Origin of the sequence: Pedobacter sp. AK017 (genome assembly GCF_014200825.1) — a bacterium.
Classification (GTDB): Bacteria; Bacteroidota; Bacteroidia; order Sphingobacteriales; family Sphingobacteriaceae; genus Pedobacter; species Pedobacter heparinus.
In genome coordinates this window covers 57,672-115,342 of record NZ_JACHCW010000016.1, presented here as the reverse complement: position 1 = coordinate 115,342, position 57,671 = coordinate 57,672, and the positions used below count along the sequence as shown (strand labels likewise).

53 protein-coding genes and 2 tRNA genes (1 of these 55 only partly in view) are annotated in these 57,671 nt (G+C 42.0%); 29 read left to right on the top strand and 26 right to left on the bottom strand.

Annotated features, from left to right (window positions below):
* Positions 1-164 precede the first annotated feature (164 nt).
* Positions 165-1,478 carry a Na+/H+ antiporter NhaA gene (gene nhaA, locus HDC92_RS20305; protein ID WP_183876867.1) on the bottom strand — a complete coding sequence of 438 codons (1,314 nt, stop codon included), beginning with the start codon at positions 1,476-1,478 and terminating at the stop codon, positions 165-167.
* Positions 1,479-1,791: 313 nt separating this feature from the next.
* Here nhaA and HDC92_RS20300 point away from each other — a divergent pair, with 313 nt between their 5' ends.
* A complete protein-coding gene (locus HDC92_RS20300) occupies positions 1,792-3,336 on the top strand; it encodes a SulP family inorganic anion transporter (protein ID WP_183876866.1) in 1,545 nt (514 codons plus the stop codon).
* A gap of 94 nt (positions 3,337-3,430) precedes the next feature.
* Here HDC92_RS20300 and HDC92_RS20295 read toward each other — a convergent pair whose 3' ends face one another.
* The 4 genes from HDC92_RS20295 to HDC92_RS20280 all read right to left on the bottom strand — a co-directional run bounded on the left by HDC92_RS20295 (position 3,431) and on the right by HDC92_RS20280 (position 6,402).
* Entirely contained in the window at positions 3,431-4,753 is a 1,323-nt protein-coding gene (locus HDC92_RS20295; RefSeq protein WP_183876865.1) for a site-specific integrase, read from the bottom strand.
* A gap of 248 nt (positions 4,754-5,001) precedes the next feature.
* Positions 5,002-5,074: transfer RNA gene (locus HDC92_RS20290), tRNA-Lys, on the bottom strand.
* 141 nt (positions 5,075-5,215) lie between these two features.
* Positions 5,216-5,845, bottom strand: a complete 630-nt coding sequence (locus tag HDC92_RS20285) for a DUF6266 family protein (protein ID WP_183876864.1) — start codon at positions 5,843-5,845, stop codon at positions 5,216-5,218.
* Positions 5,846-6,120: 275 nt separating this feature from the next.
* A complete protein-coding gene (locus HDC92_RS20280; RefSeq protein ID WP_183876863.1) occupies positions 6,121-6,402 on the bottom strand; it encodes a SelT/SelW/SelH family protein in 282 nt (93 codons plus the stop codon).
* Positions 6,403-6,526: 124 nt separating this feature from the next.
* Between HDC92_RS20280 and glgP the strand changes: the two genes are divergently transcribed.
* The gene (glgP, locus tag HDC92_RS20275) at positions 6,527-8,179 is read left to right on the top strand and encodes an alpha-glucan family phosphorylase (protein WP_183876862.1); all 1,653 of its coding nucleotides are present in this window, start codon (positions 6,527-6,529) and stop codon (positions 8,177-8,179) included.
* Between the two features lie 69 nt (positions 8,180-8,248).
* Here glgP and HDC92_RS20270 read toward each other — a convergent pair whose 3' ends face one another.
* The 3 genes from HDC92_RS20270 to HDC92_RS20260 form a co-directional block, all read right to left on the bottom strand.
* The gene (locus HDC92_RS20270) at positions 8,249-8,683 is read right to left on the bottom strand and encodes a tail fiber domain-containing protein (RefSeq protein ID WP_183876861.1); all 435 of its coding nucleotides are present in this window, start codon (positions 8,681-8,683) and stop codon (positions 8,249-8,251) included.
* A gap of 79 nt (positions 8,684-8,762) precedes the next feature.
* Complete coding sequence (locus tag HDC92_RS20265) at positions 8,763-9,074, bottom strand: hypothetical protein (protein WP_015807921.1); 312 nt, start codon at positions 9,072-9,074, stop codon at positions 8,763-8,765.
* 108 nt (positions 9,075-9,182) lie between these two features.
* Entirely contained in the window at positions 9,183-10,166 is a 984-nt protein-coding gene (locus tag HDC92_RS20260; RefSeq protein WP_183876860.1) for an LCP family protein, read from the bottom strand.
* A gap of 177 nt (positions 10,167-10,343) precedes the next feature.
* Here HDC92_RS20260 and HDC92_RS20255 point away from each other — a divergent pair, with 177 nt between their 5' ends.
* The gene (locus HDC92_RS20255) at positions 10,344-10,883 is read left to right on the top strand and encodes an SRPBCC family protein (protein WP_183876859.1); all 540 of its coding nucleotides are present in this window, start codon (positions 10,344-10,346) and stop codon (positions 10,881-10,883) included.
* A 54-nt stretch (positions 10,884-10,937) separates the two neighbouring features.
* Positions 10,938-12,311, top strand: coding sequence for an NAD-dependent succinate-semialdehyde dehydrogenase (locus HDC92_RS20250; protein WP_183876858.1), 1,374 nt, complete (start codon positions 10,938-10,940; stop codon positions 12,309-12,311).
* 5 nt (positions 12,312-12,316) lie between these two features.
* Here HDC92_RS20250 and HDC92_RS25235 read toward each other — a convergent pair whose 3' ends face one another.
* Entirely contained in the window at positions 12,317-12,502 is a 186-nt protein-coding gene (locus HDC92_RS25235; RefSeq protein WP_255484608.1) for a hypothetical protein, read from the bottom strand.
* Positions 12,503-12,736: 234 nt separating this feature from the next.
* Here HDC92_RS25235 and HDC92_RS20240 point away from each other — a divergent pair, with 234 nt between their 5' ends.
* The 12 genes from HDC92_RS20240 to HDC92_RS20185 all read left to right on the top strand — a co-directional run bounded on the left by HDC92_RS20240 (position 12,737) and on the right by HDC92_RS20185 (position 23,057).
* On the top strand, positions 12,737-14,329 hold the full coding sequence (locus tag HDC92_RS20240) for an ABC-F family ATP-binding cassette domain-containing protein (RefSeq protein ID WP_183876857.1): 1,593 nt from the start codon (positions 12,737-12,739) through the stop codon (positions 14,327-14,329).
* Between the two features lie 30 nt (positions 14,330-14,359).
* Positions 14,360-15,109, top strand: a complete 750-nt coding sequence (locus tag HDC92_RS20235) for a DeoR/GlpR family DNA-binding transcription regulator (protein ID WP_183876856.1) — start codon at positions 14,360-14,362, stop codon at positions 15,107-15,109.
* Positions 15,110-15,120: 11 nt separating this feature from the next.
* Positions 15,121-16,290, top strand: coding sequence for a nicotinate phosphoribosyltransferase (gene pncB / locus HDC92_RS20230; protein ID WP_183876855.1), 1,170 nt, complete (start codon positions 15,121-15,123; stop codon positions 16,288-16,290).
* Between the two features lie 74 nt (positions 16,291-16,364).
* A tRNA-Lys gene (locus HDC92_RS20225) sits at positions 16,365-16,437 on the top strand.
* A 225-nt stretch (positions 16,438-16,662) separates the two neighbouring features.
* A complete protein-coding gene (locus tag HDC92_RS20220; protein WP_015807912.1) occupies positions 16,663-17,322 on the top strand; it encodes a MarR family winged helix-turn-helix transcriptional regulator in 660 nt (219 codons plus the stop codon).
* Entirely contained in the window at positions 17,322-18,803 is a 1,482-nt protein-coding gene (locus HDC92_RS20215) for a phytoene desaturase family protein (protein WP_183876854.1), read from the top strand. Before HDC92_RS20220 ends, HDC92_RS20215 begins: the two co-directional genes overlap by 1 nt.
* Complete coding sequence (locus tag HDC92_RS20210) at positions 18,800-19,636, top strand: phytoene/squalene synthase family protein (protein ID WP_015807910.1); 837 nt, start codon at positions 18,800-18,802, stop codon at positions 19,634-19,636. Before HDC92_RS20215 ends, HDC92_RS20210 begins: the two co-directional genes overlap by 4 nt.
* Positions 19,633-20,091 carry a hypothetical protein gene (locus HDC92_RS20205; protein WP_183876853.1) on the top strand — a complete coding sequence of 153 codons (459 nt, stop codon included), beginning with the start codon at positions 19,633-19,635 and terminating at the stop codon, positions 20,089-20,091. Before HDC92_RS20210 ends, HDC92_RS20205 begins: the two co-directional genes overlap by 4 nt.
* A 3-nt stretch (positions 20,092-20,094) precedes the next feature.
* Complete coding sequence (locus HDC92_RS20200) at positions 20,095-20,556, top strand: SRPBCC family protein (RefSeq protein ID WP_183876852.1); 462 nt, start codon at positions 20,095-20,097, stop codon at positions 20,554-20,556.
* Between the two features lie 10 nt (positions 20,557-20,566).
* Positions 20,567-21,025 (top strand): sterol desaturase family protein, encoded by a 459-nt coding sequence (locus HDC92_RS20195; protein ID WP_183876851.1) that lies wholly within the window; start codon positions 20,567-20,569, stop codon positions 21,023-21,025.
* A complete protein-coding gene (locus HDC92_RS20190) occupies positions 21,022-21,729 on the top strand; it encodes a lycopene cyclase domain-containing protein (protein ID WP_183876850.1) in 708 nt (235 codons plus the stop codon). Before HDC92_RS20195 ends, HDC92_RS20190 begins: the two co-directional genes overlap by 4 nt.
* Before the next feature lie 23 nt (positions 21,730-21,752).
* Positions 21,753-23,057 carry a cryptochrome/photolyase family protein gene (locus tag HDC92_RS20185; RefSeq protein WP_183876849.1) on the top strand — a complete coding sequence of 435 codons (1,305 nt, stop codon included), beginning with the start codon at positions 21,753-21,755 and terminating at the stop codon, positions 23,055-23,057.
* Between the two features lie 211 nt (positions 23,058-23,268).
* Here HDC92_RS20185 and HDC92_RS20180 read toward each other — a convergent pair whose 3' ends face one another.
* The 7 genes from HDC92_RS20180 to HDC92_RS20150 are packed head-to-tail and all read right to left on the bottom strand — an operon-like array spanning position 23,269 to position 34,800.
* Entirely contained in the window at positions 23,269-24,525 is a 1,257-nt protein-coding gene (locus HDC92_RS20180) for a YeiH family protein (protein WP_183876848.1), read from the bottom strand.
* Between the two features lie 36 nt (positions 24,526-24,561).
* Positions 24,562-25,995, bottom strand: coding sequence for a phytoene desaturase family protein (locus tag HDC92_RS20175; protein ID WP_183876847.1), 1,434 nt, complete (start codon positions 25,993-25,995; stop codon positions 24,562-24,564).
* Positions 25,996-26,055: 60 nt separating this feature from the next.
* Positions 26,056-27,537 carry a hypothetical protein gene (locus tag HDC92_RS20170; protein WP_183876846.1) on the bottom strand — a complete coding sequence of 494 codons (1,482 nt, stop codon included), beginning with the start codon at positions 27,535-27,537 and terminating at the stop codon, positions 26,056-26,058.
* 7 nt (positions 27,538-27,544) lie between these two features.
* On the bottom strand, positions 27,545-28,975 hold the full coding sequence (locus tag HDC92_RS20165) for a hypothetical protein (RefSeq protein ID WP_183876845.1): 1,431 nt from the start codon (positions 28,973-28,975) through the stop codon (positions 27,545-27,547).
* 3 nt (positions 28,976-28,978) lie between these two features.
* Entirely contained in the window at positions 28,979-30,313 is a 1,335-nt protein-coding gene (locus HDC92_RS20160; RefSeq protein ID WP_183876844.1) for a DoxX family protein, read from the bottom strand.
* Positions 30,314-30,328: 15 nt separating this feature from the next.
* Complete coding sequence (locus tag HDC92_RS20155; protein ID WP_183876843.1) at positions 30,329-31,702, bottom strand: RagB/SusD family nutrient uptake outer membrane protein; 1,374 nt, start codon at positions 31,700-31,702, stop codon at positions 30,329-30,331.
* 11 nt (positions 31,703-31,713) lie between these two features.
* The gene (locus HDC92_RS20150) at positions 31,714-34,800 is read right to left on the bottom strand and encodes a SusC/RagA family TonB-linked outer membrane protein (protein ID WP_183876842.1); all 3,087 of its coding nucleotides are present in this window, start codon (positions 34,798-34,800) and stop codon (positions 31,714-31,716) included.
* Positions 34,801-34,844: 44 nt separating this feature from the next.
* Here HDC92_RS20150 and HDC92_RS20145 point away from each other — a divergent pair, with 44 nt between their 5' ends.
* Entirely contained in the window at positions 34,845-35,021 is a 177-nt protein-coding gene (locus HDC92_RS20145; RefSeq protein ID WP_183876841.1) for a hypothetical protein, read from the top strand.
* Positions 35,022-35,173: 152 nt separating this feature from the next.
* On the opposite strand, the gene HDC92_RS20140 is transcribed toward HDC92_RS20145, so the two are convergent.
* From HDC92_RS20140 to HDC92_RS20130, 3 genes are all read right to left on the bottom strand, one after another.
* Positions 35,174-35,821, bottom strand: a complete 648-nt coding sequence (locus HDC92_RS20140; RefSeq protein ID WP_183876840.1) for a YceH family protein — start codon at positions 35,819-35,821, stop codon at positions 35,174-35,176.
* Positions 35,822-35,865: 44 nt separating this feature from the next.
* Positions 35,866-36,861, bottom strand: coding sequence for an L-glyceraldehyde 3-phosphate reductase (gene mgrA, locus HDC92_RS20135; RefSeq protein WP_183876839.1), 996 nt, complete (start codon positions 36,859-36,861; stop codon positions 35,866-35,868).
* A 63-nt stretch (positions 36,862-36,924) separates the two neighbouring features.
* Complete coding sequence (locus tag HDC92_RS20130; RefSeq protein ID WP_015807894.1) at positions 36,925-37,104, bottom strand: histone H1; 180 nt, start codon at positions 37,102-37,104, stop codon at positions 36,925-36,927.
* Between the two features lie 496 nt (positions 37,105-37,600).
* On the opposite strand from HDC92_RS20130, the gene HDC92_RS20125 reads away from it, so the two are divergent.
* A complete protein-coding gene (locus HDC92_RS20125) occupies positions 37,601-37,978 on the top strand; it encodes a GreA/GreB family elongation factor (RefSeq protein ID WP_015807892.1) in 378 nt (125 codons plus the stop codon).
* 10 nt (positions 37,979-37,988) lie between these two features.
* Here HDC92_RS20125 and HDC92_RS20120 read toward each other — a convergent pair whose 3' ends face one another.
* Positions 37,989-38,759, bottom strand: a complete 771-nt coding sequence (locus HDC92_RS20120; RefSeq protein ID WP_015807891.1) for a queuosine precursor transporter — start codon at positions 38,757-38,759, stop codon at positions 37,989-37,991.
* 68 nt (positions 38,760-38,827) lie between these two features.
* Here HDC92_RS20120 and HDC92_RS20115 point away from each other — a divergent pair, with 68 nt between their 5' ends.
* The 4 genes from HDC92_RS20115 to HDC92_RS20100 all read left to right on the top strand — a co-directional run bounded on the left by HDC92_RS20115 (position 38,828) and on the right by HDC92_RS20100 (position 43,578).
* Positions 38,828-39,973 carry a methionine aminotransferase gene (locus HDC92_RS20115; RefSeq protein WP_015807890.1) on the top strand — a complete coding sequence of 382 codons (1,146 nt, stop codon included), beginning with the start codon at positions 38,828-38,830 and terminating at the stop codon, positions 39,971-39,973.
* Positions 39,974-39,994: 21 nt separating this feature from the next.
* Positions 39,995-40,801, top strand: a complete 807-nt coding sequence (locus HDC92_RS20110; protein WP_183876838.1) for a nitrilase family protein — start codon at positions 39,995-39,997, stop codon at positions 40,799-40,801.
* Positions 40,802-40,868: 67 nt separating this feature from the next.
* Positions 40,869-42,656: a translation elongation factor 4 gene (lepA, locus tag HDC92_RS20105; RefSeq protein ID WP_015807888.1), complete on the top strand. Its 1,788-nt coding sequence runs from the start codon at positions 40,869-40,871 to the stop codon at positions 42,654-42,656.
* A 40-nt stretch (positions 42,657-42,696) separates the two neighbouring features.
* A complete protein-coding gene (locus HDC92_RS20100) occupies positions 42,697-43,578 on the top strand; it encodes a bifunctional 5,10-methylenetetrahydrofolate dehydrogenase/5,10-methenyltetrahydrofolate cyclohydrolase (protein ID WP_183876837.1) in 882 nt (293 codons plus the stop codon).
* A gap of 4 nt (positions 43,579-43,582) precedes the next feature.
* Here HDC92_RS20100 and HDC92_RS20095 read toward each other — a convergent pair whose 3' ends face one another.
* Complete coding sequence (locus tag HDC92_RS20095; RefSeq protein ID WP_255484607.1) at positions 43,583-43,924, bottom strand: Rieske (2Fe-2S) protein; 342 nt, start codon at positions 43,922-43,924, stop codon at positions 43,583-43,585.
* A gap of 76 nt (positions 43,925-44,000) precedes the next feature.
* Here HDC92_RS20095 and HDC92_RS20090 point away from each other — a divergent pair, with 76 nt between their 5' ends.
* Together HDC92_RS20090 and HDC92_RS20085 are read left to right on the top strand one after the other, a co-directional pair.
* Positions 44,001-44,624 (top strand): 7-carboxy-7-deazaguanine synthase QueE, encoded by a 624-nt coding sequence (locus HDC92_RS20090; RefSeq protein WP_015807885.1) that lies wholly within the window; start codon positions 44,001-44,003, stop codon positions 44,622-44,624.
* Between the two features lie 56 nt (positions 44,625-44,680).
* Positions 44,681-46,576 carry an OmpA family protein gene (locus tag HDC92_RS20085; RefSeq protein WP_183876835.1) on the top strand — a complete coding sequence of 632 codons (1,896 nt, stop codon included), beginning with the start codon at positions 44,681-44,683 and terminating at the stop codon, positions 46,574-46,576.
* A 27-nt stretch (positions 46,577-46,603) separates the two neighbouring features.
* On the opposite strand, the gene kdsA is transcribed toward HDC92_RS20085, so the two are convergent.
* On the bottom strand, positions 46,604-47,419 hold the full coding sequence (kdsA, locus tag HDC92_RS20080; RefSeq protein WP_015807883.1) for a 3-deoxy-8-phosphooctulonate synthase: 816 nt from the start codon (positions 47,417-47,419) through the stop codon (positions 46,604-46,606).
* A gap of 16 nt (positions 47,420-47,435) precedes the next feature.
* On the bottom strand, positions 47,436-49,625 hold the full coding sequence (recQ, locus tag HDC92_RS20075; protein ID WP_015807882.1) for a DNA helicase RecQ: 2,190 nt from the start codon (positions 49,623-49,625) through the stop codon (positions 47,436-47,438).
* A gap of 89 nt (positions 49,626-49,714) precedes the next feature.
* Between recQ and HDC92_RS20070 the strand changes: the two genes are divergently transcribed.
* Both HDC92_RS20070 and HDC92_RS20065 read left to right on the top strand, forming a co-directional pair.
* Positions 49,715-50,680: an SIS domain-containing protein gene (locus tag HDC92_RS20070; RefSeq protein WP_183876834.1), complete on the top strand. Its 966-nt coding sequence runs from the start codon at positions 49,715-49,717 to the stop codon at positions 50,678-50,680.
* Between the two features lie 17 nt (positions 50,681-50,697).
* Positions 50,698-51,789: a mannose-1-phosphate guanylyltransferase gene (locus HDC92_RS20065; protein WP_183876833.1), complete on the top strand. Its 1,092-nt coding sequence runs from the start codon at positions 50,698-50,700 to the stop codon at positions 51,787-51,789.
* Positions 51,790-51,854: 65 nt separating this feature from the next.
* Here the strand turns inward: HDC92_RS20065 and rlmB are convergent, their stop codons facing one another.
* A complete protein-coding gene (gene rlmB, locus HDC92_RS20060) occupies positions 51,855-52,619 on the bottom strand; it encodes a 23S rRNA (guanosine(2251)-2'-O)-methyltransferase RlmB (RefSeq protein WP_015807879.1) in 765 nt (254 codons plus the stop codon).
* A 163-nt stretch (positions 52,620-52,782) separates the two neighbouring features.
* Between rlmB and dnaB the strand changes: the two genes are divergently transcribed.
* Positions 52,783-54,351, top strand: a complete 1,569-nt coding sequence (gene dnaB, locus HDC92_RS20055; protein ID WP_015807878.1) for a replicative DNA helicase — start codon at positions 52,783-52,785, stop codon at positions 54,349-54,351.
* A gap of 4 nt (positions 54,352-54,355) precedes the next feature.
* On the opposite strand, the gene chrA is transcribed toward dnaB, so the two are convergent.
* Both chrA and HDC92_RS20045 read right to left on the bottom strand, forming a co-directional pair.
* Complete coding sequence (chrA, locus tag HDC92_RS20050) at positions 54,356-55,555, bottom strand: chromate efflux transporter (RefSeq protein ID WP_036674008.1); 1,200 nt, start codon at positions 55,553-55,555, stop codon at positions 54,356-54,358.
* An 11-nt stretch (positions 55,556-55,566) separates the two neighbouring features.
* Complete coding sequence (locus HDC92_RS20045) at positions 55,567-55,902, bottom strand: heme biosynthesis protein HemY (protein ID WP_015807876.1); 336 nt, start codon at positions 55,900-55,902, stop codon at positions 55,567-55,569.
* Between the two features lie 177 nt (positions 55,903-56,079).
* On the opposite strand from HDC92_RS20045, the gene HDC92_RS20040 reads away from it, so the two are divergent.
* Together HDC92_RS20040 and HDC92_RS20035 are read left to right on the top strand one after the other, a co-directional pair.
* On the top strand, positions 56,080-56,817 hold the full coding sequence (locus HDC92_RS20040; RefSeq protein ID WP_183876832.1) for an electron transfer flavoprotein subunit beta/FixA family protein: 738 nt from the start codon (positions 56,080-56,082) through the stop codon (positions 56,815-56,817).
* A gap of 44 nt (positions 56,818-56,861) precedes the next feature.
* A protein-coding gene (locus tag HDC92_RS20035) for an electron transfer flavoprotein subunit alpha/FixB family protein (protein ID WP_183876831.1) crosses the window boundary here: on the top strand, positions 56,862-57,671 show its 5' portion. 162 nt of this gene lie beyond the right edge of the window; 810 of the gene's 972 nt are visible here — the first part of the coding sequence; the start codon lies at positions 56,862-56,864; its stop codon lies off the right edge, out of view.

Genomic DNA, 57,671 nt, shown 5'->3' with positions numbered 1-57,671 from the left:
ATCGATCAGAATTTATAATCCTCGCGCACGGTGCGGCCTGCGAAACCCCTTCGCTCATAGGCCAGCCCGCTGTTCTCGCTCTGGGCATTTACGGAAGGTAGTACTTGGGTTCTCCTCCTTATAGCTGGGGATGCAAAGAAACCCCAAGGTGTATGTCAAATTTGTCAACTACCGGATTTGCCAATCCGTTTGAGTACAACAGTACCGAGTAAACCCGCAATAACTGAAGCGATTAAAATTCCATACTTGGCCTGATCGATGAAAACCGGATTTTTGAAAGCTAGTCCGCTAACAAATAATGACATCGTAAAGCCGATACCTGCAAGCAGTGCAACTCCGGCGATGTGTTTCCAGTTGGCTTGCTCTGGAAGGCTGGCTAATTTCAGTTTAACCATAATCCAGCAAAAAAGAAGAATCCCGATAAATTTTCCTATTATCAATCCTGCTGCCACACCAATTGATACCGGATTTATGATAGAAGAAAAGAAGTCTGATCCGATGACGATACCAGCATTGGCTAACGCAAATAATGGCATGATACCAAAAGCAACCCATGGATGCAAGGCATGTTCAATTGTTTGTAATGGTGTCTCGGCAGCCATGCTTAAACGCTTTACGTTTTGTATCGTCTTATTTTGTTTAGGTGTGATAAGACTTCCTTTTTCTGGTATGTCCGTCTCAAAGTCGTGGGACAGCTTCCTAAGGTTATCGGAATAGATATGCTCGTTTATTTTCGTTACCGCAGGAATTGTAAAAGCTACTAACACTCCAGCTATTGTAGCATGTACACCGGAAAGTAAAAATCCTATCCAAACGCCGATGCCTATAATCAGATAAAATAGACTACTTCTTATGCCCAATAAATTACCTGCGATTAAAACTAAAAGGAAACCGCCGCCGATTGCAAGCGATATGAAATTTATTTCAGCTGTATAAAAAAACGCTATTACAAGTACTGCCCCGAGATCATCTGCTACTGCCAATGCAGACAAGAATACTTTTACAGAAACTGGAATGTTCTTACTTGCCATGGACAAAAGCGCAAGGGCAAAAGCTATATCGGTTGCCATTGGAATTCCCCAGCCATGATCAGCATCTGTACCTTTATTTATAGCAAAATATATCAAAGCAGGTAACAACATGCCCCCAAGCGCCGCAGTCATAGGTAAGGATGCTTTTTTTAGTGAAGAGAGTTCTCCTTCCATAAATTCCCGCTTTAATTCTAAGCCAATTACGAAGAAAAAAACTGCCATTAGTCCATCATTGATCCAGATGTGGAGTGGGTGGGTAAGCATAAAATTATCAAACCCCACTGAAAAATTAATATGCCACAAATGCTCATAAAATTCATGGTAACCAGAATTTGCCCAAACAATAGCCACGATGACACTAGCAAGCAATACGATGCCGCTGGTGTATTCTAAATGAATGAATCGGCTTACCGGAGCCATGATTTTATCTATTGCTGATTTCTCCATATCGCCAAAGATAGAATATATAAAATAAATCATTTTCGCAGAAATGCAGTTTTTTTATATCTTTGCAGCAATCGAAATGAGAAAAAAGGATAAAGTTTCATATAACCGAGTGACAAAGCACTGATTAATATCAGTACATCTTTTTATGCACTAGCTGTTCTAAGCAAGGCAAATTCTCTATATCCAAATTTTTAAAACAGTTTTTTATTTGAAATTCCTTTTGGCATTTCTAAAAGTTTAAATGTCGTTCAGCTCCAAATGCTGTTCGAAATTTTTATTGAATCTTTTATTTTTCACTTATATACTTTATTACATGACTAAAACTTATCTAGGTCTCTTTGACTTTTCGCAAAAGATTAATTACAAAAATGAAATTCTTGCAGGTTTAACGGTGGCGATGACAATGATGCCGGAATCCTTATCCTTTGCCATACTTGCCGGATTTCCTCCTCTGGTAGGCTTATATGCTGCCTTTATCATGGGGCTAATCACCTCGATATTTGGCGGTAGGCCAGGATTGGTTTCGGGTGGTGCGGGTGCAACAGTTGTGGTACTCATCGCACTGATGAAATCCAACGGCATTGAATATGTATTTGCCGCCGTTGCGCTAGCGGGTATTATTCAAATACTTGTCGGTGTTCTTAAATTGGGAAAATTTATCAGGCTTGTACCACAACCTGTAATGTACGGGTTTGTCAATGGTCTTGCAGTGATTATCTTCATGGCGCAGTTAGAACAATTTAAAACCGTTGTAAATGGGCAGGTTAGCTGGCTAAGTGGTACACCTTTGATGATTATGGCGGGGCTTGTTCTGTTAACCATTGCAATCGTGGTCTTTTTGCCTAAAATCACAAAAGCTGTCCCGCCATCACTTGTGGCTATTGTCGTTGTTTTCCTTTTAGTATTCGGATTAAATATTGACACAAAAACGGTTAAAGATATCGCATCTGTTAGCGGAGGGTTCCCACCTTTTCATATTCCCATGATACCGTTTAATTTAGAGACACTTCATGTTATATTTCCATATGCCTTAATTATGGCCGGAGTAGGTTTAACAGAAGGCTTGCTTACTGTTAATCTGGTCGATGAGATGACGGGTACAAAGGGCAACGGCAACAAAGAGTGCATTGCGCAGGGAGCAGCTAATATAGCTAACGGCTTTTTCTTTGGTATGGGAGGATGTCCAATGATCGCCCAAACCTTAGTCAACCTGTCCGCTGGTGCCAGAGCGAGATTGTCGGGTATAATTGCATCTCTTACTATCTTAGCCATTATTTTATTTGGTGCGCCGATTATTGAGCGTGTCCCAATGGCTGCTTTAACCGGAGTTATGATTATGGTAGCAATAGGAACGTTTGAATGGGTTAGTTTCCGTATCATCAACAGAATGCCCAAACAAGATATTTTTGTCGGAATACTGGTTGCGGTGATTACAATTTGGCTTCATAACCTTGCTTTAGCGGTCTTGATAGGCGTAATTATATCAGCATTGGTATTCGCGTGGGAAAGTGCAAAACGAATCCGTGCAAAAAAATATATAGACGAAAATGGTGTGAAGCACTATGAAATCTATGGACCGCTATTTTTCGGTTCCGTAGCTGCCTTTAACGAGAAATTCGACGTACATGAGGATTCGAATGAAGTGATTATTGATTTCAAAGAAAGCAGGGTTGCAGATATGAGCGGCATAGAAGCGTTAAATAAGCTTACCGAGAGATACCATCAGCTGGGTAAAAAACTTCATTTGAAGCACCTTAGTAAAGATTGCATACTATTGCTAAAAAATGCAGGAGATATTATTGACGTGAACATAATTGAAGATCCAACTTACCAGGTAGCGACTGACAAACGACATTAATATAAATCACATGCCTGTTCATTAATAATGTATACATTGATTGTATCTTATACAACATGAACAGGCAATTTTGTGATCTTCATTTGGGGCTTAATTATGAAGCTTCAGCTATTTTTGATGCTGAAATGTACTTCTCCCGGATCGTTGCAACATCATTACTTATTTTGGACTCTGTGACTTCAAGAGCTTTGATATGTTGCGCAACAAATTTTCCCATAAGTGGTGCCATATCTTCACTAACTTTGATATCTAAGACTTTAGCATACAGTTGTGTAGTACGTATATTGGTGTGTCCAAACATTTTAGATACGCTTTCGATAGGTACACCGTTCAGCAAAGTTACCGTGGTGCCAAAAGTCCGTTTGGCTATCCGGTTGCCCAATGTTTTATTAACCCCTGAAAGTGCTGCAATTTCAACCAGATACTCATTCATTTTTTGATTGCTTGAAATTGGTAAAGCCCTGTTGTGATGGAGGCAATAAGGATGAGCTTTATATTTATCAAGGATGCTCGCCGCTATTGGAAGCAAGGGTATTGCTACCCTGGTATCTGTTTTTTTTCTGTAGGTAAATATCCATCGTTCCCCATCAACCCCAATACTTACGTCGGCCAGTTTAAGTTTTTGAACATCCGCATAGGAAAGTCCGGTATAGCAACTGAACAGAAAAAAGTCCCTTACCTGCGATAACCTGTCAGTAGTAAACTGTTTTTGGGTAATCTTATGCAATTCATCAGCGGTTAAAAACTCCCTGTGGACAGGCTTAGATTTTAGCGTATGGCCAAAGAAGGGGTCAGTACTGATCCATTTATATTTCCGGCAGATGCTTACGATCTTTTTGAGATTTTTAATATGCTTATTTGCGGTATTGGTATCGTTTTCCTTTACCGTATGCAGGTAGAAGTCAAAACCGTCGATAAACTCGTGGTCAATACGTTTTACATTAAAATCGGTTCTGTTGTATTTGGCGGCAATGAAGTCTTCTACATGCCTTGCCAATACTTCAAATCTTCTAAGCGTTCCAGGCGCATATTCTTCTTTCTCCACCAATGCTTTCATTTTTTCATTGTGGATTTTAATGGCCTCCAATATGGTGTGTGCTTTTTCTTCCTTGCCTAAGAATTTGCATTTTACACTATCGGCGGTTATTTCTGCTCCGTCTACGCTTAGCTGGCTATGGGCGGCATACACTTCCGCTTTCATATTTTCCAGATATGCATTCAGGGTTTTAACATCTTCCTTTGTTCCGATGACTTTCCCGGCTTTTGCGTTCCACTGCTCCGGCTCGCAATTTCTGCTGGTGGACATTTCCGCACGAACCCCGTTTACTGTTATTCTTAAAAAGATAAAGTAAACAGCCCCTTTTGTGTAGTTCTTTGGCTTTTTCAAAAAGAAAAGCACGCTAAAATTAGTTTTCATAACGATAACATTAAGGTTAAACAAAAATAGCTTTGCAGTTCCATTCACACAAGATGTTCATCTATTAATATAGTTGAATATCAATGTCTTAATACGAATTAGGGGAGTTTGATATTATAAAGAACGACGCACCGAATGACGCACATTTTATATGCGATTTCGTGCATATTTTGGCATATCCCGTAAAAGCAAAAACCCTGCAATCATTTGATTTGCAGGGCTTTAGTTCTCTTTGATATTGTTTCTTGTGATCCCGCTGGGATTCGAACCCAGGACCACTACATTAAAAGTGTAATGCTCTACCAGCTGAGCTACGGAATCATCGTTCTTTGTTGAACTTTTACCCTAAGCGTTTCCGTTTAAAGTGGTGCAAATATAGGGTTACAGTACATATTGTGCAAATTATATATCGAGAAATCTTTTATATCACTGATTCCTAGTTAGATTATTTGTAAATACCTGTTAAAGCACATTAACAATGCCTAAATACTGGCTGTTACTGCGCCTTTTTCTGTCTTCAGCTACAAAGGCAAGGTAAACGTGAACGGCCTTTCCCGAAAAATCCTCATTCAGTTTAAAAATCCCGGTCTTCATTCTCCGCTTCACGGCCCCGGTATCGTAATCGGCCTTGCCACCAGCTATATCATATACCAGAAACATCGCCCGGTCGTCACTTTCACATTTACCACCTTCCCAGTTAAAAGTAATTGAATTTTCAGTTTCTGAAACCGCAGATGCTGTTAATGCCGGTTCCTGGTCGCCAAAACTAACCAGCGCCAGTGCCGGATCAATATATGCACCCGCATCATCCCTCACCAGGGCATTTTTAGAATTATAGGATTTTGCAGCTACAAATCCCTGAAATGTAGGGGCATAATCCTGAAAGCCAACTCTCAAAAATACTGTTAAAGGTTTCAGCCAAAGCTGCAGATCTCCAAAGGCCTGCTGATTGGCCAGCTCTTTTTCTGTAAATGGTTTGCTTCTTTCATTTGCCAGGCCACGGATAATGTCCTGTCCGTTTAAGTGGTAGCCCACTACCGTTCCGGCCTTGCCTCTAAAACCACCAAGAATGCCGTTTTTAATAATTGCCATAGTTCTAATAGTTAAGTAAGTTACAACTGGTTTACCAGTGAAATATTAATTAATATAAAATTATAGGAATTACATAAGGATTAAACAGGTATTTGTCCCTGTTATCTCCCTATTAAGTCCCTATAAAATCCCTGTTTATTCCCTGTTATAAATAAACAAGTTCCTAACCAATTATAAGCAATATCCTAACCTGAGCCCTAAAAATTAACCAATAATTAAATCGCTGATTTAAGCTTTGGAAATTGCCTGAATAAACAATGCAATATACCTAATAATCAAGCATTTTTATCAGAATGGCCTAAGTTTTTTTCAGGATTCACCTTGTCCCTTACCAATTGTTTCAGTTCCTTAATCTCAGGAAAGCCTCCCCGCTCCTTTCTATCGTACAAGACTTCCTCATTCACACTGATGGTATAAACGCCGGCAATCCCGGCAGGTTTTAACAGTACACCATTGATGTCATCTATAAAAGTGGTCAGCAGTTCCTGGGCCATATAGGCAGCACGTAGCATCCAGCCGCATTTCGGACAATATTCTATCGTAATCGTTGGCTTCATATCTTCTTCCTTTATGATCAGTTGGCTTTTTTTGCAATTAAAAATTAAACATAATCATTACCCACAAGTAACATATAATTGAATCGTAAATTCTTTATTGGTATAAATTTCCTAATTTAAGACCATGCTATCTAAAAAAGACATTTTCGGCTTTGAGCCCAACGCGCAGTACAGTACTGCTGCTGCTTATTTTTCTATGGAATTTGCCGTAGATCAGGCGCTAAAAATTTACAGTGGCGGGCTCGGTTTTCTTGCCGGCTCGCACTTAAGGAGTTCTTATCAGTTAAAACAGAACCTGCTAGGTATTGGCATTTTATGGAAATATGGTTATTACGACCAGACCAGGGACAAAGACCAGCTCATGAAACCTGCCTATACCGAAAAGCAATATGCATATCTGCAGGATACAGGCATAATTTTTACCGTTCCGGTACACGATTCGCCGGTGCATGTAAGGGCCTATCTGCTAAAACCGGAAACCTTTGGTACAGCACCACTTTTTTTGCTCAGTACCGATGTTCCTGAAAATGACTACCTGTCGCGCACCATTACCCATCGTTTGTACGATCCGCATGAGACCACAAGAATTGCCCAGTCTATCATTCTGGGTATTGGCGGGGCCATGTTACTGGATATCTTAAACATCACACCCGATGTATACCACATGAACGAAGGGCATTCCGTATCACTTAATTTTTACCTCTACGCTAAATATAAAAGCCTGGATGAAGTAAAAAAACGGGTGGTATTTACTACCCATACCCCCGAAATGGCCGGAAATGAAGAACATAGATACAGTTTGCTCAAGGAAATGTCTTTCTTTTACCATTTACAGGAGCATGAGGTGAAATACCTGCTGGGGATGGATGGCGAACAGTTTAGCTATACCCTTGCAGCGCTTAAATTTGCCAGAAAGGCCAATGGTGTTTCTGAACTGCATGGTAAGGTGGCCAGGGATATGTGGGGCCATAACCCCGGTATATGCGGAATCACTTCCATCACAAATGCCCAGAACCTGACCTACTGGCAGGATCCGCTGATGGGAAAATCAATAGTCGGTAATGATGATCATGGTATTGTTCAACGAAAAAAAGAGCTGAAGGCCGATCTGTTTAAAGTAGTGGCCGATCAGTGTGGCAAACTGTTTGATCCGGAGGTGATCACTATAGTATGGGCCAGACGTTTTGCCGGTTATAAGCGGGCCGACCTGGTGATGCAGGACTGGAACCGCTTTTTAACCCTGCTGAGCAATGGTGCATTTCCGGTACAGCTGATCTGGGCCGGGAAACCTTATCCTGAAGATTTTGGTGCCATTGGCTTGTTTAACCAGATCATTTCGCGGGCATTGCCTTTAAAAAACTGTGCTGTGCTTACAGGCTATGAGCTGGAATTGTCGGCCCTTCTTAAAAAGGGATCTGATGTTTGGTTAAACAACCCCAGGATGTACAGGGAAGCCTCCGGCACCAGTGGCATGACTGCCGCAATGAACGGCAGCATCAACCTTTCCCTGCCCGATGGCTGGGTACCTGAATTTGCACTGGACAGAGAAAACAGTTTCCTGATCCAGCCCGCACCGGATCATTCTCCGGAACAGGATCAGGACCGGCTGGAGAACATCAGCCTGATGGATACACTGGAACAGGTTGTACTGCCAACCTATTATAACGACCATAACAAGTGGTTAGGCATGGTAAAAAAGGCGGCAGCTGATGTGGTCCCTGCTTTTGAATCGGGCAGAATGGCGGCAGAATATTACACAAAAATGTATAAGGCTTAAAAAAGAAAGCCGTCCCTCCGGACGGCTTTCACCAAAACACTAAAAAAACTACGGGTATTCTCTTTTAAGCTACTTTGATTTTGCTTTGAGCAGCTGTACTTCTTTTTTCAACAGCTCTATTTCGGCTTGTTGTTCTTTTATGGCGGCCACCAGTACAGGAATCAGGTTTTCTGTCTGCACTTCGTTGTACCTGGCCACTTTAGCGTTGTTTTTGCCGGCTTCATATACCTTTGACGCTTCGTAAACCATTGCCGGAAATTCGGGCTGTACATTGCTGGCCATAAAACCGTACTGCTCTCCGGCCGGAAGTTTCAGGTGTTTGTACTTGTTTACATCGTATTGAAAGGTAACCGGTTCCAGGTTTTTTAAATGTTGTGTAGAATTGGATATTTTACCAACATTAACTTTCAGTTCCTGTTCGTTAATTTTCTGTGCGCTTGCTGTTAACGAAGCAACGCCCAATAAAAGTCCCATTACAGAACCTTTAAACAAAGGATAGTTCATAAAAATAATTATTGTGTGAATATTTAAATATAGACCGGAATATCAATTCAGATATATAGTCCGGAATCTGTTCATGATTTTAAGAACAGCTGTTGGGAGGCGGATAGGGTAAGGAAATATAAGGTGCGGTAACCGCGGGTACAATGATGTGCCCTGTTCTTTTGGCAAGGGTTAAAGCAGCCAGCAGCAATACCGGCTGATCAGGAAAATCCTCATCCGTAATTTCAAGTTGCTTGCTTTCTTTTTCAGCATCCGGTGTACTGTCCTCAGTACTTTGTGCAGCACCTGCCACAACTACATTTTTCAGCTGCTGTTCCACAGCAAACAACGGGGTACTTTTTACCAGTAAAAAGGAAAGTAAAATAAATATGCCCGCTATTCTTTTAAACATAAGCAACCGAATTGTAAATTATATTGGCTATGGCCACAAATATATTGCTCCTATTTGAATAGCCATAGCCTGAATTGTATTTTTTTTGTCGGATTTTCTTATAACGGCTTATTTTGCAGCAGGCTGTATGCTTTTATAAATAAAATTATGTAAGGAGGTGGTAGTGGCTTTTAAATCGGCAGTAAGGTACCAGATGTTGTTGATTCTTTTCCCCGCACTTTGCCCATCCAGTGGAAACCTTGCCTGATCGATCACTTTATTTTTAGAATTCAGCACACTACCTGCAAAGCTGAAAAGGGTCATCTGTCCCATACTGGTTTCCAGGTTGGGCAATACCTGTGAAGCGATGGCCGGCAGCATTTGCGAACCGGAGTTTTTAAGTGTGCTGAAAAGCGCAACCAGTACACTTCTCTGACGTTCAGTCCTTTCATAATCGCCATTCCCTACCCCTCTGATGCGGGTATACGCTACAGCCTGTCTGCCGGTCAGTTTCTGGAGGCCTGCACTGTTTACATGTACTGCCGGGATCTTCTCGTAAATCGCCAGCTCATCCAGGTAATTGTTAAGATACGAAAGCTCTGGCTGCTTTACATTTACCGTTACCCCTCCAAGGGCATCTACTATTCTTGCTGCACTGTAAAAATCAACATTGATGTAATCCTTAATGTCGAGGTCAAAGTTCTGATTGATGGTTTTTATAGCAAGCTGAGGCCCTCCAAGTGCATAAGCCGCATTGATCTTATCCATGCCATGCCCCTCAATATTTACATAAGTATCCCTCATAATAGAAGACATCTTTATTTTTCCGCTTTGCTGATCGATGGAAATGACCATGATCACATCGGAATTTGCCCGTTCGCCTGCCTGACGCCTGTCGACCGCAAAAAGGGCCATATTTACCGGTGGGTTTGGCATGGCTTTTACCTTTGCACTTACTTTGGGTGATATGCCCAGTGCTTCGGCCGATCTGTTTAACTGAACAGCCTGAGGTTTGGCATAATCCGCAGGGGCTATAGCTGTTGAAGTGGTGTCCTGAGCATTTACCTGGAAGGAGAAGGCCAGCAGAAAAATATAAAACAATAGTTTTTTCATTATTGATATGAATGATTGGGTTAAAATTAATAACCATTAAACAATTTTCCGGCCATATTATTCGGGCAGGGTTAAAATGTATCTGGTATTTGATTTAAAAATTAATCATCTTTATATAAACAATAAGCATATTAAAACTTAAGATAAATAATAACCATTCAAAAAAACCGTAAAACGATGAAAATTTTAAAAAGAGTATTATTTGTTATTGTCGGGATTGTTATTCTGGCATTGGTAGTAGCGCTGTTTGTGAAGAAAGATTATGCGGTGGAGCGTGAAGTAACCATCAACAGGCCGGAACCAGAGGTATTCGACTTCATTAAACACGTTAAAAACCAGGACCAGTACAGCGTTTGGAACAACATGGACCCGGCCATGAAAAAGAGTTACAGCGGCACCGATGGTACAGTTGGCTTTAAATATTCCTGGGAAAGCACCAAAAAAAATGTAGGTAAGGGCGAACAGGAAATCGTTAAAATTACTGAAGGCGACAGGATAGACATGAAACTGCGCTTTAAAGAACCTTTTGATGCAGAAGACGATGCTTATATGACCACAGAGGCCATTGGCGCTGATAAAACAAAGGTTAAATGGGGCTTTACAGGTAAAATGGCCTGGCCCATGAATTTAATAATGCTTTGCATGAAGATGGAAGAGATGATCGGCAAAGATCTGCAGAGTGGGTTGGACAAACTGAAAACCACGCTGGAAAAGTAATTTTAAACAAATTCATTGCCTGAACGTTGTTTTATACCGGAATACAAATGAAGCATGAGCATAAAATCTATTGACCCGACAAATGGCAAGGTAATTAAATCTTATCCTGAAACGACTAAAGCACAAGTTGTTAAAAAGATTGAACAGGGGCATAAAGCCTGGACAGAATGGAGAAAAAGCAGTATTAAAGAAAGGGCTGCCCTGCTAAGGGGTCTCGCTGATCAGCTGCACATACAAAGAGCGGAGCTGGCAAGGCTGATGGCTTTGGAAATGGGCAAACCCCTGAACGATGGCCTGGCCGAGATAGACAAATGTGGCGCTGTATGTAAATACTACGCAGAAAAAGGGGCAGATTTTTTGCAGGACCAGCGGATTGAGACTGAGGCTTCAAAAAGCTACGTCAGCTTTCAGCCTCTGGGTATAGTGCTGGCCGTAATGCCCTGGAATTTTCCTTACTGGCAGGTATTCAGGTTTCTTGCCCCCGCCCTGATGGCAGGCAATTGCGGGGTACTGAAACACGCTTCAAATGTACCGGGATGCGCCCTGTCTATAGAAAAGCTGGTAAAGGATGCAGGTTACCCTGCCCATGTATTTCAAACCCTGATGATTGGCAGTAACGTGGTAAACGAAGTGATTGCCCATCCGCTCATAAAGGCGGTAACCCTTACCGGAAGCACGCAGGCAGGAATGAAAGTTGCCGCACAGGCAGGCATGCTGCTGAAAAAAACAGTACTTGAACTGGGGGGCAGTGATCCTTATTTGGTGCTGGAAGATGCCGACCTGGAATTTGCAGCCGAAACCTGCGTAAACAGCAGGCTGATCAACAACGGGCAGAGCTGTATTGCAGCAAAAAGATTTATTGTTGTAAAAAAGATAGAAAAGGAATTTACCAGGCTTTTTGTGCAAAAAATGAAACAGAAAAAACTGGGTAACCCTTTGGAAGCGGATATCAACCTGGGTCCTATGGCCCGTGCAGATTTACGTGACGAGCTGCACCAGCAGGTACTGAAGAATATAGAAATGGGTGCAAAATGCCTGCTTGGCGGCCGGATTCCTGCGTTTAAAGGCCAGCATGCCTACTATGAACCTACCGTACTTAGCGGAATAAAAAAAGGGATGCCTGCTTACAGCGAGGAAATGTTTGGCCCGGTGGCGGCCATACTTACGGCCAGAGATGTGGAACAAGCCATTGAGCTGGCCAACGATACTTCATTCGGACTTGGAGCTGCCGTATTTACAGCTAATGAAAAACTGGGTGAAGAAATAGCAAGGACCCGCCTTCAGGCTGGTTCCTGCTTTGTAAATTCGCTGGTAAAATCCGATCCCCGCCTACCCTTTGGGGGCATTAACCAAAGCGGATACGGGCGCGAACTGGGCCTGTTCGGTATTCATGAATTTGTAAACATTAAAACGGTTTATGTGAAATGAGCCGCTTAATGCGAGCCATTATGGTGGGTTAGCCTGCCCATCACCCCTATTTTACCCTTTGTCCAGGATAGCCATACGGGCTGAACATACGTGTCGCCAAATCCAAGGCTTTTGTTGGTAAAGACGTAGTTTCCCGAACCGGTTTGGCTGGAATAATAGTCTAAAGCAATTTTTGTTTCATGGTAATTCATTTAGATTTCAATAAGGCAAAAGAACATTTATGAAACAACACCTGTAAACAATTTAAGTTTGCCAATGTTTAAGAAATTTTGATATAAGGACAGCATTTGGGATTGTCTTATAAATTTTCTTAAATTTGCAGCCGTAAACAAAAAAACACTACATGTAGGATTCAGTTTCTTTCAGAAAAATAAACAGGGCCGGTAAGCCAGCCCCTGGTATTGTTCAACCTTTTAGAAAGAATTATGATTACCCTACAGGATATTACCTATACACATCCCGACCGGGATGTATTGTTTAGAGGTTTAAACCTCATCATTAACAAAAAAGACAAAATTGCGCTTATTGGCGACAATGGCACAGGAAAATCAAGCCTGCTAAATATGATGGCAGGTAATTTACAACCTGCCTCAGGAAGCGTTAAAATGAGTTCAATCCCCTATTATGTACCACAGATTTTCGGACAGTTTAATGATTACAGCATTGCAAAGGCGCTGCAGGTTGAAGGTAAATTAAAAGCCTTGAATGAAATTCTGGATGGCCGGATGACGACTGAAAATATGGTTCTGCTGAATGACGACTGGGCGGTTGAGGAACGCTGCAAAAATGCGCTTGCACATTGGAACCTTGAGGGACTGGACCTGGCCCAAAAAATGGGCAGCCTTAGTGGTGGCCAGAAAACCAAAGTTTTTTTAGCAGGGATACGCATACACCGGCCTGAGATAGTTTTACTTGATGAGCCCAGTAACCATTTAGACCTATGGAGCAGAAAGCGACTGTATGATGACCTTGCCTCGGCCACTAACACGCTGGTGGTGGTAAGCCATGATAAAACCTTACTGAACCTTCCGGAACGCGTTTTTGAACTGGATAAGCGGGGCATAACCGTGTATGGAGGCAATTACGATTTTTATGTGGCACAGAAAAAGTTGGAAAGCGAAGCGTTGAAACAGGACCTGAACAGCAGGGAAAAGGCACTTCGTAAAGCCAGGGAAACTGAAAAAGAAGTACTGGAAAGACAACAAAAACTGGACGCCCGTGGCAAAAAGAAACAGGAAAAAGCGGGTTTGCCCACTATTGTGATGCATGCCTTTAAAAACAATGCAGAAAAAAGCAGCTCCCATATAAAGCGTGTCCATGAAGATAAAAAGGCTGTGCTTTCGCAGGAACTGGGCCAGTTGCGTGCAGCATTGCCTGACATCAATAAAATGAAAATGGACCTGAACAATTCTGCCCTGCACAGGGGAAAAACATTGGTCAGCGCAAAAAATATAAATTTTGGATACGACCATCAGTTGCTTTGGAAGGAGCCTTTGAATTTTCGGCTTAACAGTGGCGAACGTATGGTCATCCGGGGCGCGAACGGCTCCGGTAAGACAACACTGATCAAAATGATCTTAGGCGGGCTTAAACCCAGTTCAGGAACATTAAACAGCCTTAGCGGCATTAAAACCATTTACATTGACCAGGATTACTCGCTGATTGACAACAACCTGAGTGTATATGAACAGGCACAGGCCTATAATTCGGGTGAATTGCAGGAACATGAAATAAAGATCCGCTTAAACCGCTTTTTATTTGACAAAGCCTACTGGAACAAATCCTGTGCAGCGCTGAGCGGCGGCGAGAAAATGCGCCTGATGCTTTGCGCGCTAACGATAAGCAATGCCGCTCCCGACCTGATTGTACTGGATGAACCTACAAATAACCTGGACATTCAAAATACAGAGATCCTGACTGCTGCAATTGGTGATTATAAGGGAACACTGCTGCTGGTGTCTCATGATGAGTTATTTTTGAATCAGATAAATGCAGTACATTCAATTGAGTTGCATTAACTTTACCAATGGACAAACCATTGCGGAACCATGCGTAAAGAAGAAAGACACAAGCTGATCATGAGAGAGATAAACCTTCACAACAAGGTTTTATCGGCCGATCTGAGTGTACTGTTAAACATTTCAGATGATACCGTAAGACGTGACCTTAAAGAGCTTGCTGAAACAGGTAAACTGTTAAAGGTTCATGGTGGTGCGGCAAGTAAATCATTTGTAGCACCCTTTAATGCACAGCATGAGATATATGCACTCAATGAGAAAAATGTAATTGCAAAGAAAACACTGAAAATTATAAAGAACGAAATGGTGATCCTTACTGAGGGTGGCACCACTATACTGCAGCTGGCCAGAATGATTCCTGAAAACCTGAAAGTTACCTTTTTTACAATCAGTCCGCAGGTAGCCATTACCTTATCAGACCACAGCAACCTTGAGGTCATTACCATCGGCGGTAAACTCAATAAAAATGCAAACCTGCACGTTGGGGCAAGTGTAATTAACCAGCTGGTAGACCTGAGGGCCGATCTCTGTTTACTGGGGGCCAATGCATTTTCGGCAGAAGAAGGCCTTACCGATATGGACTGGGACATTGTACAGGTAAAAAAAGCGATCATCAGGTCGTCGAAAAAAACAGCAGTACTGAGCATTTCTGAAAAATTAAATACTGCGCAAAGGATAAGGATCTGTGGCCCCGACGATATTGACTACCTCATTACCGAATTACCTGCCGGGAGCCCTTTAATGCAGGGCTATACAAATGATCATTTAATAGTGCTTTAAGCTTATAAATTATGGCCTTGACAGTATCAGTTTTAGACAATGATTTTTACAAAGTTACCATGCAGCAGGGTGTTGTACGCTTGTTTCCTGCGGCTAAAGCAAGGTATCAGTTTATCAATCGTGGTAAACATTCATTTCCGGAAGGCTTCGCTGTCGCGCTGCGCAAAGCTGTAGACGAAATGGCTTTGCTGAAGCTGAGTAAGGCAGAAAAGCATTTTCTTCAGGTAAACTGCCCCTATCTTGACCCGGTATACCTTGATTTTCTGGAAGGCTACCGCTTTAACCCCGAAGAGGTACACATTGAACAACATGAAGATCAGCTCCAGGTAAAAGTTGAAGGGTTTTGGTACCGTACCATTTTGTGGGAAGTTCCGCTCATGTCGCTCATCTGTGAACTGTACTATGTTTTAACGGGTACCAAAAGGATCAGCAATGAGGCCATCATTGAGGTTACCCGCAAAAAAATTGAAGCTTACAAAGCCCTGGGCGTGACCATAGCTGAATTTGGTACCCGAAGAAGGTATGCATATGATGTTCAGCGCCTGGTATTACAATCCTTGAGCCAGTATGGTGCCGGATCTTTTATAGGGACCAGCAATATGCACCTGGCCATGTTGCACCAAACCAAACCGATAGGTACGCATGCACATGAGTGGTTTATGTTTCATGCCGCCAGGTATGGTTTTACAATGGCCAATGCAATGGGGCTTGAACATTGGGTACAGGTTTATCGGGGCGACCTTGGCATTGCCCTGTCTGACACCTACACTACTGATGTTTTCTTTAAGCAGTTTGACAGGATGTACGCTAAATTATTTGATGGGGTGAGGCACGATAGCGCAGATCCTTTGGTATTTGCCGATAAAGTGATCAGCCATTATGAACGTATGGGCATTGATCCTAAATCAAAGACCATTATCTTTTCTGACGGGCTTGATTATGAAAAAGTTGAGCGTATTGCCAGACATTGCCTTGGCCGGGTAGGCATGTCGTTCGGAATAGGCACTAATTTTACCAATGATGCCGGATTGCCACCCATGAACATTGTGATTAAAATGACTGAAGCCCATCCTCAGGATGGGCAGTGGACGAAAGTTGTTAAATTATCTGACGAAGAAGGTAAGTATACAGGTGATATTCAGACCATCAATCTGGCGAAAACCATACTGGGAATCAGCTGATCATAATTATTTTAAAATTTATTTAGCAAAATAAATTAATAATTCTATCTTTGCACCCTCTTCAAACAGAAGATGATTCCGTAGCTCAGCTGGTAGAGCATTACACTTTTAATGTAGTGGTCCTGGGTTCGAATCCCAGCGGGATCACAGAAAGCCTCAACATAAGTTGGGGCTTTTTCTTTATACATACGGTATATCATTTTTTATCGCTTCTTCTTCACTTCCAATATATTTCCAAAAACAGAGACTTTGGAAAAGCTGGCTCTTACCGAACTTTACTGCCTCAACATTGAAAAAGATCAATGGTAATAAAAGTATATATTTATACTTTATATAAATAATAATAGTATATTTATATCCTAAAATAAATATATGAAATACGATATTTTAAAAAATGTCATCCATCTTCTTGAAGAATTTGAGTCGGAGAATTTTTCAGGAAAAACATATCCTAATGATATCGAAGGTTTTAAAAGATGGGTAGTTGTCAATTATAAAAGCGCAGAAATAGATAATGAACCCAATTGGGAAGGCAAAGAAAAGGGACGTAGTGCTGAAAGTGTCATTAATACTTTAATCGTTCATTTGAACAGGTATGCCAAGAGTTATTCAAAATCGGCAATATCCGGTTCAAATTTTTCTACCCAGGAAGAATTTATTTACCTCATTAACCTAAAAGCATTCGGTGAGATGACCAAAATGGACTTGATAAAAAAGAATGTCCATGAAAAACCTGCCGGAATGCAGATTATCAATCGGTTGATTGCACAAGGCTGGGTAGATCAAACTGATTCTGAAACTGACAAAAGAAGTAAAGTTTTAAAAATCAGCAATGAGGGCATTAAAGTTTTAGAAAATCAAATGGGCAAAATCAGAAAAGCAACTGAAGTTGTGACAGGAGATTTAACACGTAAGGAAAAAATGGAATTAATTAGATTACTAAATAAACTCAATGATTTTCATCAGCCCATCTATGATAAAAATATTGAGCCTGAATATTTATTAAATGAAGTTTTAAAAAACAAAAGGTGATGAAGAAGAAAATAGCCGTTATCGGTTCTGGTTTTTCGGGATTGTCTGCTGCCGCTTATTTGGCAAAAGCGGGAAACGATGTTCAGGTTTTTGAAAAGCACGACCAGCCGGGAGGAAGAGCAAGGCAATTTTCTACCAAACAAGGTTACATTTTTGATATGGGGCCAAGCTGGTACTGGATGCCTGATGTTATAGAAAGTTTTTTTGCTGATTTCGGTTACAAAACTGCAGATTTTTTTGAGTTGATTTCCTTAAACCCACAGTTTGAGCTCATTTTTTCAGAAGAGAAAATCAATGTACCTGAAAGTATAGAGGAACTAAAAATCTTGTTTGAACAAATTGAAAAAGGTGCAGGCTTGCAATTAGAGAAATTTATGCAATCGGCGAAATTTAAATATGAAGTCGGGATGAAGGATTTTGTGAACAAACCTTGCCATAATTGGTTGGAATTCATTTCTCCTAAAATTGCTAAAAGTGCATTGAAATTGGATTTGCTGACGAATTTCAGAACCTATGTTGGCAAATATTTTAAAAATGAAAAATTAAGAACATTGATGGAGTTCCCTGTAATTTTTCTGGGCGCTTCTCCAAAAAACATTCCGGCATTATATAGTTTGATGAATTACGGGGGCTATGCTTTAGGAACGCATTATCCGAAGGGTGGCTTTTATCAATTGGTATTGGCGATGAAAAAAGTAGCCGAGAACCAAGGTGCAGCTTTTCATTTTAACAAGACAGTTGAAAATATAAATACGGATAATGGTAAGGTACGATCTTTAACCATCAATGGCGAAACCTATGAATTTGATGCTGTAGTTGCGTCATCGGATTATCACCATACAGAAACACTCTTAAATAAAGCGTATAGAAATTATTCAGAAGAGTACTGGCAAAACAGAACATTTGCTCCATCCAGCTTGATCTATTATTTGGGCATCAATCAAACTATTCCCGGCCTAAAGCACCATACCCTATTTTTTGAGCATGATTTAGACGAACATATTGATTGTATCTATGGCGAGAAAAAATGGCCTGAAAAACCACTGTTTTATGTTTGCTGCCCATCAAAAACAGATCATACCGTTGCGCCCAAAGACAAAGAGAACCTATTTCTTTTGATGCCTTTGGCCATCGGAATAAACGATGACGAATCCGTACGAAAAAAATATTTAGCGGAAATGATTTCAAGAATTGAAAGACATACAGGCCTAACCAATTTACTGTCAAAGATTGAATACAGAAAAAGCTATTGTGTCAGCGATTTTATTTCAGATTACAATGCCTATGGTGGCAATGCTTACGGATTGGCAAATACGCTTAGTCAAACTGCGGTTTTGAAACCAAAAATAAGAAACAAGAAATTAAAAAATTTATTCTATACGGGTCAGTTAACTGTTCCAGGGCCCGGAGTTCCCCCCTCCATTATATCGGGAAAAATTGTAGCAAATGAGATAATTAAATTTAAAAACGAAGTATTATGAAACACCTATTTGATGAGCTTTCTTACTCAGTTAGCAAGATAACAACCCAAAAGTATAGTACGAGTTTTTCTTTAGGAATTTTGGCACTCAAACCATCTGTTCGTTCTGCTATATATGCGATATACGGGTACGTAAGATTAGCAGATGAAATTGTTGATAGTTTTCAGGGCTACGATAAAGAGAAGTTGCTGAACAGATTAAAACAAGAAACAGAAAATGCGTTGCAGGAAGGTATTTCACTAAACCCGATTTTACAATCTTTTCAGGAAACCGTACATAAGTACCGAATTGAAAAAAAGCTGATTGAGGATTTTTTGCACAGTATGGAAATGGATTTGCAGAAAATAGATTACAATTCCGATTTGTACAATGAATACATTTATGGTTCTGCAGAAGTGGTTGGGTTAATGTGCCTGCAGGTTTTTACGGATGGGAATAGAGAAAAATATGAAGACCTTAAACTTTATGCGATGAAACTGGGCTCAGCTTTCCAGAAAATTAATTTTTTAAGGGATTTGAGAGATGATTATCAGATTTTAGGCAGGACATATTTCCCGAATATTGATATGGGGGTATTTGATAATCATGTGAAATGCCTGATTGAAAAGGAAATAGAAGAAGAATTTAAAGAGGCGTTAATTGGAATTAAGAAACTACCAGGTTCTTCAATGTTTGGGGTGTATCTGGCTTACAAATACTATTTATCTTTGTTCAAGAAAATAAAAAGAAAATCTTCTAAAGACATCTTGAATAACAGGGTCCGAATTCCCAATTCCGAAAAAGCGTTCGTGGCCTTCAAAAGTTATGTAAGATATAAAACTGCTTTTTTATGATAAAGGTTCCAGGTTTGCTGATGTCTGCTATATTCTTGCTGATAAGTGTGGATACAACCAATTTGGATGTGGTAAGAGCGAATTATTACAAAGTAGTATCGGACAAAAAAATGTGCAAACAAATGATAGCTGAATTGGAGAAAACAAAAAACAATTCGGCTACGCATCTGGCTTATTTAGGTGGTTTACAAACGATTTGGACAAATCACGTTTTTAGCCCCATAAGTAAACTCAATACATTCAAAGAAGGAAAGAAAAACATCGAACAGGCAATCAAAAATGAGCCCAATAATGCAGAATTGAGATTTATCCGACTTTCGGTTCAAAAAAACGCCCCCTCTTTTTTAGGGTATAAATCAAGCATAGATGAGGATACTGAATTTATCAAGAAAAACAAGAATCAAATCAGTTCAGACATTCTGCATAAAAATATAGAAACGCTTTTAATAAACTAACCTATGAAACATCAATTATATAGAGAACAACAATTGCATTGTGATATCGAAACTGCCTGGCGTTTTTTCTCATCCCCGGCAAATCTTTCTAAAATCACACCTAAGGATATGGGTTTTACAGTGTTGTCGAACTATAATGATGAACATATTTTTGAAGGAATGATTATTAATTATACGGTTTCGCCTATGCTGAAAATTCCCTTAAAATGGAGAACGCGGATTAGCCAGGTGGAATTGAACAGGAGTTTTACCGATTTTCAGGAGAAAGGCCCTTATAAATATTGGAGCCATTTTCACGAGTTTATTCCCAATAGAGCGGGCGTACTTATAAAAGATACTGTACATTATGAATTGCCTTTCGGTATTTTAGGAGATATTGCACATTGGGTCTTTGTGAAAAAAAAACTGGTTCACATCTTTGATTTCCGCTATGGCATTTTAGAAAAATTATTTAATAGGAAATAAAAAAACGTATATGAACTTTTTAATCGCATTGGGGGCATTTGTAATGATGGAAGGGGCAACCTGGGTGATCCACAAATATGTTATGCACGGTTTTCTGTGGGGTTTACACAAAGACCATCACGACCACAGCCAAGAAGGTGCTCTTGAAAAGAATGACTATTTCTTTGTGATATTTGCTATACCTACGATTGCTTTAATGTACTTCGGTTCGATTGAAAATTTCAATTATTTGTTTTTTATCGGACTGGGCATTATGCTATATGGAATGGCCTATTTTTTTGTACATGATGTTTTTATCCACCAACGGATTAAATTATTGACCAAAACCAAAAGCCCTTATTTTTTAGCACTTCGCAGAGCACACAAACAACATCATAAGCATATCAGCAAAGAAGATGGTGAATGTTTTGGTTTTTTATATGTGCCCTTCAAGTATTTTATAATGTATTTTAATTCTTCTGAAACATGATGGCATATACATATTCATTGATTTTATTTTTTACGTTCATCATTTGTTTCCTGGCATCTTTTGATAAGCGAATTCTTTTTAACCGTTATTTTGGACCCTTTATAAAGGCTGCAATCCTGGTTGCAATTCCGTTTATTTCCTGGGATGTATGGTTTACGGCAAAAGGTGTATGGTGGTTCAATACAGCTTACACACTTGGAATAGTGATAGCCGGATTACCGCTTGAAGAATGGCTTTTCTTTATCTGCATTCCGTTTTCATGCGTGTTTACCTATTTCTGTTTTGACAAGTTTTTTAAGTTGGAAGGGCTTTCAGGTTTTAATAACCTGATCGTTTTTTTCAGTGTAATTGTCTGTTCGGTTGTGGCTTTGCTGCACTATGACAAAATCTATACACTGGTAACGGCGCTCGCTACCATAACAACTTTAATCTATCTGCACTTTATTGTCCGTGCAGATTGGATTGGCAAGGCATCTCTGGTGTTTACGATATTGATGCTGGGGTTTTTTCCTGTAAATGGCCTGCTTACAGGGACCGGATTGTCCACACCAATAGTGAATTACAATCCCGGGGATTTTCTGGGCATAAGAATGCTAACGATACCGATCGAAGATATGGTTTACGGATACACACAATTTCTTTTGGTGCTTTATTTTTTTAGAAAATTTAAACATGCGCAGGATGAAAGCAAAAATAAAATTTAGCAGAAAAGATAATCCATTTCTGAATGAAAAGTAAAGTTTCTATTTTTTGGTTTCGCAGAGATTTGCGTTTAGAAGATAATGTGGGTTTATATCATGCCTTATCTTCAGGGTTTCCTGTCCTTCCTATTTTTATTTTTGATGAAAATATTTTAGAAAAGCTTGGGGATAAAAAAGACAGAAGAGTGGATTATATTGATCAGGCACTTTCGAAAATAAATGCCCAACTAAAATTATCCAAAACAAGGCTGAACACATTTCACGGAAATCCGATTGAAATTTTCAATATGCTTTCAGAGCAATATGCTGTCCAGGCTGTTTTTTGCAACAGGGATTATGAACCGCTAACCATTCAAAGAGATGTGGAAATTTATGAGTTTTTTAAACGGAACCAAATTCCGTTTAAGGCATTTAAAGACCAGGTTATTTTTGACAAAAGTAATGTTTTAAAAAATGACGGTACCCCCTATACGGTTTATACACCTTATTCAAAAAAATGGAAAGAGCTATTGAAGGAAGAACATTACAGGTCGTACCATCCTGATTATAATAATTTTTTCAGGCAAGAGTTTACCGGAATTCATTCCTTGAACGATATTGGTTTTGAAAAAACAGACATCGCCTTTGAAACCCCGAAATTGACTACTACAATCATTGATGAATACGATAAATACAGAGATTATCCTGCAATGCAACGCACCACACAGTTGGGGATCGCCCTTCGGTTTGGCACCATCAGCATTCGCAAATGCGTAGCTTTTGGATTGAAACATAATCAAACCTGGCTGAATGAATTAATTTGGCGGGAATTTTTTATGCAAATTTTGTATCATTTCCCTAAAGTGGTGGATCAATCTTTCAAATCGAAATATGATAATATCAAATGGCGAAACAATGAGCAGGAATTTGATCGATGGTGTGAAGGGAAAACAGGTTACCCGATTGTAGATGCAGGAATGCGACAGTTGAACCAAACAGGTTTTATGCACAATCGGGTACGGATGATTGCAGCAAGCTTTTTGTGCAAGCATTTACTGATTGACTGGCGTTGGGGTGAAGCTTATTTTGCACAAAAGTTGAACGATTACGATTTGTCGGCCAATAATGGTAACTGGCAATGGGCATCAGGTTCGGGTTGCGATTCTGCACCTTATTTTAGGGTGTTTAACCCAACGCTTCAAACCGAAAAATTCGATAAAAACTTCGCTTACCTCAAAAAATGGATTCCCGAGTTCGAAACAGAAAACTATCCAGAACCAATCGTGGAACATAGTTTTGCAAGAGAAAGAGCTTTGAAAACATATGGCAATGCCATCAAAGAAAACGATTAATAACGGATTGGGGGTGATTCCGCCCTTCCCCTACTTATAGTTGTGAATTACAACTATAAGTAGTGTAAATACAACTATAAGTTCTTGTTTTTTAGGGATTCGGGAGCTGAATCTGAATATCTTTGTTTGTCTAAACAAAAAGACCATACATCATATTAAAGATTGCTGCTGCAGTATGAACCATAGTGCTACTGCAGGGCAGACCGGAATACTACCTGAACAATAAAAATGCAATGATCAAAGTGATCACAATATTGAATGCCTGGGCAATCAGGAAAGCATAAAAAGGCTTTTTACTGTTTTTACCAAAAAGATCTTTAAAGTTCGTTTCCAGGCCAATGCTTGTAAATGCAAGGGCAAACCAAAGGCCCTGTAAGTTCTTTAAACTCCCTTTTACCTCTGCATTTACTTCGGCAGAAATAAAGAAGGAAAACAATATTGAGGCTCCTATAAAGCCCAATACAAACTTAGGAAAGCGTTCCCAGATCACCTTTAGTGTAGGTTTAGATTCCTTGTCCTTTCCTGCCGGATGCTGGGTGTAGGTCCAGTAAACTGAAATGGCGAAGGCAGCAATTCCGAGTAATACATTTTGGGAAAATTTGACTATGGTACTGATTTTCAAGGCTTCCTCTCCTACCAGACTGCCAGAAGCAACTACCGCTCCGGTTGTATCAATACTTCCACCCAGCCAGGCCCCAGTTACCGCTTGCGGAAAGTTAAAATACGCAGCAATATAGGGCATAAAGATCATCATGGGGATGGCTGTGATCAATACCATTGAGATGACATAGGACAATTTTTTGGAATCGCCCTTGATGGCACCGGAAGTTGCTATAGCTGCAGAAACCCCGCAGATAGAGACCGCACTGGAGATCATCATGGTCAGCTCCTCGTCTACCTTTAATTTCTTACACAGCCAGAAGGCAAAATACCATACAGACAGTACCACTACCAGGGCCTGTATAAGGCCCAGGGACCCTGCTTTCAACACATCGGAAAAGATGACTGTAGTTCCAAGTAAAACGAGGCCAATTTTAACAAAAAGCTCGGTTGACAGTGCTGTTTTGAACCATTCGGGCAATTTAAAGAAGTTGCTGATGGCCAAGCCAATTGCCAGACTAAAGATCACGGCTTCCAGGTTAAGGGCTTTTACTTTGCTGTTTCCGGCAAGAACCAATGCCACAATAGTTAATATATAGACTACAGGAAATGTTTGCAGCGACGACTTTACAGATTTACCTGTTAAAAAAGCACCGATAGTTGCAATAACGATAACAAACAGAAATTGAAGGCCTATGAATTTAAGGTTGGAAGGAGAAAGCACAGTATCCGACAGTTCGGCAAAATTTTTCCAGCTAAATGCAGGAATGGGCAGTAAAAGCCCCGAAAGCGTAAGCAGAATGGTTAAGCCACCGAGTATTACGACTACCCAGTCTTCATGAATGTTTAATTTATTGTTTACAGACATAGTGATTGATTTGTGTGTTTTGGTTTTAACGGAATTTTAAATGGAAATGGAAAATATATCTTTAAGGGCCCTTTTTGCGGCATGATAACCACACATGCCATGTACCCCACCCCCTGGTGGTGTTGATGAAGAACAGATGTAAAGTCCTTTGGCAGATGTCCGGTAAGGGGAACTTCTTAAGGCCGGACGGGTGAAAATCTGTCCCAGGTCGATTACCCCCCCATTGATGTCGCCACCAATATAGTTGGGATTATAGTCTTCAACCTGTGCCGTATTCATCGTATGTCTGGCCAGGATCCTTTCTCTGAAACCTGGTGCAAAGCGTTCTACCTGTTGTTCTATAGCTGTGGTCATGTCCTTTTGTGAGCCATTGGGCACATGACAATAGGCCCAGGCCGTATGCTTTCCTTCGGGTGCCCGTGTATCGTCAAACAGGCTTTGCTGGGCCAGCAATACAAATGGTTTTTCGGCATGTTTGCCCTGCCAGCTCAGCTTTTCAGATAAGCTGATCTCCTCGATGGTGTTGCCAATATGAACGGTGCCGGCCTTTCGGGCCTCGGCAGCAGTAAAAGGAATTGGGGCATCCAGGGCCCAGTCGACCTTAAAAACACCCATTCCATAGCGATAACGTTCCAGCTGCCATTTGTAAACTGAAGAAAATTTATGTCCCGCAATTTGCAGCAATTGCTTCGGCGTGACATCAAAAAGCACTGCCTTTGCAGCGGGCAGCTCCTCTAAAGATTTGATGTACCTGCCGGTTTCAATTCTTCCGCCTATGGCGATAAAATAAGAGGACAGGGCATTGGCAATTTCTTTTGAGCCCCCGACAGGTATAGGCCAGCCTTTTAAGTGGGCAGCAGCCATGAGTACCAGACCGATGGCCGATGTACTGAGGTTGCTTAAAGGCTGGATAGCATGCGCCGCCATCCCGGCCCATAAGCCTTTGGCAGCCTTCGTTTTAAAACGCCTGGCTAAATAAGTAGCCGAAGTAAGTGCATTTAAGCCAAACCTGGCCATGGCAAGCGGATGTTTAGGGAAATGCAGCGGCCCCAGAACATCGTCAGCAATATCCGGCCAGTCGCGCAGCAAAGGCCCGATCAGTTTTAAATAAGCCTGTTCGTCTTTACCCAGCAATTTCGCCGTTTCCTCTATTGAACCGCCCAGTACCGCAGCAGTACCATCATCAAAAGGGTGCGCTGCAGCCAGATCCGGAAATGCATAAATCAAACCATGATCCTGCAGTGGCAATGTATTAAAAAATGGGGAGCCTATAGCCAGAGGGTGAACGGCCGAGCAAACATCATGTACAAAACCGGGTAAGGTTAGTCCGGCCGACCTTAATCCCCCTCCGATCTCGGCTTTGCCTTCAATGATCAATACCGATAAACCTTGTTGCTGCATAGCTATTGCTGCTGCAAGGCCATTGGGGCCGGAACCTACAACTACTGCATCAAATTCTGTACTGCTCATTTAATTATTACTTTATTCATCGTGTAATGTATCTGTTGTTGTGCTGAAGATATGGATAATTTAGTAAGCCTGTTCAGGATTTTCAACTCCTGATAATAAAGGGTATTTTCTGGTTGAACGGTCTAACGTTACCTTTATGGAATCTCTGAACTCGTTGACACCAGAAAGTATGATCCGGTTAGCGGATGGCCTTGAATAGTGTAATATCTGTTTCAGGTGACGGCTTGTCCTGTTTTTGTTCTGCAGGTACAGGATATGGTTCAGTGTATCGGCCTTATAATAATACCAGTGCCTGCCGGCCATGCCACTGGATTCCCAGGTGATGTTCAGGTCTCTCTTGGAGCGGTCCTTCTTTTTATGTTTTTTAGGGTCGCCGTAACGACGGATATCCCCCTGCCAGTGAAAATGCCATTTGCCATCATATACTTCGGTACGGTGCGGGTAACTCCCGGCAGCAAACATTTCAATATCCTGGGGCCGGTTGGCCAGTTTTATACTTATAGACGACCAGTCTTCAAAAGTTACATTATGCCAGCGAAGAGAATCCTCGGGGTGATACGGAATAACTTTATGGTTCAGTTTGAATTCACTGACTTCATAAAAACCAGCGGCTCCCTTAATCCCGGGGGTATTCGGGATCTTGTAAAAATCATTATGTGTATAGCCATAAACTTCAAAGATGAAGAACAGGACCACGAATACAAAGTTGAAAGCATACTTGATGGCCAGCCGGCTATATTTTTGCCAGGCTATCTTAAATTGCGGATAATAGTGAACGATCCGGGCGTCCTGCTCTTTAACGATCAGGCTCCATATTCCCGGTATATCATGCCAAAGGATAAATATAGAAAGCATGGCCATTGCTGCACTTGGAACCTGCTCACCAATATCATAAGCATGATTGGAAATGGCAATATTACCAAATACGACCAATGTAATGGCAGCACCAATGCCCGTTGTACGTCTGAAAAGCAGTAAAAAACCACCAATGAATTCGGCAAAGCCAAGGAATATCTCGTAACGCGGTACCACGCTAAGGGCCTCCCAATATAACCTTTTGGCAAAAAAATCAATCAGTTCAGTATGCCATAATCCCTCGTATTCACGTGGCATTTGCATGATAAACAGCTTTTTATAGCCCCAGCCAATTCCGGCATAAGCCACACGGTACCTGGCCAGCACGCGAAGCCAGTAATAAAGTACCTGATATTGTTTGCTGCTACGATCGAGGCTTGTCCAGATAACCGCCCCAATGATAGCAATGAACAGTATAAAAGGGTAATTGACATAGCTGGCCAGGCCAAAAAAGCCGCTTTCTGAAAATATATTGATAAACTGGGGGTTAAAAAAAGCCACCACTTCTGTCAGGTCCCGGTAATTAAGATGTGCATAATCAAAATTAAAGATCATCTGGTAGAACCCTGTATCCAGCGGGATACAAAACAGCCCGATAAAAATAAAGGCTACCCTGAAGACCAGTTTTTCTAATGCTGTCCACTGCGCATTGCTGTAAATTTCAGCTCTTTCTTCTTCTGTAGGCATAAAATTCTTATTGATATTGGTATAATGGATAGGTCTTGTCTTTCCTGTTCAAAACCACGTATATGGAGTCGTGATGCTCATTTTTACCCCATAAAATAACCTGTGATGCAGTTGGGCGTGAATAATGGAGCTCAAATTGCTGATGCGCATATACTTTGTTTTTGTTTTGAAGGTGCAGGATATGATTAACGGTATCGGTTTCATAATAAAAGTGCCTGCGCCCCCCGCCTGTGCCTGCCGATTCGTAAGTCCGGTCTACATCTTTAAATTGTTTACCGCGACCCGCCTCGCCATGGATCATAAAAGTATTGAACACGGAAAATGATAAGGTAGACCATTTTTCGAAGGTCACATCCTGCCACCTTACCGAATCGAGCGGGGAATAAGGGATAATTTTATTGTTGATGCGGAATTCAGCAACATCATACAAACCCCTTGCATTGGCCAGTCCGGGACGGGATGGAACTTTATAAGAATCGTACCTGTAATTTTGCCAGTGCAGCCAGGCGCTTGTAACAAAGAAAAAACCAAATACAAAAAGCTTGAAAGCGATACGCCCGTTTTTTTCCCATGGTCGACTAAATGGATAATAGACCATTTTAAGTTCAGCATTTTCTTCCTTTACAATTAACTTCCATAAGGGCGGAACATAGCGCCACAATACAAAAGCACCACCAAGCGCATAAAAAGTAGCCGCCAGGTGGATACCGCCATCATAAGCATGATTGGCGAAAGCAATATTACCGATCATGGCCAGTGCCAGTGCCGCACCCAAAGCACGTGTTGGCCTGAAAAATAAAAAGAGCATGATCAGCAATTCTGCAAAACCGGCAAAGATTTCATAATCGTGCACAAAGCTGAACTGGATCCAGTATAGCTTCTGCGCTACAAAATCGCCGAATGGGGTATTGAGCTGGGTGAGTGCCAGTTGGGGCATTTGCGTAGGAAAGATTTTCGAAAAGGTTAAGCCCTGGAGCTGTATCAACATGGCATAACTGACGCCAGCGGCTAAAAAGTAATAAAGGGTATTGTAATTCTTCGTTTTCCTGTCGGCCACTGTCCATATTGCAGCACCTGCTAAACCGATAACAAAGGCAAGGCCCCAGTTGATATAACTGGCCAGGCCAAATTCGCCGCTTTCGGGGTAAATGGTAAGTAAACTCTGTTTTGAAACAGGAATACCACCTGTATCATTGGCTCCGGGACGCTGCCCTGCAACTTTAATCGGGTTAAAGGAGGAGCCACTGAGTTTACCCATATCACGGATGTGCAGGTTTGCCCAGTCGGTATGGAACCATTGCTGGTAATAGGCCAGGTTTAAGGGCACAATGAGCACAAAGAAAAAGATGAAAAACGTGCGAAAAAAGTACTTTTCAATACTGTTCCAGTTTCGTTGTTCAACCCTTTCGTCAGTTATTTTTGTTGTTTCCAGACTCATCTCTTATAATTTAATTGGTTTTCTGCGTCCTTCAAACAGCAGGTATTTCTTATTGATCCTGTCCAGGATGGCATAAACAGAATCCTTTTGTCCGTTTACGCCTTGCAGCACAATTGTAGAATCGTTTAAAAAATTATAGGTTAAGGAATAGCGTTCAGCCGGGTAGTGCTTATTTTTATTGGCCAGCTGCAGTTTTTTATACAGGGTATCTGCAGTGTAGGCATAATAACGGCGGCCGGCAACACCAGCGGATTCATAATTACGATCGATATCTTGCTGATGAAACCCATCGCCGTAAGAGTTGTCTAGTTGAATGGGCCTGGCTGTTTTGATGCTGATGGTTGCCCATTTTTCGAAAACAACATTCTGCCAGCGGTCGGGATCTGTTGTAGAATAAGGGATGGTCCGGTTGTTTAATTTAAACTCCCGGACATTATAATATCCATAACTACCCTTTAAGCCTGCAGTTTTTGGAATTTTATAGGGATGATATTTATAATTGGCGTAGGTGCTGAAACCCAGCAGCACAATAAACAGCAGGGCAAGTGTTTTGAGTACAAACCTGGCCTTTACAAAGGTTTTATGTAAAATGGGTTGAAATTTATTGGCCAGGGTATATTGCTGCAGGATAAGCAAACGGTATAATCTGGGTACATCGTAAGCAAACAATACCGCAGCAATCAGACTCAGGTAAGCACTGTACACTTCCTGCCCTGCATGGTAAGAAAGATTTGCAATAAACACATTGCCGGTAAACCCAAGTATAATACCGGCCCCAAAAGTTGTGGTACGCCGGCAAAGGAGCAGAAGCCCTGCCAGTACCTCTACGGCCCCTAAAAATACTTCATAAGGCTGTGCAATGCCCAGGGTATGGAAGTAAATTTTCCAGGGCAGGAAATCACCATAATTGGTGTGCAGGTTACTGAGCGAAGGATAAGGCATTTGTAACGGAAACAATTTAATAAACCCATAGGCGATAATGCCAATAGCAAGCCTGTAACGTAAAATAACGCGCAGCAAATAATACAGCTTATGGTAATCCGTTTTTTGGTCTTTGCAGACAAGCGGCCACACAAACGTACCGGCTATTGCAATGATCAAAACAACTGCCCAGTTGGCATAGCCTGTTAAAGAAAAGAACTGTGGGCTATAAGTACTCAGTTTGAACAGGTCGAAAAAAGGCAGTTCAAGCCAGTTGATGGAGAACAGGTCGCGGTAAAACTTCCAGTCGAGCGGTACGGCCTGGATGAAAAAATAGAGGAACAGAAAGCGCAGCAGTACTTTTTCGTATTTTTTCCAGTTTTCGGACTGGCCTTCTTTGGTATTAAAAAAACTCATGGCTTTTGTTTTTAATTAATAATCTTTGTTTTGTTCGAGGTTTGGATCCAGCTGGATCTGTGTTACCGGTATCGGGAAAACATATTCGTGCGCTGACACCTTGGTATTGGGATCCAATGCTTCAAGCACCACTTTTGCACGACCGGTTCTTGCCAGGTCGAACCAACGGTGTGCTTCCCAGGCAAATTCTATACGGCGTTCATTTTCTATAGCCAGTAAGATCTGGTCTTTTCCTGCTGCCGTTGAAGGTAAAATACCTGCACGGTCACGCACTTGGTTCAGATCGGACAGCGCTCCGCTGGTGGCCGATAGATTATTGAGCTGGGCCCTTGCTTCTGCGCGGATGAGATACATCTCTGCAATCCTGAAAATGTAGGTGGGATCTGTAGCGTCTTTCCTGTAATACAAATTGCCAAACCAATTGGTGATGCCGCTTTGTGTAACACTACCGATAAGGGCACTCCTTCCACCCGATACGGCAGGATCATTCAGCAGCTGTACGAACCTGTCGTTCGGTGCGTAGCGGTACTGCCCTCCATTGGTAGAGTGCTGCATCTGGATACGGATGGCATTTGGATTGATCACACTGTACTGCAATTCGAAAATGGATTCCCTGCTGGCTGTTACATTATTCGCAAACCAGGCACTAAAAGGTTTTACCAGCGTATAATCGGCTGTTTTATCGATTAACCTGGTGGCGTATTCTTCGGCCAGTGCCCATTCCTGCTTATAAAGGTGCAGTCTGGCCCTTAGGGCCCAAACGGTACGCCTGGTAGCCCTGATTCGGTTTACAACATCAGGCAGCAGCACTTCAGCATCCTCCAGGTCTTTCTGTACCTGCGCATAGGTCTCGGCTAGTGTACTTCTTTTCACTTTGGGCCGGTTTTCCAGTGATATTGTAGGTTCCAGGATCAGCTGAACACCACCCCAGGCCCTGGCCAGGTCAAAATACGCCAGTGCCCTTATGAATTTAGCCTCGCCAATGTATTGGTTTTTAAGTGCCGGTGTCAATAAAGGATCGGTTACGCCCGGCACTTTACTGATTACCTGGTTGGCCCGGTTAATGGTGTTGTAAATGGCAATCCAGGCCGTGTTGAAAAACACCTCATCCGTTCTGAAATTTACATTGACCAGGTTGGCCGAACCACCTGTGGTCAGGTTTTTAATGTCCCCACTGGGGAAATAGCCAAAAGTTACATAGGTTTCGCCATAATAACCGATATTGCCCATTTGTCTGTAAACAGCCCTTAAGGCAGTTTCGCTTGATCCTTTATCGTATATCGGGTTTTCATCCGATACCGCATTTACGGGTTCTGTAGTTAAAAACTTCTCGCAGGAGCTGAGGGTGCTCAGTAAAAATGAGAAGATGATGTATTTTATAAGTTTCATATCGGTAATGATTAAAGTGTAAGGTTAAGGCCCAGTTGTACGGTACTTGGTTGTGGCGGGGTACCATAATCATAACCTTGTATGTTCTGGGTGCCCAGGTTTGATTCAGGATCTGCACCTGTATATTTCGTAAATAGCAACAGGTTACTGCCACTTACATAAAATCTCACTTTCCGGATCCTGATCCTCTCAGTAAACACTGCAGGCAGGGTGTAGCCAAGGGTTAAAGCACGTAACCTTAAAAATGAAGCATCTTCAAAAAAGCGGCTGTTCTCTTGCCTGGCATAATTGGCGTCGTTAAGTTTTGGGGTGTTTGTAACCTGTCCTGGTGTAGTCCAGCGGTCCAGCTGGCTTTTCAGCAATACCCGGCCCGCATCCAGTGTACCCCCTGTTTCTCCGAGCATCCTGTTGTGGTTCCATAAATAGTTTCCATAAGAGAAAGTAAAAAAGATACTAAGGTCCAACCCTTTATAGCTGAAATTATTGGTAAGCCCACCAAAAAACTTAGGCCAGGTACTACCAACAATCTGACGGTCGTCGGCAGTTATTTTACCATCCTTATTATAATCGTCAAATACCGCTTCACCATTGTCAGGATTCACATACAGCTGTTTATATAACCAGTAGGAATACAATTCCTTTCCTTGCTGCAAACGGATGAGGTCCCTTCCTGCAAAGGGGATGTCGGCAGGTATCTTTTCGATGGTATTCTTATTTCTGGCAATGTTAAAATCCGTTTTCCAGGTAAAGCCGGTTGTCCTGAGGTTTATGGAACTGATAGACAATTCAAATCCTTTATTACTGATCTCGCCATAATTGGTGAGATAGGAAGAAAAACCAGATGTACCCGGAACAGCAACCTGCAATAAAGCATCCCTGGTATATTTGTTATAATAATTAAACTCTATGTTCAGTTTGTCTTCGAACAAGCCAATGTCAAGTCCGGTGCTGAACTGGGCCGTACTCTCCCATTTCAGGTCGGGATTGGCCAGCTGTAAAGGGGCTGTACCAGGTAATTCGGCCCCGCCAGCCACATCAGCATAGCCAAAACCCCCTGTCCAAAGACCCTGAGAAGCAAAATCATTGATACCGGCCTGGTTTCCGGTGATGCCATAACTGACCCTGTATTTTAAGTTACTGATCTGGGAAACGTTTTTAAGGAAATTTTCTTCTTTGATACGCCATGCAGCACCGATTGCAGGAAAATAGCCCCATTTATTGTTTTTACCAAATTTGGAAGAACCATCTGCCCTTACTGTAAACTCTGCATAATATTTACCGGCATAATTATAATCTGCCCTCGAGAAAAAAGAGGCCAGGGTACTGTTTGTTTTAAACTGCGATGCAATTTGTGTGGCGGCCGAGGAAATCTGTGTGTAAGAATTGTTTGGAAAATTTGTACCTGTGGCCGATACGTTCTTCACTTCGGCACCCTGCAGGGTATTACCGATCAGTATGCCAAAACTATGTTTCCCGGCCTTATCATTGTAGGCCAGGGTCTGTTCGTTTATAGCTGTGGAAGACTGGGTGATGCTTTGTGTACCCCTTCCCCCACTGTTACCAAGAATGGTCCGGGTATCCCAGTATTCGTTCTCTTCATAGTTGTTGTAATCGACACCAAAGGTAGAACGGAACTTTAATTTGGGTGTGATGGCATAATCCAGGTAAATATTGCCAATATAATGATAACTGTTTGACCATAGGTTTACTGTACTGGTCAGCACATCGATATTGTCGAAATTAACCCATTTTAAAGGTGTTCCATTGGCATCAAAGATGGGAAGGTAGGTAGGTATGTTCAATGAGGCCTGCAGCAGTGTTCCGTTTGCACCATTTGCAGGACGTGCCTGGTCGCGGTGACTTCTTGAAATGGTATTGCTGATACCGATTGCAATTTTTGAGCTCAGTTTATGGTCGAGGTTAACTTTTAAACCTGCACGGTCGAAAGACATGGGTTTCCAGATTGATTCCTGAAAGGTATAACCACCCCCAAGATAAAAGCGTGTTCTGTCAGATCCGCCCTGCAGCGAGAGATCGTAATTGCGGAGTGTGGCCGTACGGTTTAAATAGCTCATGCGGTCGTAAGTTGGCTGTCCGTCAGGCAATCCCCTGCCGGCAACGCCGTTAATGACTTCAGTTACCGGCCTGAATGGCTCAGGCTTGCCCATATTTCTGCTGTATTCATTAATCAGACGGGCATGCTCGGGTCCGGTGGTGGTTTTCCATACCCTGTCTGCCGGGGCCCTGCCCAAACCTTCCGATCCATTAAAATCTATCTTTGTTTTTTGCCCGTAATTGCCCCTTTTTGTCGTGACCAGCACCACACCATTTGCTCCTCTGGATCCATAAATAGCGATAGCGGTGGCATCTTTCAATATTTCAATACTTTCTATATCAGCAGGGTTAATGTCAGAAAGTGGAGAGGTACCCCGCTCCTGTGCAATGTTCTGGAGACTGCTGTTATTTACCCAAACGCCATCTATTATATACAGCGGATCGTTGGTGGCATTAATGGAAGTTGCGCCCCTTACCCTGATAAATATATCCGAACCGGGTACACCTGTATTTGAATTGATCTGTACACCAGCAGCCTTACCCTGTAACTGGGAATCGAAGCCTGCTTCGGGAATATTTTTTGTACCTGAAGGGTCTATCTTGGAAACTGAACCAATCAGATCTTTACGCTGCTGGGTACCATAACCTACAATAACCACATCATTGAGCTGACCGGTGAGCTCCTTTAATTTCACCAGTATTGGGCTGCCATTGGCGACAACATCTTTCTTACTATAGGAAACATGTCTGATTTCAAGCGTATAAGGAAATTTTTGTCCGGTTACAAAATCAAACCTGCCCTCTCCGTCCGTTTGCACAGTATGGGTAGTTCCTGTAATGTGTATGCTTACGCCCGGGATCCCTTGTTTTGTAAGTGAATCTACTACCTGTCCTTTAAGTGTTGAATTGATAAGTGGCTGGGTTTGCGCGGCAGCTACAAAGGGTAACAATGAGAGTACCAGTATACTGCCTTTTAGCAGCAATAGTTTTTTTAACAAGGAACCGGTATAAGATACATACCCCTCCTTTTTAAAATTTTGCATAACTTTAAAAAGTTTTAATTAATAATAATCGATTGGTTAAAACAATGGTTGTATCAGTAAGTGATTGGCCTTACGTACTGAACACCAGGCAAAGGCGGGAAATTCCCGCTTTTGTTTTTTCAGGGTTTACGGAAATGCTATTGCATGAAACTGCAACAACAGCAGATGAAGAACTTCATCTTGTTCTGAGCATTAAAATTATTTTCTTGTTGCTGGTGTAAATGTTTTTTCATTTTTTTTGTTCAAAATAATTTCCTCTTTTTTTTACAAATGTAACTGCATTTTTAAGAATAACAAATAAAATCTATAGATTTAGTAGTTTATTAACTAAAAACAACCTGAACATATAAAAAAGAAGGATTATAAATCCCATCTACATCAATTCTTTCATGAGTTTGTCGAAGGCAGTCTTCAGTTCTGCAAGTTCTTCTTCAACTTTTGTCAAACGCTCTTCCAGTTGATTTGCAGGTTTTGAACCGGGCTCCAGACTTTCATATTGTTCGGGGTCAGGAGTTCCGCCCAATAAATGAACATACCTTATTTCCTTCTGACCTGCACGTTTGGGTAGTTGCATCACATACGGCATTTCGGGTCCGGAAAGTCTTTCCAATACCTCCTGTACCTCATCAAGCGATTCAAATTCATACATTCTTCCCGAATTGGTGTTCAATTCGCCCGGGGTTTGGGGGCCCCTTAACATCAAAAGGCAGATGACTGCGACCTCCTGTGGCAATACCGGAAATACAATAGCAAAATTATGTTTGTATTTAACAGACCGGCTTGAACCTCCGGTAGCAGTAGACACCAGACTCTTTCTTTTTAAGGTATCAAGTGCCAGGATTACGGTTTGCTCGTCATATTGGACTACAGGTTTTCTGGATGTCTTTTGGTTACAGGCCAGTGTTATGGCATTGATTGTCATAGGGTAATACTCTGGCGTTGTTTTTGATTTTTCCATGAGTACGCCCAAAACGCGAAGTTCGGTGCTGTCTAGTATAGGTAAAGCTTGTGATGGTTCCATCTCTAAAGATATAAATCATCAGCTATAAATAAAATATATCAGGTTTATGAACCGGCAAGTATCAAATCAATTTGATGTAATTCGGCTGTGCTGAAGGTGGTATTGTCCAGACATTTTAAAGAATCAGCAAGTTGTTCAGGTTTGCTTGCCCCTACCAATACTGAAGTCACACGCTCATCACGTAATATCCATGATAAAGCCATTTGCGCAAGTTTTTGTCCCCTTGACTGTGCCAGTTCATTCAGCTGGTTTAACTGCCGAAGCCGTTCTGCTGTAATCTGATCTGGCTGCAATGCACCAGATGTTTTTGCTGCCCTTGAATCAGCAGGTATCCCTTTAAGATATTTATCCGTTAACAATCCCTGCGCAAGTGGAGAAAAAGGTATGCAACCTACTCCCTGATTTCCGAGCAGCTCCAGCAATCCCCCCTCTATCCAGCGTTCGTAAATGGAGTATTTAGGTTGATGAATAATACAGGGTGTACCCAGCTCCTTTAAAAGCTGTATTGCAGTTGCAGCTTCTGCAGGTTTATAATTAGAAATTCCGATGTAAAGTGCTTTACCCTGGCGGACGATCAGGTCCAGGGCAGACATCGTCTCTTCCAGCGGGGTTTCGGGGTCCGGTCGATGGTGGTAAAAGATATCCACATAATCCAGTTGAAGTCTTTTCAGGCTCTGGTCTAAACTGGAAACGAGGTATTTCTTAGATCCCCAGTCGCCATAAGGTCCATCCCACATGGTATAGCCCGCCTTTGTTGAAATGATCATTTCATCTCTGTAACCTGGAAAATCCCTTTTTAAGAGCAGGCCAAAATTTTCTTCGGCAGCACCCGGGGGTGGCCCGTAATTGTTAGCCAGATCAAAATGGGTAATGCCACTGTCAAAAGCAAGTTTCAGGATGTTGCTACAGTTTTCAAGCTGATCAACATGTCCGAAATTATGCCATAAGCCCAGGGAAATGGCAGATAATTTTAATCCGCTATTGCCACAGCGGCGATATTTCATTTGCGTATATCTGGCTGGATCAGGTGTATAGGACATATTTTAAGACAAAAATATCCGTAAGCGGTATAAACCACTTACGGATATTTAGATGATCAGCTATTATTTACCGCTGTTTTTTTTCTCAGTAACCTCAGTACGGATGTCCTGGGCAAGAACTTTTAAATCTTGCATTGCTTTACGTACTCTTGTACCTGCAGCGTTGTTACCTGCATTGTAAAATTTCTCAGCATCTGCTTCAATTGAAGCCAGTAATTCTTTAACTTTTGAAAATTTTTCCATGTTTTTTCTTTTAATAGTGTGGAACCTGCTTATACAGTTTCCATGTTTTGATTTTTAATTTAAGCCAAATATATATTTTTTTAGAAATAAACGTACAGAACTTGGCAGCGAATTAAGTCTTGAGCATGTCAATTAACTGAATTTACTTTGATTTTAAAAAAAAGCTGACGACATTAGCAACAATGGAACAAAAAGGGATATATAAAGCTTTAATGGCGACTTACAATAAAAGTCAGCTACAGGCCTATGCCCTGTTCAAAAAGTTCTTCAGGGAAAACTATCCACTGGGTTTTACCTTTCAAACTACGAGTAAAGACTTTATTATTTAAGCCCCGAATCAAATTCACCTTCTTCGGTTCAGGGGCTCAGAATTTTTCTGATAAATTATTCTTTTGCTAATTTTTAAACAACATGCTGTTCTTCCGGTTAAACCGGTCAAACGCAGTGTTTAGCCTTTCCACCTTTCATCAAAATACATTATTAATATATCATTATCATGGAAACAAAATCCTTATCATTGTCAAAAAGTGATTTCAAACTTTTAAAAGAACACCTGGAGAAATCCAACATGAGTGCTTATAACAAAGAAAAATTACAGGCAGAGCTTAAAGCCGCTACCATCTATACTGAAGAAGAGCTGCCCTCGGATGTAGTTTGCTTAAAATCGGAAGCCAGGATCGCAAATGTAAAAACGGGAAAAGAGTTTACCTTTAAACTCGTGATGCCGGAAGAGGCAAATATAAAAGCACAGAAAGTATCGGTTTTTGCACCCATTGGCATTGCACTATTTGGTTACAGGACCGGCGACAGCATCAACTGGGAGATGCCTGACGGCATTCAGGAGTTTAAAATACTGGAAGTTAACAGGCTATAAGCCTGTTAACCTATCTCCTTCCGGCCATTTTGATCATGCGATGGGCAAGGTCTTTACCCAGATAACCATCAATAAGGCCATGCACCAGATACAATATAGGGGTCATCAAAATAGCCACAATAAATTTGTAGGTATAATTAACCAGGCCGATGGCTGCTACCATTTGCCAGCTCCAGTGGTACTGGGGGTTCAGGTAAAAGGCGATAAAGATAACCACAAAACTGTCTATACACTGTGAAACCACGGTTGAGCCCGTGGCACGAAGCCACAATGCCTTTTCACCGGTAATTTTTTTTATGTGGTGAAAGATGAGCACATCAGCGATCTGGCCAACTAAAAAAGCCACTACAGAACCTACAATGATCCACATACCCTGGCCAAAAATACCGGCAAATGCGGCGTTCATGTTTATCATTTGCCCGTTAATGTTCTGGTTTACCCAGAAACCAGATGGCGTAAGGTGCATGGCTGCCCCTACTATAATGAAGGCATAAGAGATTAAAATGGCGGTTAATACGGATAAAAACCGAACCTGCCTTACACCAAAATACTCATTGATGATATCGGTCATGATAAATATCAGGGGCCAGGTAAGCACGCCGGCAGACATATTAAAGGACAAGTTGGGCACCCCCAGTAAGTTAATGTCAAACTGTTTGATGCCCAGGGTTCCTTCTACGGTAAATATTTTTACGCCGATGAACTCAGAAAGTATGGCATTGGCAACAAAAAAAGACCCGAGAACGAGCAATAATTTACTCTCTTTTGTTTTAAAAGTCATAGCAGGCTGAAATTATTAAATAAATCTGATATAAGCTGATAAAATATTATTTCTATTTTCGTTGTAACATGATAGCAATACAATCAAAATTACCACACACCGGCACTACTATCTTTACAGTAATGTCAAAATTAGCTGAAGAACACAATGCAATTAATCTTTCTCAGGGTTTTCCTGACTACGATTGCGATCCAAAGTTATTAAGTTTTGTTACAGAGGCCATGCAAAAGGGCTTTAATCAATATGCCCCAATGCCGGGTTTGCCTGCACTGAGGGAATTAATTGCAGAAAAGGTGAGTAACCTGTATGGTGCAAATTATCATCCTGACACCGAAATAACCATTACTGCAGGTGGTACCCAGGCTATTTTTACTGCCCTGAGCTCCTGTATCAGTTCGGGCGATGAGGTTATTATTTTTGAACCGGCTTATGATTGTTACGCCCCAACGGTTAAATTATTAGGGGGACTGGTTAAACCTTATGAACTGGCACCCCCAAATTACGAAATTGACTGGGAAATGGTAAAGAAACTCTTTACCGCAAACACCAAAATGATCATTCTGAACAGCCCGCAAAACCCTACAGGCTGTATTTTATCAGAAAAGGATATTAAAGCACTGATTAAACTGACCAAAAACACAGACATCCTCATCTTAAGTGATGAGGTATATGAACACATCATATTTGACAACAACAAACACCAAAGCATTGCCTTATATCCCGAATTAAGGGAAAGAAGTTTTATTGCAGCTTCTTTTGGCAAATTACTGCATGCAACCGGATGGAAATTAGGTTATTGCCTGGCCCCCGAAAAACTGATGAAGGAATTTAGAAAAGTACATCAGTTTAACGTATTCAGTGTAAATACGCCCATGCAGCTGGGGATTGCGAATTACCTGAAAGATGCCGGAACATATATGGGTTTATCTTCTTTTTTTCAGCAGAAACGCGATTTCTTCCGGAAACTGCTGGCAGAAACCAATTTTAATTTATTACCTTGTAACGGTTCTTATTTTCAATGTGTTAGTTACGGGCACCTAAGCGAAGAAAAGGATACAGACATGGCTATAAGGCTGGTTAAGAATTATGGTGTGGCCAGTATCCCCGTCTCGGCCTTTTATACCAGGAACCCGGACCACCAGGTATTGCGGTTTTGTTTTGCCAAAAAACAAGAAACATTGGAAAAAGCCGTTGAAAGATTAATGAAATTATAATTTACAGCCCTATAAATTACAATGATGGAACACCCTAACTATTTAAATATAAACAACCTGAAAGTCACCATTTTCCAGGCTTATTTATTTTGGGAAAACATTGATAAAAACCTACAAAACCTTGCCTTACGTTTATCAACCGGCGTTAAAGAGAAAACAGACCTGATTGTGCTGCCCGAAATGTTCAATACAGGTTTTAGCATGAATGCGGAGGCGCTTGCCGAAGAAATGAATGGAAAGACCATGCAATGGATGGCCGGGATTGCTGAAAAATATGAATGTGTTGTTGCCGGAAGCCTGATCATTAAGGAAAACAACAACTATTACAACCGTTTGATCTGGATGCTGCCCGATGGTAAATCAAGCCATTATGATAAAAGACATTTGTTTGGTTTGGGTGATGAGGATAAAAATTACAGTCCTGGTACCGAAAAAGTAATTGTTGAATTAAAAGGTTGGAAGATCCGCCTGGCCATCTGTTACGACCTTCGTTTTCCGGTATGGCTGCGCAACCAACAGGAAGAATATGATATTTTATTGTTGATAGCCAGCTGGCCCGATAAAAGATCTGCACACTGGAAAGCACTTATTCCTGCAAGGGCTATTGAAAACCAGAGTTATGTCATCGGGGCCAACCGTATCGGACACGATGGCAAAGAAGTATACTATAGCGGACATTCCATGTGTATAGACCCAATGGGCAAAACTGTGTATTACAAGCCGGAAGATGAAGACCTCTATACTTTTAGTATTGGTTATGAAGAACTGGCCAAAACCCGTCAGAACTTCCCCTTTTTAAAAGATGCAGATCACTTTAAGATCATTTAGGGTACAGATACGCTGCAATTAAATTCCCATAAAATAATCAAGGCAAAATCTTATATTTGCGCCACTGATGAAGCACATACGTAATTTCTGCATAATTGCACATATTGATCACGGCAAAAGCACTTTAGCCGACCGTTTACTGGAATACACTAAAACCATTAGCCAGCGTGAGGCCCAGGCCCAGTTACTGGATAACATGGATTTAGAGCGTGAACGTGGGATCACGATAAAGAGCCACGCCATACAGATGAATTATAAGGTTGATGATATTGAATACAATTTCAACCTGATTGATACACCCGGACACGTAGACTTTTCTTATGAAGTTTCGCGCTCCATTGCAGCCTGTGAAGGTGCACTGCTCATTGTGGATGCCTCTCAGGGAATCCAGGCACAAACCATTTCAAACTTATATTTAGCTTTAGAGCACGATCTGGAAATTATCCCGATCTTAAATAAAATGGACTTACCTGGGGCAATGCCCGAGGAAGTTAAAGACCAGATCATTGATCTGATCGGCTGTAAACGTGAGGACATTATCCCTGCATCAGGCAAAACAGGTATGGGCATTCCAGATATCATCCAGGCTATTGTAGACCGTGTTCCAGCACCGGTTGGCGACCCGGAAGCACCTTTACAGGCATTGATCTTTGACTCTGTTTTTAATCCTTTCAGGGGAATTATCGCTTACTATAAAGTAGTAAACGGTGAGATTAAAAAAGGCGATAAAGTTAAGTTCATCAATACAGGCAAACAATACCTGGCGGATGAAGTGGGTATCCTGAAACTCGATATGTCGCCACGTAGCGTAGTTAAAACCGGTGATGTGGGTTATATCATTTCCGGTATCAAGGAAGCTCGTGAAGTAAAAGTTGGAGATACCATTACTACTGTTGACAGGCCGTCGTTAGACTCCATTCAAGGGTTCGAAGAGGTTAAGCCCATGGTTTTTGCAGGTATTTATCCTGTTGATACGGATGAATTTGAGGAATTGCGTGAAGCCATGCACAAATTGCAGCTGAATGATGCCTCCATAGTTTTTGAGCCTGAAAGTTCTGCTGCACTGGGTTTTGGTTTCCGTTGCGGTTTCCTGGGCATGTTGCATATGGAAATTATCCAGGAACGTCTGGAGCGTGAATTTGATATGACGGTTATTACAACCGTACCCAACGTATCGTATATTGCAAGAACTACCAAAGGCGAAGAAGTTATTGTAAACAATCCATCAGATTTACCGGACCCAAGCAAGCTGGATTCTGTAGAAGAGCCTTATATCAAGGCCAATATCATTACTAAAGCCGAGTTTGTAGGGCCGGTCATGTCACTTTGTATCCAGAAAAGAGGGATCATCGTTAACCAGTCGTACCTCACTTCAGACCGGGTAGAACTTATTTTTGAGATGCCTATGGGTGAGATCGTTTTCGACTTCTATGATAAGCTTAAAACAATTTCAAAAGGCTATGCTTCATTTGATTACCATCAGGTGGGTTACCGCAAATCGGATCTGGTAAGATTGGATATGCTGTTAAATGAAGAGCCTGTTGATGCTTTATCTTCACTCATCCACCGCAGCAATGCTTACGATTTTGGAAAGAAAATCTGTGAAAAACTGAGAGAATTAATCCCCCGTCAGCAATTCGAAATTAAAATACAGGCTTCTATAGGTGCAAAAGTGATTGCCCGCGAGACGCTCAGTGCTTTACGTAAAGATGTAACCGCCAAATGTTATGGTGGTGATATTTCGCGTAAACGTAAGCTTTTGGAAAAACAGAAACAGGGTAAGAAACGGATGCGCCAGGTCGGCAACGTAGAAATCCCGCAAACTGCCTTTATGGCCGTATTAAAACTGGATTAATAGTCACATTATATTTGAACAACAACAAAACCATTGATACATGCAGTTACTAGACGGAAAATTCGCATCAGAAAAGATTAAACAGGAAATAGCAGCAGAAGCGGCAGACTTTTTAGCTAAAAGTGGCAGAAAGCCACACCTGATAGCAATTTTAGTTGGTAACGATGGCGGAAGCGAGACTTACGTAGCCAGTAAAATGAAGAATTGTGAAAAAGTTGGTTTCCAGTCTTCACTGATCAGGTATGATGTTACCGTAACGGAAGCCGAACTATTGCAAAAGATTGAAGAAATTAACCAGGATGCAGGCGTAGATGGCCTGATTGTGCAGCTTCCCCTTCCCAAACATATTGACCCTGAAAAGGTAACCGAGAAAATTGATTACCGTAAGGATGTAGATGGTTTCCATCCTGTAAATTTAGGTAGGATGATGCGCAACCTGCCCTGTTTTATCCCGGCCACACCTTATGGTATTTTATTGATGCTGCAGGCCTATCAGATCGATACTACCAGCAAACACTGCGTAGTAGTTGGCCGCAGTAATATAGTGGGCAGTCCGATGAGTATTTTGATGGCGCGCAATGCCAATCCTGGTAATTGTACGGTAACACTTACCCATAGTAAAACTTCAAACTTAAAAGAACTTGTCCTGCAGGCCGATATTATTGTTGCTGCAATTGGAAAAAAGAATTTTGTAACCGCTGACATGGTTAAACCTGGCGCCATCATTATTGATGTGGGCATCAACCGGGAAACCTCTGATCAGACCAAATCCGGGTACAAGCTGTACGGAGATGTCGATTTTGAACATGTTGCCCCAAAAGCTTCCTGGATCACGCCTGTTCCGGGCGGTGTAGGTTTAATGACCATTGTAGGCCTGTTAAAAAACACACTGGCATCTGCAAAAGGAGAAATTTACAGTTAATTGTTCAGCGGCCAAACAGCCTGCTGATCCAGCTTTCCTTTATCCCGACATATATGCCGTCGGCCCTTATTTCAACGGGATAAGTATCGATGTAATCGCCCTGCCCTTCTGCGCCCCTGCCTGTATGTAAATTATATTCCCAGCGGTGAATAGGGCAAACCAGGTATCCGTTTTTGCACCAGCCCCCGCTCAATACCCCACCGGCATGCGGACAATAATTCTGTACCACGAAATATTCGTTCTGGTGTTTTACCAGACACAGCTTCTTCCCTTCTATCTGAATTTGTCGCACAAAATCCTCTCCCTGCAGTTCCCCCTCAACTTTATGCCATTTAAATTTATTCATAACTCGGTCATATCTCAGGTCAAGATACATATAATCTGATTTTCAACGGATATTTATTTACCTTTGCCCCCTTTATATGGCACATCAAATACCAGAAGACGGCACTTTACTTCCTTTAATGGAAGAATTTTACACCATACAGGGCGAAGGATTTAATACCGGAAAAGCAGCATACTTTATTCGTTTAGGTGGCTGCGACGTAGGATGCCACTGGTGTGATGTAAAAGAAAGCTGGGATGCCGAACTGCATCCTTTAACCCCCGCGGATGCCATTGTGGCAAAAGCGGAAAGTTATCCGGGCAAAGCAGTAGTGATTACCGGCGGGGAACCCCTCATCTATAACCTGGATTACCTGACCAGGAGGCTTCGTGAAAAAGGGATACTGACCTTCATTGAAACTTCCGGTGCTTATCCGCTTTCGGGCGACTGGGACTGGATCTGTTTATCGCCCAAGAAATTTAAGGCACCTCGTCCGGACATTACGCCTTATGCCAACGAGCTTAAAGTTATTGTGTTCAATAAAAGCGACTTTGAATGGGCCGAGAAATATGCAGAAACGGTTTCTGCAAACTGCAAGCTCTATCTGCAACCGGAATGGTCAAAGTCCAAAGAAATTACCCCCCTGATCATCGATTATGTCATGGCCAATCCCAAATGGGAAATATCTCTGCAAACACACAAATTTTTAAATATCCCCTAGCTGCCCTTCTGATTTTTTAGCTACATTTAATCTATTATTAAATTATAGTAGCATTGATGAAGAAAGTTACGCTTCTTTTTTTCTTATGTTTTATCCTTCAAATTGCCAGGGCCCAGACTTCAACTGTAAAAAAAGCCCAGAACAGTTTTGATAAAGCCCAGGAGTACCTCAGAAACAACGATTACGACCAGGCTATCCCCCTGCTACAGGAAGCCATAAAGGCTGATCCTGCTTTTCAGTTTGCTTTTATTCAGCTTGCCGATATCAACAGAAGACAAAAATTATACGAACAGGCCAAAATAAACTATACCAGTGCCATTGCATTGGGCGGAAGTCCGGATGCCCGGGCCTACTATGGCTTTGCTGAGTCCCAGATCTATACCGGCGATTATGCAAATGCATTAAACAACATTAAGCTTTTCATTGCGCAGTATAAAGGCAATGATCCTGATTTCATGAACAGGGCTAAAAAATACCTGAGGGATTGTGAATTTGCCATCGTAGCTTTAAAACAACCCGTAAAATACGATCCGATCAATATGGGACCTGAAATCAATTCGGTGCACCGCGATTATTTTCCCTCGGTTACTGCCGATGGGACAAGACTTATATTTAGCCGGAACATCAATGGCAATGAGGATTTTTTTGTTTCAGAAAAAAAGGACAAATCATGGAGTACGCCACTTCCGTTAAGTAACAAGATCAATACCCAAAAGTACAATGAAGGCGCACAATCCATTTCCCCGGATGGGCTGTACCTCTTTTTTACGGGCTGCAACCGTCCGGATGGACTGGGGCGCTGCGATATTTACGTGAGCCATAAAAATGGCAAAGACTGGGGCGAGCCATTTAACCTGGGTGCACCGGTAAACACGTCTTACTGGGAATCGCAGCCGGCAATCAGTCCGGATGGCAGCACCCTGTATTTCGTAAGCAACAGGCCCGGAGGCCTGGGGGGCTACGACATCTGGAAAAGTATGCTAAAAGCAGACGGCTACTGGTCGCAGCCCGAAAATCTTGGCCCGGAGATCAATACCCCCTATGATGAGCACACACCTTTTATACACCCCGATGGCAAAACACTCTACTTTTCATCAGATGGCTGGCCTGGTATGGGCAATAAGGATATATTCATGAGCCGCATGAATGAAGCAGGCAAATGGAGCAGTCCGGAAAACCTGGGCTACCCCATTAATACCTTTAATGAAGAAACCGGTTTGATTGTTACTCCCGATGGCACTTACGGCCTGTTCTCTTCTAATTTAAAGGGTGGATACGGAGATATGGACATTTACCAGTTTAAAATGCCTGAAAATAAAAAACCGCTTCCCATTACTTATGTGAAAGGAATTGTGACAGATAAGGAAAGCAAGGTATTTCTGGAAGCTAAGGTCCAGGTGGTCAACTTAAAAACAAAAAAAGTAGATTATAGTGATTATACTTCCAAAGAGACCGGTGATTTTCTGGCTGTAATGCCCCTGGGCGGAAACTATGCGTTTAACGTAAGTGCAGACGGTTATCTTTTTTATTCTGAAAACTATCAGCTTGACAGTGCTTATATCAGCAAACCTTATGTTGTACAGGTTGCCCTGGAGAAGCTGAGCACGGGAAAAAATATGGTATTAAAGAATATATTTTTCAATACCAATGAATACACGCTCTTACCGGCCTCCTTAACAGAACTAAATACCCTTCAGCAATTGCTTAAAAACAATGCAAGCCTTTGTATAGAGATACAGGGGCATACAGACAATGTAGGGAACGACCAGCAGAATGAAAGGCTTTCTTTACAAAGGGCAAAAGCGGTTTACGACTACCTGGTACAGGAAAAGATTGAGCCGCAGCGGCTAACCTTTAAAGGTTATGGAGAAAATAAGCCTATCGCAGCCAACGATACCGATGCACACCGCAGACAAAACAGGCGTACTTCTTTCATCATTACTAAAATTTAAACCATCAGGGGCAAATACCCCAAACATTTAAATCACTGCTTTTCGTATCCTGACAAGTTTGACCAGCAAATCTTCCAGTAAATCGAGCTGCAGCATATTTGCACCATCCGATTTGGCATTTGCAGGATCGGGATGTGTTTCAATAAACAGACCATCTGCACCAACAGCAATTGCTGCTTTTGCAATTGTTTCAATCAGTTCGGGCTTACCACCGGTGACCCCGGAACTCTGATTGGGCTGTTGTAAGGAATGTGTACAATCCATCACTACCGGCACACCAAAACCCTGCATTTCGGGCAGTCCACGGTAATCTACAATCAGATCCTGGTACCCAAAGGTATTGCCCCTGTCGGTGAGCACTACCCTGTTGTTGCCAGATTCTACAATCTTTTCAACGGCAAACTTCATTGATCCCGCAGATAGAAATTGTCCTTTTTTTACATTGACCACTTTACCTGTCAGCGCAGCAGCAATCAGCAGGTCTGTTTGCCGGCATAAAAAAGCAGGGATCTGTAAGACATCTACATAAGCAGCTGCCATAGCAGCTTCAGCACTTTCGTGGATATCTGTAACTGTGGGTACATTAAAGGTTTTGCCTACTTTTTCCAGTATTTTAAGTGCTTTTTCGTCGCCAATACCGGTAAAAGAACCACCCTTGGAACGGTTGGCCTTGCGATAAGAGCCTTTAAAAATAAAGGGGATTTCAAGTTTATCGGTAATATTTACAATTTTCTCGGCAATGCGCAAAGCAATTTCCTCACCCTCTATAGCGCATGGGCCTGCCATTAAAAAGAAGTTACCCGAAGCTGTATGTTTTAATTTATCTAATGAAAAGTTGATCATTATGGTCTTTATGCTGTTAATTACCTAATTCGGACATGAATTTAATGCGCATCAGCTGGATTTCTTCACGCGAATAATCTGTTTCGCCCAGTTCTTTCAGGGCTTCATCAATGGAGTCATTTTCAGCTGATTGAAAATAATCGAATACCTCATCCTGACGATCTTCATCTATCATTTCATCTACAAAATAATTGAGGTTCAGCTTAGTACCGGAATTCACTATTGCTTCAATTTCCTTTAAAATATCATCATAAGTAATCCCTTTTGCCCTGGCAATGTCTTCCAGACCAATTTTCCTGTCTATATTCTGAATGATTGAAACTTTGAGCTGCGATTTATTGGCCTGGGTTTTAATGATCAGGTCTATTGGCCGTTCAATGTCATTGTCTTCCACATATTTTTTGATCAGCTCCAGAAAAGGGGCTCCAAATTTTAAGGCCTTACCGTTACCCACGCCAGAGATCTGCTTCAGTTCATCCATCGCAATGGGATAATGCGTACACATCTCTTCCAGTGACGGATCCTGGAAAACCACAAACGGAGGAACATTTTTTTGTTTGGCTATTTTTTTGCGCAGGTCTTTCAACAGCTGCAGCAGCTGCGTATCCAAAGTTCCGGTACCATGTTTTACATCATCCTCATCATCGTCGGCAGCACTGTCTATCGGCTCATTGAGTATGAATTTAAGGTTGTAGGGGTTTTCAATAAAATCACGTCCCGAATTGGTAAGTCCCAGCAGCCCGTAATTGTCTATGTCCTTGGACAGGAAATTATTCAGCACCGCCTGCCGTACCAGAGATTTCCAGTGGTTTTCTCCTTCCACCACACCCAATCCAAATTCCGGCAGCTTGCTGTGCTCATAAGCAATGGTCTGCGCCGTCTCCAGCCCCATCAGCACATTAATGATGTGCGCATCATCAAACTTTTCCCCGATTTTTTTAATCAGTTTTAAGAGCACCAATAAAGATTCCTCAGCTTCAAAAAGCTTTTTGGGCTTTTTGCAATTGTCACACATGCAGTTACAGCCGGTTTCGTTAAAGTTCTCCCCAAAATAATGCAGGATCTGCTTCCTTCGGCAAACGCCGGATTCAGCATAATCAATTACTTCTTTCAATATCTGTGTACCAATTTCCCTTTCCGAAACAGGCTTATCCTTCATAAACTTAGCCAATTTATCCACATCCTTCTGCGCATAAAAAGCTATACAAACACCTTCTCCGCCATCTCTGCCTGCCCTTCCTGTTTCCTGGTAATATCCTTCCATGCTTTTGGGAATATCATGGTGGATCACAAAACGCACATCTGGCTTGTCTATTCCCATTCCAAATGCAATGGTGGCTACAATCACTTCTACATCCTCCATCAGGAATTTATCCTGGGTCTCTGCCCTCACCTTGGGTTCCAGGCCTGCATGGTAAGGCAGGGCCTTTATACCGTTCAGGTTTAAAGATTCAGCTACTTCCTCCACCTTTTTACGGCTCAGGCAATAAATAATACCGGATTTTCCGGTATTGTACTTAATGTATCGGATAATCTCTTTCAGCACATCACGCTTGGGCCTGATCTCATAAAACAGATTGGGTCTGTTAAAGGACGACTTAAATAAAGTGGCGTCACTCATACCCAGGTTTTTTATGATGTCCTGCTGAACCTTAGGTGTTGCTGTTGCAGTTAAGGCAATAATAGGGATTCCTTCACCCAAACCGCTGATCACCTGCCTGATCTTTCGGTATTCAGGCCTGAAATCATGTCCCCACTCCGAAATACAGTGGGCTTCATCTACTGCTACAAAAGATATTTTGATGAGTTTCAGGAAATCAATGTTATCCTGTTTGGAAAGCGACTCTGGGGCCACATAAAGCAGCTTGGTCTGTCCGTTCAATAAATCACTTTTTACCTGTGTAATTTCCGTCTTGTTTAAAGAGGAATTTAAAAAATGTGCTATACTATCACTCCCACCAAAAGCCCGTAGCTGATCTACCTGATTTTTCATCAATGCTATCAATGGGGATATCACAATTGCGGTCCCTTCATTGATCAATGCTGGTAACTGGTAACATATGGATTTCCCCCCACCTGTAGGCATAATAACAAAAGTGTTCTTCTTTTCAAGAACATTGGTAATTATTGACTCCTGGTCACCTTTAAAATTATCAAAACCAAAAAAGGTTTGTAAGTTGTCAAACAACGACTTTTTCACATCCATTTCGTCTATAAAATATTCAGTGCTATTTTTACTTCAAAATAACATAATTTTGCACTAATTCAAAGCATCAATATACTAATTAATTCTGTTTGAAAAGTAAAAAATCTATTATCGAGGCTGGTGTCAGCACTTTACAGCTGGAAGCCCAGGCTATTTTAGGCCTGATTAATAATATAAATGATGATTTTGTTAAGGTTGTTAACCTGATTATCGAAAGTAAGGGCCGTGTAATTGTCACAGGAATAGGAAAAAGTGCCATCATTGCCCAAAAAATAGTGGCTACTTTTAACTCTACGGGTACACCCGCTATTTTTATGCATGCCGCAGATGCCATTCATGGCGACCTGGGTATGATCCAGAAAGATGACATCGTCATCTGCATTTCCAAAAGCGGAAATACACCCGAAATTAAGGTACTTGCACCATTGCTTAAACAATCCGGCAATACCATGATCGGCATGATCGGCCAATTGAATTCAGAACTCGCCATGCAGGCAGACCTGGTGTTAAACACCTATGTAGAAAAAGAGGCCTGCCCACACAACCTGGCCCCTACCACCAGCACTACCGCCCAACTGGCCATGGGCGATGCACTGGCCATCTGCTTACTCCATGCCCGCGATTTTAACGAACAGGATTTTGCCAGGTACCATCCGGGCGGCTCACTAGGTAAAAAACTGTACTTAAAAACCGGCGACCTGGCTTTAAAAAATCAAAAACCCAGTATCAGTGCAGATGCATCTGTAAAAGATGTCATCATAGAAATTAGTCAAAACCGTTTAGGTGCAGTAGTTGTTGTTGATGGGAATGATATTCTGGGCATCATAACGGATGGCGACATCCGGAGAATGCTGGAAAAATATTCAGATTTAACAAATATTAAAGCGAGCGACTTAATGAACCCGAACCCTAAAAGGATTGAAAAGGATCTTTTGGCCCTGAATGCCCTTGAAATCATCAAAGAAAATAACATTACCCAATTATTGGTTACTGATGCCGGAAGTTATTTTGGTATCGTACATTTGCACGACCTTCTTCAGGAAGGTATAATTTAACCCTTTCCAATTTAATAATGAATAAGAACAATTACGCATTGATCATGGCTGGTGGAGTTGGCAGCCGCTTCTGGCCTGTAAGCAGAACTGAATATCCGAAACAGTTTATAGATTTCTTTGGTGTAGGAAAAACATTGATTCAGAGTACCTACGACAGGTTCTTAAAAATCTGCCCTCCCGAAAACATCTTTGTAGTGACCAACGAGATCTATACGGATATTATTAAGGAACAATTGCTGGGCCTGCATGAAAACCAGATTCTTGCCGAACCTATCATGCGAAATACTGCGCCTTGCATTTCTTACGGTTCTATGAAAATTGCAAGCCTTAATCCGGATGCAACCATCGTTGTGGCCCCTTCAGATCATACCATCACCAATCAGGAAGCCTTTATCGAAGCGATTGGGCAGTCTTTGAAGGCAGCCTCAGAGAACGACTGCCTGATTACACTTGGCATTAAACCCAGCCGGCCTGATACCGGCTATGGCTATATACAGTATATTGAAAATACTTTAAAAACAGACAATCAGATCCATAAGGTCAAGATATTTACAGAAAAACCCAATCTTGAACTGGCTAAATCCTTTATACAAAGTGGTGATTTTCTATGGAACGCAGGTATCTTTATCTGGTCTGCCAGGTCTATAAATAAAGCCTTTTCCAGGCACCTGCCTGAAATGCATGAGATCTTTTTACAAGGTGGTCCGGTATACAATTCCGAAAACGAGAAAGATTTCATCAGTGATGCCTATCAGCAATGCACCAATATCTCGATAGATTTCGGTATTATGGAAAAAGCAGATAACGTGTACGTATTGCCCGCCGATTTCGGTTGGTCTGACTTAGGCACCTGGGCTTCTATTTACGACATTGCCGAACATGATTATGTAGGAAATGCAGTAATCCCGGCAGAACAGGTCATGATGTTCAATTCCTCAAACTGTATGGTTAATGTACCTAAGGACAAGCTGGTCATATTACAGGGACTGCACGATTACATTGTGGTGGAATCCAACAACACCCTGCTCATCTGTCCAAGATCGGAAGAACAGACCATCAAACAGGTAGTGGCAGATGTAAAAGCTAAATTCGGCACAAAGTTCATTTAATCAATCTTATATAAAAAGACCATACAGGCTTATCCTGTATGGTCTTTTTATACCATTGAACATCGCTATTGCCGTTGCCTGATGGCTTCATAAAGGATAATCCCTGCTGAAACAGATACGTTCAGTGAACTGATCTCTCCGATCATCGGGATCTTGGCCAGGTGGTTTGCCATACGCATCAGCTCATTCGAAATCCCTTCATCCTCTGCCCCCATTACAATGGCCGTAGGTGCGGTATAATCCGGCACATAGATCAGGTCGTTGGTTTTTTCTGTACAGGCTACAATCTGCAAACCACATTCCTGTAAAAATAATGCTGTTTTATGCAAGTTCGGGTGCCTGCAAACCGGAATGGTAAACAAAGCCCCAGCCGACGTTTTAATGGCATCAGCATTGATCTGTGCCGAATTTTTACTGGGTACCACAATAGCATGCACACCGGCACAGGCAGCTGTCCTGGCAATGGCACCCATATTTCTGACATCGGTAATGCCATCCAGGATCAACACCAATGGCGTTTCTCCTTTCTCATATATTGCAGGAATAATGTCTTCAATTTTTTGAAAGGTGATGGCCGAAATTACTGCAATAACCCCCTGGTGATTTTTCAGGGTCATCCGGTTAAGCTTCTCTACCGGAACATTGTGTACAGGCGCATCCACCTCTTTCAGCAAAGCCTTCAGCTCCATAATGATACCGCCTGTCAAGCCCCGTTGTATATAAATGCTCTCTATCTCTTTACCAGCCTTAATTGCCTCTATTACAGCACGTATACCAAATATAAACTCGTTACTCTCTTTACCTCTTGCAGGTCTCCTGGAATTTTCCATCTTTATTAAATTGAGCGGCAAAAATAGGTATTCTTTTCCACATAGTTTTGTGAACAAAAAGCTAAAATTTAGGAGGGCGATATTGGTATGGTTATATTGTATACGGTGGAAATGTGCATAAAGAAATGGAGCAGGGACTTATTTTTTGTCTATTTTTGTACCTATGAGTAACGATCAACCCCAAGGACAAGATAAGGCAAATTTCAGTGCAAGGAAAACCAGGTTAAGCAATACCATGAGCACTATGGGTAGGATACCACCCCAGGCCATTGATCTTGAAGAAGCCATTTTAGGCGCGCTGATGCTCGAAAAAGATGCTTTATCGACTGTTATTGATATCCTTAAGCCCGAAATGTTTTACCATGAAGCACACAAAAAGATCTTCGAGGCCATACAGGGGCTTTTCCAGAAATCAAAACCGGTTGATATCCTTACTGTTACCGCTGAACTCCGTACATTGGGACTACTGGAAATGATTGGCGGGGCTTATTACATTACTAACCTGACCAACAGGGTGGCTTCAGCAGCCAACATAGAATTTCATGCCAGGATCGTTTCCCAGAAATACATCCAGCGCGAGCTGATCAGGATTTCTTCAGAGATCATACAAAACGCCTATGAAGATACGACGGATATTTTTGACCTCCTGGATCATGCAGAAAAGAACCTGTTTGACATTGCCCAGAACAACCTGCGCCGGGACACACAAAAGATGGACGAGATTGTAAAACAATCTCTGGCCACGCTGGAAGAGCTACGCAGCAAAAGTGATGGTTTAACAGGCGTACCTTCCGGATTTACCGATCTGGACCGCATTACAGGTGGCTGGCAGGCATCCGATCTGGTCATCATTGCGGCACGTCCGGCCATGGGTAAAACGGCATTTGTATTAACCTGCGCCAGAAATGCAGCCGTTCAGTTTAAACGTCCGGCAGTTGTATTCTCTTTAGAGATGTCTTCCGTACAGTTGGTTAACCGTCTGATTTCCGGAGAAGCTGAAATTGAACAGGAAAAGATCAGAAAGGGGAACCTTGCCGAATGGGAATGGCAGCAACTGCACAGTAAGATCGGCGGGCTTACCGAAGCACCACTGCTGATAGATGATACCCCGGCCTTAAATATCTTTGAATTCAGGGCCAAATGCAGAAGATTAAAGGCCCAGTACGATATACAGCTCATCATTATCGATTATTTACAGTTGATGCATGGCAAAGGTGAAGGCCAGAGTGGCGGTGGTAACCGTGAGCAGGAAATTGGCAGCATTTCGAGGGCACTTAAATCGGTGGCCAAGGAATTAAATGTACCTGTGCTCGCCCTCTCGCAGCTGAGCCGTGCGGTAGAAAGCAGACCAGGTGTAAACGGAAAACGGCCAATGTTATCCGATTTACGTGAATCCGGATCTATTGAGCAGGATGCGGATATGGTGCTCTTCCTTTACCGACCGGAATATTACGGCATCACCGAAGATGAACAGGGCCGATCTCAGGCCGGTGTGGGTGAAGTCATCATTGCCAAGCACCGTAATGGTGAAACCGGTATTGTACCGCTCCGCTTTATCGGCAAGTACGTGAAATTTGCAGATCTGGAAGAAAGTTTTGCAGCCCCTACCTCGTTTTCTATGGACAGCCCGAGTGCCGGAATGGCTCCATCGCAGGATTTTGACAGACCTGCCGGAAATGTCATCATTAAACCATCACGAATGGACGATATGCACGACGATGCCCCTTTTTAACCGCTTATAAAAAGTAACCCAGCAGTATTCCGGCCAGTACAATAAAAGGCGGACTGATCTTGGTGTAATTCAAAATCAGGAAGGTAGCCACCATAATAGCTATAGCCAGACCATTCAGGGCCACGGGCATCAGTAAAAGTACAAATGCAGCAATAATAAAGCCCACACTTACTGCATTGATGCCTGTTAAGGAATGTTTAATACGGGTTATCTTTTTAAGGTCTTCCCAAAAAGGGACAATAAACAGCACCAGGATCAGCCCGGGTAAATTGATACCGAGCACCCCCACCAATCCCCCTAAAACCTGTCCGGTTGGCCCAAAACCAAAATTCCGCATACTTAGGGCGCCCAGATAACTGGTAAATGAAAAAGTGGGCCCCGGCAATGCCTGCTGCAAGGCAAATCCCGACAAAAAGCCTGAAGCGCTCAGGTACTGCTTCATCTGTACAAACTCTGTAAACATCAAAGGTACCAGCACCTGCCCCCCACCAAAAATGACAATGCCATTTCGGTAAAAATTCTCGAAAAGCCTGATGGGCAGACTAAAAGGTGATGTCCGGTTGATGATTGCGCCCAGCAGTGCCAAGAACAGCAATACACCAAAAAAATAAGTCAGTTTTTTAGGATTGATATTAGAGAAGAGGTTCAGCCTGATGGTACTTTCTTCTGCAGGTGTCCCTATGGCCGATGACACCATTCCCCCAAGTAAGATGGCCATAGGAAACACGTAGGCATTTCTTAAAACCAGGGTTACAATTGCCGCAGATATGGCCAGAAAAACCGTGAGTTGTGAAACCAGCACTCTTTTTGCCAGGTTATAAGCACCATAAGCTACAATGCCCAAAGCAATAGGCTGTATGAATTCCAGTATTTCGGTAAACTTTGCCTGCTGGTCCAGTTTTGCAAAACTGATGGCCGCAAAAGTCATGATGGCTGCCGAAGGGAGGATCCAGATCAGGAAAGTAATGATGGAAAGCTTTAGGCCACCAACTTTATAAGCAACACCTACAAGGGTCTGTGTAGAAGCCGGACCTGGTAATACCTGGGCCAGTGCATTCAGTTCCAGCAATTCTTCTTCTGTAACAAAAGGAACGCTTTTAACAAAATATTTAAGCAGTAGTGCCAGGTGTGCCTGGGCCCCTCCAAAAGCAGTAAAGGTGAAAAGAACTACGTTCCTGATAAACAACAATTTTCTTTTGCCCACCTGCCTGTCAGTTAATCATCTTCGTAATCTAAACCCGCGGCAGAATTATAAGCACCCTGCAGTTCAGAAAAAGCATGCATATCCCGTTTATTCCTTGCAGCCAGCATTCCTTTCTGGTAAATTTCAATTGCTTTTTCTGTTTGCTGCAGCTGTTCATAAAGTTTACCTAAATGGTAATAGGTACCCACATAATCAGGATGATCAGTGGTTAGCCTCAAATAATATTCAAGTGCTTTTTCCGTATCATTTGAGGTATTATATTCCGTTGCCAGTGCATACAATACGAAAGGATCATTCGGATCACTCTGTAAAAACTCCAATAACTTTGCTATTCGGGTACTTTGCATTTTAAATCCCTGCTTTTTTAATTAGATTTGCAAAAAGGCAATGTGTAGTTTATAACGAACCATTACCATCTTAAAAATCAATTTATAACTCTATGAAACCATCATGAGATACAAATTAACTAAAAACGATTGAGCTCATGATAGCTTCATAACCATTAAAAATCAATTTATAACTCTATGAAAATATTAGTTTGTATCAGTAACGTGCCAGACACAACGACAAAAATAACTTTTACCAACGATAATACACAATTCAATACATCCGGAGTTCAGTTCATTGTAAACCCTTATGACGAGATCGCCCTATCCAGGGCAATTGAACTTTGTGAAGGTGGTAAAGGAACTGTAACTGTAATTAATGTTGGGGAAAGCGCTACCGAACCAACCATCAGGAAAGCGCTTGCTATCGGTGCCGATGATGCCGTAAGGATCAATGCTGCACCAAGGGATGCTTATTTTACAGCTTATCAGATTGCTGAATATGCCATGAGCAATGAATTTGACATGATCTTATGTGGCAGGGAGTCTATAGACTACAATGGCTCGCAGGTTGCGGCGATGGTAGGCGAGTTCCTTGACATCCCATCTGTTTCTATCATAAAAAAACTGGATTACGACGGAACCACAGCTACCATAGAACGTGAAATAGAGGGCGGTAAAGAAATCATTTCTATAAGTGGTAAGTTTATTGCCAGCTGTGCCGAAGGTACCGCAGAACCGAAAATACCCAATATGAGGGGTATCATGTCGGCCCGCACCAAACCTCTGCAGGTGGTTGAAGCCAAAGAAATAGCACAATTGAGTAAAATACAGCAATTTGAAACGCCTCCGCCACGCGGAACAGTTAAATTGGTACCGGCAGAAGATGCTGCCAGTTTAATCGGACTGTTACACACGGAAGCCAAAGTAATTTAAGCCATTCTGTTTCAAATTTTAAAAAATCATTTAATAAAGATCTTATGTCAGTTTTAGTATATGTAGAGCAGGTAGATGGTAAATTTAAGAAATCTGTATTCGAGGCAGTTTCTTATGCAAAAGCCATTGCAGACAAACAGGGCAGCAATTTAACTGCGATTTCTATTGGTAACGTTGGCGACAGCGAACTTAAGGAACTGGGTAAATACGGTGCGTCAAAAGTATTGAACGTTTCCAATGAGCAGTTAAAAAACTTTGTAAACCAGGCTTACGCCGCGGTGATTGCAGAGGCAGCAAAAAAAGAAAATGCTGATGTTGTTATTTTATCTAATTCTTTCTCAGGTAAAGGGTTAGCGCCCAGAATTGCAGTAAAACTTAACGCAGGACTGGTAGACGGCGCTGTAGAATTGCCACAACTTGATGCCGGAAAATTCCAGGTTAAAAAAACAGCCTTCTCCGGAAAGGCATTTGCCATAACTGAACTCAGCTCTGCAGTCAAAGTAATTGCCCTGAACCCAAATGCTTTTGGTGTGAAGGACAATGCGTCCGACATTAGCATAGAAGCTTTTAGTCCGGAATTAAAGCCATCAGACCTTACTGCTATTGTAAAAGAAGTAGTAAGGGCTACCAATAAAATATCCTTACCGGATGCGGAACTGGTTGTTTCTGCAGGGAGAGGTTTAAAAGGCCCGGAAAACTGGGGAATGATAGAAGAACTTGCTGCACTGCTGGGTGCAGCTACAGCTTGTTCCAAGCCGGTATCGGATGCCGACTGGAGGCCACATGCTGAACACGTTGGCCAGACAGGTATCGCCATCAGTCCGAACCTGTATATTGCCATTGGTATCTCTGGG

Bases quoted from the DNA above. Each gene is read 5' to 3' on its own strand.
- HDC92_RS20115 (WP_015807890.1), top strand. From the start codon at position 38,828: ATGATAGCAATACAATCAAAATTACCACACACCGGCACTACTATCTTT.
- HDC92_RS20205 (WP_183876853.1), top strand. From the start codon at position 19,633: ATGATAAAGGTTCCAGGTTTGCTGATGTCTGCTATATTCTTGCTGATA.
- HDC92_RS20150 (WP_183876842.1), bottom strand. From the start codon at position 34,800: ATGCAAAATTTTAAAAAGGAGGGGTATGTATCTTATACCGGTTCCTTG.
- HDC92_RS20160 (WP_183876844.1), bottom strand. From the start codon at position 30,313: ATGAGTTTTTTTAATACCAAAGAAGGCCAGTCCGAAAACTGGAAAAAA.
- HDC92_RS20185 (WP_183876849.1), top strand. From the start codon at position 21,753: ATGAAAAGTAAAGTTTCTATTTTTTGGTTTCGCAGAGATTTGCGTTTA.
- HDC92_RS20145 (WP_183876841.1), top strand. From the start codon at position 34,845: ATGGTTGTATCAGTAAGTGATTGGCCTTACGTACTGAACACCAGGCAA.
- HDC92_RS25235 (WP_255484608.1), bottom strand. From the start codon at position 12,502: ATGAATTACCATGAAACAAAAATTGCTTTAGACTATTATTCCAGCCAA.
- HDC92_RS20215 (WP_183876854.1), top strand. From the start codon at position 17,322: ATGAAGAAGAAAATAGCCGTTATCGGTTCTGGTTTTTCGGGATTGTCT.
- HDC92_RS20090 (WP_015807885.1), top strand. From the start codon at position 44,001: ATGGCACATCAAATACCAGAAGACGGCACTTTACTTCCTTTAATGGAA.
- HDC92_RS20120 (WP_015807891.1), bottom strand. From the start codon at position 38,759: ATGACTTTTAAAACAAAAGAGAGTAAATTATTGCTCGTTCTCGGGTCT.
- kdsA (WP_015807883.1), bottom strand. From the start codon at position 47,419: ATGATCAACTTTTCATTAGATAAATTAAAACATACAGCTTCGGGTAAC.
- HDC92_RS20165 (WP_183876845.1), bottom strand. From the start codon at position 28,975: ATGAGTCTGGAAACAACAAAAATAACTGACGAAAGGGTTGAACAACGA.
- HDC92_RS20065 (WP_183876833.1), top strand. From the start codon at position 50,698: ATGAATAAGAACAATTACGCATTGATCATGGCTGGTGGAGTTGGCAGC.
- HDC92_RS20220 (WP_015807912.1), top strand. From the start codon at position 16,663: ATGAAATACGATATTTTAAAAAATGTCATCCATCTTCTTGAAGAATTT.
- HDC92_RS20280 (WP_183876863.1), bottom strand. From the start codon at position 6,402: ATGAAGCCAACGATTACGATAGAATATTGTCCGAAATGCGGCTGGATG.
- HDC92_RS20210 (WP_015807910.1), top strand. From the start codon at position 18,800: ATGAAACACCTATTTGATGAGCTTTCTTACTCAGTTAGCAAGATAACA.
- HDC92_RS20285 (WP_183876864.1), bottom strand. From the start codon at position 5,845: ATGGCAATTATTAAAAACGGCATTCTTGGTGGTTTTAGAGGCAAGGCC.
- HDC92_RS20040 (WP_183876832.1), top strand. From the start codon at position 56,080: ATGAAAATATTAGTTTGTATCAGTAACGTGCCAGACACAACGACAAAA.
- HDC92_RS20085 (WP_183876835.1), top strand. From the start codon at position 44,681: ATGAAGAAAGTTACGCTTCTTTTTTTCTTATGTTTTATCCTTCAAATT.
- HDC92_RS20045 (WP_015807876.1), bottom strand. From the start codon at position 55,902: ATGCAAAGTACCCGAATAGCAAAGTTATTGGAGTTTTTACAGAGTGAT.
- HDC92_RS20095 (WP_255484607.1), bottom strand. From the start codon at position 43,924: ATGAATAAATTTAAATGGCATAAAGTTGAGGGGGAACTGCAGGGAGAG.
- rlmB (WP_015807879.1), bottom strand. From the start codon at position 52,619: ATGGAAAATTCCAGGAGACCTGCAAGAGGTAAAGAGAGTAACGAGTTT.
- HDC92_RS20265 (WP_015807921.1), bottom strand. From the start codon at position 9,074: ATGTTTAAAAGAATAGCGGGCATATTTATTTTACTTTCCTTTTTACTG.
- HDC92_RS20250 (WP_183876858.1), top strand. From the start codon at position 10,938: ATGAGCATAAAATCTATTGACCCGACAAATGGCAAGGTAATTAAATCT.
- HDC92_RS20235 (WP_183876856.1), top strand. From the start codon at position 14,360: ATGCGTAAAGAAGAAAGACACAAGCTGATCATGAGAGAGATAAACCTT.
- dnaB (WP_015807878.1), top strand. From the start codon at position 52,783: ATGAGTAACGATCAACCCCAAGGACAAGATAAGGCAAATTTCAGTGCA.
- HDC92_RS20125 (WP_015807892.1), top strand. From the start codon at position 37,601: ATGGAAACAAAATCCTTATCATTGTCAAAAAGTGATTTCAAACTTTTA.
- HDC92_RS20180 (WP_183876848.1), bottom strand. From the start codon at position 24,525: ATGTCTGTAAACAATAAATTAAACATTCATGAAGACTGGGTAGTCGTA.
- recQ (WP_015807882.1), bottom strand. From the start codon at position 49,625: ATGGATGTGAAAAAGTCGTTGTTTGACAACTTACAAACCTTTTTTGGT.
- HDC92_RS20295 (WP_183876865.1), bottom strand. From the start codon at position 4,753: ATGAAAACTAATTTTAGCGTGCTTTTCTTTTTGAAAAAGCCAAAGAAC.
- HDC92_RS20130 (WP_015807894.1), bottom strand. From the start codon at position 37,104: ATGGAAAAATTTTCAAAAGTTAAAGAATTACTGGCTTCAATTGAAGCA.
- HDC92_RS20300 (WP_183876866.1), top strand. From the start codon at position 1,792: ATGACTAAAACTTATCTAGGTCTCTTTGACTTTTCGCAAAAGATTAAT.
- HDC92_RS20240 (WP_183876857.1), top strand. From the start codon at position 12,737: ATGATTACCCTACAGGATATTACCTATACACATCCCGACCGGGATGTA.
- HDC92_RS20100 (WP_183876837.1), top strand. From the start codon at position 42,697: ATGCAGTTACTAGACGGAAAATTCGCATCAGAAAAGATTAAACAGGAA.
- pncB (WP_183876855.1), top strand. From the start codon at position 15,121: ATGGCCTTGACAGTATCAGTTTTAGACAATGATTTTTACAAAGTTACC.
- HDC92_RS20195 (WP_183876851.1), top strand. From the start codon at position 20,567: ATGAACTTTTTAATCGCATTGGGGGCATTTGTAATGATGGAAGGGGCA.
- HDC92_RS20155 (WP_183876843.1), bottom strand. From the start codon at position 31,702: ATGAAACTTATAAAATACATCATCTTCTCATTTTTACTGAGCACCCTC.
- HDC92_RS20270 (WP_183876861.1), bottom strand. From the start codon at position 8,683: ATGAACTATCCTTTGTTTAAAGGTTCTGTAATGGGACTTTTATTGGGC.
- glgP (WP_183876862.1), top strand. From the start codon at position 6,527: ATGCTATCTAAAAAAGACATTTTCGGCTTTGAGCCCAACGCGCAGTAC.
- HDC92_RS20200 (WP_183876852.1), top strand. From the start codon at position 20,095: ATGAAACATCAATTATATAGAGAACAACAATTGCATTGTGATATCGAA.
- HDC92_RS20140 (WP_183876840.1), bottom strand. From the start codon at position 35,821: ATGGAACCATCACAAGCTTTACCTATACTAGACAGCACCGAACTTCGC.
- HDC92_RS20260 (WP_183876860.1), bottom strand. From the start codon at position 10,166: ATGAAAAAACTATTGTTTTATATTTTTCTGCTGGCCTTCTCCTTCCAG.
- HDC92_RS20110 (WP_183876838.1), top strand. From the start codon at position 39,995: ATGATGGAACACCCTAACTATTTAAATATAAACAACCTGAAAGTCACC.
- lepA (WP_015807888.1), top strand. From the start codon at position 40,869: ATGAAGCACATACGTAATTTCTGCATAATTGCACATATTGATCACGGC.
- HDC92_RS20170 (WP_183876846.1), bottom strand. From the start codon at position 27,537: ATGCCTACAGAAGAAGAAAGAGCTGAAATTTACAGCAATGCGCAGTGG.
- nhaA (WP_183876867.1), bottom strand. From the start codon at position 1,478: ATGGAGAAATCAGCAATAGATAAAATCATGGCTCCGGTAAGCCGATTC.
- HDC92_RS20255 (WP_183876859.1), top strand. From the start codon at position 10,344: ATGAAAATTTTAAAAAGAGTATTATTTGTTATTGTCGGGATTGTTATT.
- mgrA (WP_183876839.1), bottom strand. From the start codon at position 36,861: ATGTCCTATACACCTGATCCAGCCAGATATACGCAAATGAAATATCGC.
- HDC92_RS20190 (WP_183876850.1), top strand. From the start codon at position 21,022: ATGATGGCATATACATATTCATTGATTTTATTTTTTACGTTCATCATT.
- HDC92_RS20175 (WP_183876847.1), bottom strand. From the start codon at position 25,995: ATGAGCAGTACAGAATTTGATGCAGTAGTTGTAGGTTCCGGCCCCAAT.